Below are 57,671 nucleotides of genomic sequence, written 5' to 3' on the forward strand. Positions count from 1 at the left end.
CAGCCCAAGCAGCGGTTACCGCAAGAGAAGCCGATACGGAATCAGCTGAAGGGCAACAAGTCGTTACCCGTGCCCGTAATACCATTAATCAATTGTCTAAAGATGTAGGTCAAGTAGGTGAAGTGATCGAGTCACTGGCGACTCATACCAAGTCGATTGGCGGTATTTTAGATGTTATTCGCGCCATTTCAGAACAAACCAACTTACTTGCGTTAAATGCCGCGATTGAAGCTGCGCGCGCAGGTGAAGCGGGTCGAGGTTTTGCGGTTGTTGCCGATGAGGTTAGAAACCTTGCGTCACGCACCGCAGCATCAACCAATGAAGTGCAAACCATGATTGATAAGTTACAGTCTGAAGCAAGCCGAGCTGTTAGTGCGATGGAGCAGTCACGAAATCGCTCACGCGAAGGGGTGCAAGCCGTTGATGATGCGAGTAACTCACTTAGCGGTATTAGCCAGCAAATTGCCTCAATTAGCGACATGAATATTCAAGTTGCAGCGGCCACCGAAGAGCAATCAACTGTGGTTGAAGATATTAATCGCAACGTGACCGAAATTAACGATATTACTCAGCGTACTGCACAAACAGCACAAGCTGCAGCACAGGCGAGTCAATCACTTAATCAACTTGCCACCCGCCTAGATACTTTAGTGGCACGCTTTAAAGTGTAAAACGTTAACCGCACTAATAAAAATGCCGCGATGACTCTTCTGAGCTCGCGGCATTTTTTATTGCGTGACAAAGCTTATTTTAAAAATTTAATCGTTAACGGGTATTGATACGCCACACCTTCGGTCGCTTTCATAATAGCGATAATGGTGCAAATGATATCTAACAGGGCCAACGCTGCTAGCAAAAGAAATCCTATGCCGACAAACATTAACACCACTGAAATACAGACATAAATAAACAAACTGATTTTAAAGTTTAAGCAATTTTTGCCACACTGATTGGCAAACTCAAACTCATCCCGCTTCATTAACCAAACAATTAATGGCCCTAAAATACTGCCCATTGGTATCACATAACCGGCAAAACTTGAGGCATGTACCAATACGCCCATATCACGAGCTTGCTTATCATTACTTGACTGATGACTAGATTGGTTGCTGGGTTGTAAATCTTCCATGATATTTCCTTAAAATAATTATTCCGCCTTACCATACAAGCGCATCTGCCAATCTTCAATCGATTGATTACTGATACGACGAGTTAGCGAGTCCACCCAGGATTGCGCTAATCCAGGGCATTGTAAAAGTTGTTGATATTGTTTGGCATCAAACTCTGGCAAAAAGTAAATTTTCATCGCATGGGCAATACTAATATCAGATAAACGATCGACCAGATAAATAGCGTCATCATTGGCAATATCACCCTCTGATAGTACCCTATAAAACCAGCCACACATTTTGCTTTTTTGCATCGCAAGGGCAAATTCAGGGTGCCCAAATTGAAGATTAAGCTTAAAACAAGGTGAGCGCGGTTGAGTGACTTGCAAAGTGACATCACCAATTTGAATAATATCGCCGATATTCACCTGGGATTCATTCAAGCCAACAGTACTGATATTTTCTCCCATTGCTGGCGCATCTTTAAACGATGACATCATGTCCCAACGACGATATTGGCCATAATGTTCTCGGGGAAAATGATGTAAGACTCGATCTAAACCGCCATGATGTTTAGGGTCTGCTTCACCATTACCAAGAACCCGGTCAAACTGAACCGTCAGTTTATTAACAGCATACTTCTGGTTAATACAACTGGCTACACCGTTGTGCATTTGTACTTCGTCACCTAAATAAAGTGCCGATATTTGATTCACTATGCGATTTTTCACTCAGTACATCCTTGAACAAGATCTGCTTTGAAACATCAACATACCTAAATAAAATGTAAAAAAAAAGCCTCACCAATGAAACGGGTAAGGCTGAATATATCAAGTGGGGAGTTCAGGCTCTATGAGATAGAGTCAGAACAAAAAAACGCTTAAGACATTAAAGAGTAAACTAGCTCTTCAACATAAATAACTTTACCCTGCTTTGATGACAAACAAATGACATACATTAACTAAGCAGGTATTAACTAAACAGATAGTTTTTTAGCTTGTCCCCGGGCACAGAACTCGGAGTCGCAACGGCAAAGGCTGCCCATCTAGCACCTTCGGCCATTGCAGCGGTCATACTATGACCATTACATAAACCATGAATAACACCAGCTGCATAATTATCACCCGCACCCGTGGTATCGACGACATCAGTTGGCACAGCTGGAACATGTTGCTGAGCGTTTTGAGTATAAACCGTCGCGCCCTTTTCGCCGTCGGTAACAATAAAAGACTGTACATGCTCGCCACTGATCGACTGAGCAAACGCCCACAAATCCTGGCCACAACGTCCTTGCATATCGGTAATAGAAGCTATCAATACGTGACAAGGCCTTGGTCGCTGATCTTTGGCTAGCTGCGCCACCACCAGCACCTTAGATTGCTTCATGGCAGCTAATGCCCATGCATCAGCACCAATTGCAGACGTATTAATGTAAAACGCATCCCACTTTGCCCAATTAGGCTGCTTAGCTAATTCAAACGTTGGTCGCTGCGGCCTGATAATGGTACGTTCGCCATCGGGTGTCATCACCAATAGCATTTCACAGGTGTTACCGGCAAAACGTTGCACCATTCTACAATCTAGCCCTTGGGTGCTGGCTTGTGCCACAATCCAATCGCCAATATCATCCGTGCCCACTTGGCTCACTAAAGACACATTATGCTGCGCCCAAACTAACCCTAAACCCGTATTAGCCCCGCCGCCACCGAGCCGGAGCCCACCATCTTGATAATGAAAACGGCCACCAGTTTGTAGCGGTTTATCAAGCCGAAGAATTCGGTCACAGTTGATGTTTGCCAGTAATAAAATATTAGCCATGATGAATGCACAATCACATAATTGAGGTCGTTTAAGAGTACCCGTTATAAAAAAAACGGCAACCTAAGTTGCCGTAATAATTGATTGAGCTAAAACAATGTTAAAAATTAATTCAACTTAGCAGAAGAATTAACGCGCAATAACCCAATTAATAGTGGATTGATGTTTTCACAGCTTTGTTGAAAATTCACCGCTAATTTCTCCACATTATTATTGGCATCATATACCAATTCTAATATTTCAAAACTGCCTAGACTATTGTTACAACCCCTACCGTCGCCGGTAAAACTTAACCCCGCGGTAACAGGTGATTGGAATGGATAGCGTGTTGCGTTTTCATATTTTTTTACCGCTAAACTTTCGCCTTTAGGGGCGGCAAGATCTAAGTTCCACCATGTATTAGAGTTAATACCGACAGAAATATAGTCCCGTTGTTCGGCGCCATTACTGAACACTGTGAATGATGACTCTGAGGTATCGAAAGTCTGAGTTTGTCCGCCACCAATATAATCCCCCATTGAACTCACAAAGTGAAGTACTGTGCTGCTCGGCGTAAAGTACTTTATGGTGACATCAGACGAAATAACATAGCCCTGACCGTTATCAATTTCAAGACGCACTGAAATATCATTAGCATGCCCTGCGGGAGCAGAAAATGTCGTCTTACTCGCTGATTTTTCGGCAAATACAAGACCTACATTATTGACATCAATCCATTTGAAATTAAGTTTTTTGCCTTTATTCATCACCGATTTAGATGCATCTAAAGTGGGGAAGTCGTCCGCCTGATACAAGCCTGTCCCTTTGTCCAAGTTGATCAAGATTGCATCATTAACATTAATGCCAGTGACTCGGTATACGTATCGAGCAACATCTTGAGTGCTAATTAATTCAAATGAATCAATTTCATATTCTCTACCTGCAGCTAATGGCGTCTTAGGTGTAATACTAACAATTGCCCCTGCAACAGACACGGTTGCATCCACGCGATGATAAGGCCAGTTAGTCGTATTGAATGTTGTGGTATACGTCCCTGACTTCACTGGTCTAGACATAAGAAACTGAACACTTCCACCACTGGCAGGAAACTCGGTCAGCAAATCGCTATTTAACACGCCAACAAAATCAAAGTTGTCTGAACGGTAGGCGTTTACGTAGTTATTTTCGCCACCCGAAAACCACCACAGGGAACCTTCAACAGCATAGCTCCAAGAAATACTGTAAATGTCAGAACCCGATTTAACATTCATAGATTCAGAGTTGGTCACAAAGTTACTGCTGGTCTCAACAATATCGGTATTTGAAGTAAAAACATGCATCAAGCCCTTATGGGGATACTCAGAAAAGTGCCCAACTAAAGGTTCTTTAAATGCAAAAGAAAAACTCACTGCCGCCACAGGTAATTCAATTTTCCCCGCACCGCTAATGCTATAAGTAGCATCTGAAAACTGCTCAGAACGGGTAATAGCCGTATTAACAAAGTTCATTTTCAGGTCCGCATTACGATCAACTATAAGCGATACATTGCCTATATTTTTAACTGTGGTTTTTTGACTAACAGCGAACTTTTGAATTTCGGTACCCAAAATCCCTTTGAACTGAAGAAGGGTTTCTCCGTCAAACTCAACATCCGATAAATTAACTTCTGCGAGTGTTTTACCGTCGTCAGAATTAAGGCTAACGATTTTAACGGCAACCACGCCTGAAATCGTGCTATCTAGTGAAGGGATGTAGCAATCACGATAATCCATAGAAATAACATCAGCAGCTGAAATTGTGTTGCTGCCATCAATATCATTGATTGTTCTTGTGGAAATACCGCCGTTATTACAACTTTTATCGATACCTAAATCGTTAAAACTGGCTTGTTTGATAATGCTATTGGCAAATGTGCCAACCTGAATAAAGCTTTCTGCCACACTCAGGGCCATAGTCGATGTGTTTACAGGATCATCTTGAACTTTAAAGGTTGGAAGTGGAGTGACTGGTGGTGGCGTAATTGCAGGCGAAGAATCAGACCCACCGCCGCAACCCGCTAATGAAAGTACTAATGCACCTAATGCAAATCCCTTTGAAAACTGGCTCATAACTATCCTTTGAACAAATAAAACCTAATTAGCAGAAGCGAGCATCATAACTGAGTTCTATTTGTTAAAGAATAGTGACATAGCCGTGTTAATGAAATATTTACGCTAATGCGTCAATCTTAAAGAAAACTACATATCTAAGTCGGTTAATGGCTTGCGCAGTTGCGCCCTGACATTATCCATACCCGAATAAAACTCTTTCATCATCAATAATCCCATCATTTTGCCGTTATCAGTCACAATCAGTTTATCGGGGTTTACTGGGTCATTCTTAATCGCGCCCATTGCTTTCATTGAACTCATTTCTTTGAATAATGCGGTATCTAAATTCACCCCAAATTCATCGCGAAAATACTTACGTGATAAACGACCAGAAAACATGCCTAGTAAGAAGCGATATTGCATCACCTCTTTCTTTTGATAATGCTTTTGTTGCTCAACAGCCATGCGCCCCTGGGCAATACGCTCTTGGTATTTTTTCAGTGAGAAAGTATTCACATATAAAGTATCGTTTAAAAAACTAAATGACCCAGACCCCACACCTAAATACTCATCATGATCAATTACATACTCATCAAACCCTTCATCATTGGCTTTGCCAAACGCCCAGGCTGACAACTGGGTATATTGGCCGGTTAATTTGTTGAGGATCTGACGGTATTGATTAATCATTTCACCCTGTGGCGCTGCCAGCGTGCCTTTAACACTTTTACGGGTTTGATGGGTGATCATTAATGGGTAAGTGGTAATTTGTCTTGGGTCTAATCGAGAGGCCATCTCTAAATCTGACTGAATAACCTCATCGGTTTGGCCGCGAAAACCAAAAATCAAATCGACATTGATGATGGGGAATAACTCTTTTGCCGCCATAATACGGTCAAAAGTTTGCTGGCCTGAACCAAACTTATCTAAACGGTCAGTCATTTTTAAAATACCGTCATCAAAGCTTTGTACCCCAATCGACATACGGTCGACTAAGCCTTTCAATTGCCTAAATTCAGGGTTAGCTAAATGCTGTGGGTCTGACTCACACGACACCTCTTTAATATCAGGAAACAAGGTTTTAGCATGTTCAATGGTACGGGCTAATTCATCTTCCAATACCGTAGTGGTACCCCCGCCAATATACATAGAGCTAAATTGATAACCTAAGTCTTTGGCCATCTGCATTTCTTTGCGCAGCGCAACAAAGTATTCCCGCGCTTTATCTTCGCGGAATAAAAAACGATGAAAAGTACAAAAAGAACACAGGGTATGACAAAACGGGATATGGGCGTACAGCATGTACTTGCGCCCTTCCACAGGTTTAGGCATACGGTCGGTTGAAATGGTATCTAGGCGCAAATTTTTATCGACATAAAACTGCATCACCTTTTCCATCGAGCTCACCATCCAGTTCGGAATGGTAATATTCGACTGATAAGGCTGAATCAACCCATTAGATGCTGGTTGAATAATTGGAGACATAAATAATCCTAAATGAGTGCTATTTTTTGCGAGCAAAATCAATGATTACAAAGCGATAAAAGACACATCCTGCAAGCGGAATCTAAAAATACCACTTTAGATATAGATAAAATGTGAGGTAGACGATGCTATGTAAACTAAAAAGTAAACTAGCAGGATTTTCAGAGACGATTTGTTAAGCAGGTCATGTTTTAGATTTGATTAATGTATTGAACACCCAAAGTGTGTTTGTCAGCAATTAATAGCTTACGGCAGGCTTATGTGTAGATATTAGATGATGTGAAGCATCCACAATGCTGGTTATATAAACCAGCATTGTGTAAATGATAAAACCAACATTTATACGAGCAATACTACTGTGCAATGATCAGAAATGTACTCGGAAGTAGAGATGTTTGAATACCATCACTGACGCTGACTTCTAGGGTATACCAACCAGGTAAATCCGGCGTAAAATCGGTCACTGACTGAGTTGGCGCGCTAAATGTGCCTTCTGTACCAGGATCTTTTTCCACCAAGCGCCATTCAAAAGTCAGAGGTTGACCTTCGGGATCCGTCGCCAGCACTTCTAGCTGAGTAGGATAGCCTGCAACAACGTGAGTATTGTATATAACCTCAGTAATGACCGGCGGATGGTTAACAGCAGCGCGGATCATTTGGGTTGCTGGCTCTGAGGTTAGTTTATTATCAGTAGCAGTCAAAGACACAAGATAATCCCCTTTGGCATCAAGGTATAGTTGAGTATTCTGCTGATTGGTACTGGTAAATTCGGCGCTGCTATCGCTAGGTTTAGAGACTAAGCTCCAGCTATAACTTAAGCTATCATTGTCAGGGTCAACTCCCACACCTTGCAAGTTAATGGTTTCACCTTGTTTAGGTGAGCTAGAATTGAGATTAATGCTCACAACTGGGGCTCGATTGACCGCCGTTACCTGCAATACCAGTGTCTTTTTATCTTGTAGTTTGCCATCACTGACCGTCAGCTCGACATGGTATTCACCTAAAGTACTCGCGGTAAACTTCGCTAGCTGCGTTGCTGCCTGATCAAGTTTGACGTTGGCATTGTCCGGCTTTTGAATAATTTGCCAGCTAAAACTTAAACTATCGCCATCAGCATCCGTACTTTGAGCAGCAGAAAGCGCCAGTTCCTCATTCACTTTCAGTACAGTACTCGCAGCTGTAATAGATGCCACGGGAGCCGTGTTACTGGTAACCCCTGTAGCTGTGATAACACGCTGAACTACATCGGTATTGTTATCTTGATCTTTCAAGCGCAACTGTACTTTATACTCACCCAACTTGTCGGCGGTAAAATATGTTTCTACGGCGTCTGTGCTGGTCAGTGTCGCTACGCTAGCAGTAGGCTTCTCTAATAAACTCCAACTAAAGCGAGTGTCAGTTTTTAGCTGACTGCTTTCACCTGAAAGCGTCACTTTATTACCCTGCTTTACCGTACTTGCAGAAGTAATAATGGCTGTAATCGCTTTATCCCCTCCAACTTGTAATACTAAGCTAGCCTTATCAATTGCGCCTTTCCCATCGCTTACAGTCAAGCTGATTTGGTATTCTCCAGCCATCGTCAGATTGAAGCTCAGTTGCTTACTCTTAGCATCATTTAAAGCCAAGACAACACCTTGTGGATCAATAACCTGCCACTGGTAACTTAAATTATCACTATCCGGGTCGCTACTTTGATCTCCTCGAATTAATACCGTGTCGCCAATACTCATTGAGGTACTATCTATTGAGGCTATAGCTATTGGTGCACTATTGTTTTCTATAGGCGTTGTTGAACTACTATCACCAGAGCCGCCACCACAAGCAACCATACTAAATGCCATAAAAGGGAATACTAGGTAAGATTTCATTTTCATTACACATCCTTGTTATTGTTTAATTTTCATCCTCACATCCATCCTATGTCATTCCCTTCCTATAACAAAACGTAAAATGTTACATTTTGTTAAATAAGTTAACCTATTCAAGTTCAAATATTAATTCAACTCTCGCACAGGCCTAGTGGCTTGTTTGCTATCAGTATTGATAAGAAAATTTAGCGGGGGCGGGATAAACTTTGTAAAAAATCAGGTAACCGATCTGCTTTTACCTTGTTTTGTATTGCTCTTTGCAACAATCATCAAGCACGCCATGTAGGAAAAAAAGCCATTCAATAACATGTGCCGATCAACTTAGCGATAAAGTTTACTCAGTCCACTAATTATTGAATAACCATTAGACTCAGCTTTTTACAGCTAGTGGGTGGGTGAAGCAGCTAAGCGTATGGTGACATTGTCATCTAAGGTGAGCGATAGCATTTGCTGGAATTTGTTCTCAATGGCGAGTCGAGTGCCATCTTGTTTTATTTGCGCTAGGCCAAAATTAAAGTCATCGCGAATATCGGCGTGTAAAAATGCAAATCGGTAGGACGTAGGGGCAAATACTTTATGGCAAATCACCTCTTGTTGTACTTCTTCTTTAGTGAGCTTGCCTGTGAAATAGGACTGCCTTAGGTAATAAATAAAGATATTCTTATCCATCACGGCCACATCTATTCTCTGTTTCATCAGCATTTTCACTTGAAGTATTTGCTTCGCCTGTTCGCTATATTGGCTGTTAAGTGCGGCCATGTTAGTGAAGTCTTTACCTAAAAGCATAGAGGCTCGCTGAAAAGCGACAATGCTCTTGTCTTGTAAATCGGTGACTTTCTCTAAGTTGAAATGGTTCTTTTTAAGACTAATGGCACAATTTTGAAAACGAATGACCACATCTGAATAAAACACGCCTTCGAGCATGTTTTGTTTAGTATTAATGATGCCATCGAGTTCACCTTCTTTGAGTGCATGAAAGGTACGCGCTAGGGGCAGGTATTGTATATTGACGCTATGGCCTTTAACGGCAAGGGCACTTTTGAGCAATTCGAGTTCTAAACCACTGTTAGTTTCTTGAATGACATAGGGAGCAATTGAAAAGCTGACACCGACTTCAAGATCTTTGGCTTGTATGCCGCCAGTAAATAAATAAAGTAAAATCAAGCCGATAGCACTTAAACACTTAGCCTTTAGATCGGCTAATGTTAATATATTGGATTGTGGGAAGAGCCGATTGCTCTCATTATTCATTTTATTATTGACCTCTAAATGATGGTGGACACTAGCCCTGCTTCAGCGATTTTTTCTGCCGTTACCTAACTTATCCAATCATGATTACACCTAACTATAGGAGGTCTTATTAGATTAGCATACTTTAATTTTGTTAACGTTAGGCTCAGAGAACTTCGGTATTGGCTAAGCGTCTGAATGCTTGAGTATTAAGTTTGAAATAGGTCGCTCTTTCATATCTGACCCATAGGGATATGGGAAATGTCAGTGTGATGTCGGGAATATCACTGAACATGTGAAAGAGCAACCTTATGCGTAAGCACTTCTGTGACACGCTGCAAGTACGTCCCTGTAAGCTCAACGATTTTAAACAACATCCATATTTAACTGCCAGTTTGGCATCCATGCCTCTCGCTCATAGCGTTTCATAAGATGAAACTTCGCCATGCCATCGACGGTCACAGCCGCGCTTACACCTAATAATTTATCTCTTCGATTAGGCTGCATTGGTAATAACGCCTTAAGATCTTTGGTTGATACGAAAATGTCAGGTACTGGTAAGCCTAAGGCAGGCAATTGGTTGGATTACCGTTATGGCCTACTGTGACTTAACCAACAAAAAAATAAGTAATATATTGAATTTAAAATACAAACTAAGTTAAATTATGAAAACTTAAGGACAGAGTTGGCCAATCTCGAACACAATCATCGAGCACGCCATTTAGGGAAGAAGAAGCCATTCAATTACTTGAACCGCTCGACTCCCTTTTTAATGTTTACTCTGCCCGCACTAATTCGATATTTACACTATAAAGATATCACTCTGGTTTGTTCAACAATCCGGGATAAGGACGCGGCTACGCGCGGCCTATCTTTATTCGTTAGCTTTATTGGTTGATTGATTGTTCGGCTATCAACTGCCATGAGTGCACATCAGGCTTACATTGCAATAATTTTAAATCTTTGCGTCCCCATGAAAGAAGGATTTCTTTAAGTTCATCACCGGAAAAATCGTTCTTTTTAGTTACATTCTTATGTATATGTCGTCCTAAATATATTTCCTTAATAGCATTTTCTGGTACATCTAAACAATACAATGGACGACCTGCTACTGAGATTTTATTCCAAGCGTTAATACGTCCCTCTCCAAAATGGTAGCTAAACGGTAGGGCTGATATACCCTTAACAACTCGAACTTCTTCTTCGTAACTCCATTCAATAGATTTGTACAAAAATGCTCTTTTAACTAAATTAAACGAATCAGAGTCAAATTTGATGCAATTTCCTATGCTCATCAATTCTTCACTACTGACAGTAGGCAGATTTTTATGTGGCTTAGTTGCCGAATAAACAATTTCTCCATACTGACAAGGTATGACGCATGCATCTTTATCAGTAAATCCAGCTAATTTTACATCGAAGCCAATCACTACACCTTGGTGTTCGTCTCCATAGTGTGACCACATTAATGGGTTCAATGGTTGCCTAGACAATGACAGCACACCATAGTTTCTTGAAAAGCGATTTTTACAGGCATTTGTAGCCATTGTTGCGGTTACGAATGAGTCGCTACCCTCATCAAAACCAAAGGCTGTGCACTCAAATGGATCATTCAGATCTTCGAGGCAAGAGAAGCCAAGTGATGAGTTTTCAATAACTGAAATAGCCGATTTAAACGACATATATTTATACAGAATCAACGTTTATCCTCAAAAAAGCTAACGCCCTAATTTAGTGGAGTCAGATTAACTCACCTCAACCAGCTCAAATGAAATCATAAACAATGACTGTTGGTTTGGGTAAACCTGTTGAATAATCTGTTTCAACTCGTCTAAAGGCAGACTTTCTTGCTGCGCATGAAACGCATTTATGTCATCAAACGCCAATGGCTCAACTGACAAAATAGTAATATCACACACCTTTTGATGAGTTTCTAAGGTGAATACTTCCACTTGCGTACCGGGTACATAATGACTTTCAGATTCATCCCGTATGGTAATGATTTTTTTACCAGAGGCCACCAGCGGGGTTAAATACTCAAAAAAAGTGATGCTTGTGGGTGCCATGATTTTCGCCATTGTTTTCGACATTGTTTTCGACATGATTTTCGACATAGTTATTGCCTTAATTGCGCGATTAGAATTGAGTTACAGCCGTGCACACTCACCAGGGCTTTGGGAAAAGTAGCGTTTAAACTCACGGCTAAATTGCGTACTACTTTCATAACCCACCTGGGTTGCCACATCTTTTACTTTCAGTTTTTGTGCTTGTAATAACTCTTTGGCTCGGGTGAGTCTAATTTTCTTTAAATACTGAATGGGCGATGATGCGGTCACCTCTTTAAAGCAACGATGAAATGCCGACGGACTCATGTTCACCAATCCCGCTAAGGTATCTACCTCAACTGACTCGCCATAATGTCGGTGAATATAGCTTAACGCCTTCTCTACTCGCGCTAAGCGGGTGTGGCTAAGCGATAATGCATATAACGGTCCGGCATTCGGGCTTTCAAGTAACCGATATAACAGCTCAAGCACTAATGCTTCACCCATCACCTTGGCTTCTAGTGGTGATTGTAATGCCTGTAATAGTCTAAACACACTACAGTCCATCTCTTCTGTGGTCGGTGCCACAAAATATCCCGATTGACGCGACTCATTCAAATCTTTGGGTATTTGATTATGCTCATCCATCAAGCGAATAATGTGATTCAGTTGCACCAAATCAATATCGACCATTAATACCAAAACCGGTTCTTCTGGGCTGGCAAAGGTTTCACATTCGACCGGTAACGGCACCGTCATCACTAACGCATTCTCGCTGTCATAGTCAAAGGTTTGATTATCTAAATAAAGCCGTTTCTTACCTTGGCCCACAAATAACATGCCTTGCGAGTAACACATAGGCCCGCGCGCGCCATACTGTGAGCCCCTAAATACATGCACCCCTGCTAAATGGGTTTTATTAACCCCTTCTTTAGGTGCTAGTTGTGCCATTAATATTGCGGTGTCGGTCATATCGATTACCCTGCCTTTTACCCCATTGGAAATACTTTACCAATAAAGCAGGAAAATGCATTAAAAAAACCACTAAAACATACTTTAACAGTAAATAAGGTAGGAATAGGCATAAAGCTGATAGTTATGTGTCTGTTTATTTTAGGCCAGAAGCCTATCATTACCCCATCAACTTTATCGCGCCAATAAGCCGTTAATGATTTTGATTAACGCGGGCAATTTATTGAACTCACGAACCAGCACCCTTTTTATTGGTTCGAAAAATTAAGGTAACATCATATGCTGAATTTTAATTATCGTAATCCTACCCATGTTGTTTTCGGTAAAGACCGTATTGCAGAATTAGACCAACTGGTACCCGCTAATGCCAAAGTGCTTATCACCTATGGCGGTGGCAGCGTTGTCCGTTTCGGGACGCTAGACAAAGTAAAAGCAGCACTAGGCAATCGCACTGTTATTGAATTTGGTGGTATTGAAGCCAACCCTAAGTACGACACATTAATGCAAGCGGTTGATGTGGCACGTAAAGAAAACATCGACTTTTTATTGGCTGTTGGCGGCGGTTCAGTGATGGACGGCACTAAGTTTATTGCCCTAGCTATCCAGTTTGAAGGTGACACTGCTAGCCTACTTCATCATGGTTTTGCCCCAGTACCTGTTGCTGAAGATAAAGTGATTCCATTAGGCGTGATTGCGACTTTGCCTGCGACGGGTTCAGAAATGAATGCCTTTGCAGTTGTAAGCTATAAAGGCGGCAAATTCCCGGTGAATCACCCAAGTGTTTACCCTACATTTGCGATGCTAGACCCTGAGTTGACCTTTAGCTTACCTAAAATTCAAGTGGCTAATGGTGTGGTAGATGCCTTTGTGCATGTGCTTGAGCAATATGCGACTTACCCTGTTGATGCCCGAGTGCAAGATCGCACCGCTGAAGGCATTATGCGTACCTTAATTGAAATTGGCCCTATTACAGTGGAAGAGCCTACCAATTATGAAGCGCGCGCTAACTTAATGTGGAGTGCCACGTCAGCCTTGAACGGTATGATTGGTGTGGGCGTGCCATTTGATTGGACTACCCACATGATAGGCCATGAGCTTACGGCGATATTTAACATTGACCATGCGCAAACCTTAGCCGTGGTATTACCGTCAGTTTGGCGTGTATTGAAAACTCAAAAACAGGCTAAGTTATTACAGTATGCAGAACGTGTATGGGACATTACCGAAGGTGATGAAGATAGCCGCGTTGAACAAGCGATTGTAAAAACGGAAGCTTTCTTCCAACAGGTTGGCTTAAAAACTCGCTTACGTGATCATGGTGTTGAAAAGGCACAAATCGACACGGTTATTAATGCACTAGAAGCACACGGTATGACTGCCTTATCTGAATCAGGCAAAGTTGACTTAGCCGTGAGCCGTCAAATTCTAGACATGGCTTGGTAACTGTCTAAGTTAACAATTTATTAGCTCACTGATAATAAACACATAAAAATGCTCCAGAGAGTCACTTAAACCTGACTCTCTGTTTTATTATTGAGAAAGATGTCTAAAGATATTTTTGGCAGATTGATTGTACGTCTACACTAGGGTTAAATAAAAAATCCTCCCCCGTAATCGATACCATTTGTGATTCCTTAACCAAAGGGTTAGTAATTTTAAACACCCGCCGCTTGTGCAATTGGCCCTGCATTAAAGATTGACAGTGCCATTGATAAAACAGTTGATCAAACTGACCATTTTCAATGAGTCTCAGTAAACCTACCTGAATTCTTTCTGCCAACCTTGGTGTTGCTGGGGATACATAAAAGTAAGTTGCTAGCGGAATATTTAGCAGGATGTGTTCGTCAACAATAAGCTCAGGATAAAGATTGTGGAAAATTTCAACTTCTTTATATGCCTCATTAACGCCTCGCCCAAAGGTGACAAAACGATTTTTTGACAGCATATTGAATAAACTATCATATTGAGGGCTTTCAACCACATCAAATCCCGCCTGTTTCATCGCGAATCTTGTTGACCACTGGCTACCCGAGCCAGTTTGCAGCGTCATCAATTGTGCGAGTGAATCAATATTAGCCAGCAGATGCTTATTTTCATTTTTGATAATAAACACTCTTAACCCTTGAATTCCCTTACGGATAGGGATCGGGACTGTAATTAGGTCAGTATTCCACTGCTGATTTGATGCCTCAGCCATAACATTGATAGCTTCGCCCTCTTTTAGTGACCTCAATATCCGATTGCGACTCATCACCACGTTAGCCTCGTCGATAGAAGCATCACCAAAATCAGCTTGGGTCTCTTTAATAATTAATGCTAAAAGTTCATAGGGGTATTGATAGCGATGATCGCGAGCTGAATCCGAATGATTGATGATGAATTTATCTGCAGCAACGGCCAATGGGGCAAACATAAAGCCACACAAGCTGCAAAAAAATAACAACTTCCCAACACGCTGTAAATTAAAGTCCATTTAAATTCTCTCATTTTCAAAACAGGGATATTTATTTTAAATAATACCGAGCTCAGATAATGGTAAATGCTAGCTCCATTACATAACAAGATTAGACTACATATACATAAAAAAACACCTTACTGGTTGCCCAGTAAGGTGTTTTTGTTAAATAACATTAACACAGCAGCATCTAAACAGTGCCCGTTAACCTTATTTTTTGTACTTTAATGACCCATTTGCTTTGATTTCGTCATACCACAAGTTGTGGTGCTGGATTGCCCAGTTTTCATCACAGTAACCTGACACCATAGACTCCATGCCACCTTCACTAAGTACTGTCGCCATCCATATATGCACTATGGTAAAAGCGATGAGAACGGCGGCGCTGACGCCATGTACTAGTAACGCAACGATAGAGGCTTCACGTGGTAAATCAAGATTAGGCAGTACTAACATTAATCCGCTAATGCTGAGCAATAAACCAAAGATAACTAAGGTCCAAAACCACATTTTCTCACCCGCATTAGCAAATCCACTGTCTGGATGTTTGCCTTTAAACGGACCAAAATTAATGTAACCACCGACCACTAAAAACCATTTTAAATCATATAATTTAAAGGTTTGTAATGGCATCCACTTGATAACACACATCAACCAAGACACGATAAAAATCGGTCCTGACCAGTCATGGATAAATTTACTGGTGGCAATAATCCCTGCCCATAAACCTTCACCCACATATGGCGCGATAAAGTGGCGACCAAGCATAATAAAAATGCCTGTTAGCATAAGGGTTAAGCAAGTAACTGCCATAATCCAATGCAGCAAAATATCAGCTTTTGTCCATCTTTCTAGCAATTTTCCTGAAAAACCATGGGATAATTTTGATGGACCATTTACCAAGTAAAACACTAAGAACGCAGAAAATACACCTAACACAGCTAAAACAATTGCGGGTTTGAGGTAAGTATTGCGTAGCTCTTTGCCTTCATTACCAGCTTTGTTAATTAACACATTAGCTTCTAAGCCAGTATCGGTAGTATATCCCGGTTCGCCTGCTTTCACTGCACGCCAGAGATCTGCATCGCTGGTTTTTGCCGCCTGTTGCTTAGATGATTGATCATCAGCAGCATAAGCATTTGGCATAACCAAACTGATACCTATCACCAACACTAGCAACGCAAACAATATCTGCAGTGATTTGTTTAACGATGTGTTTAACATTGTCACTCCTCATTGGGCCGCAATAATGTGCAGCCCATCCAGTGGGTTTAGATCATCTCGCCTGTTTTTGGGTTGTAACCCCAAATCACATTTGGATTACCTCGCGATGCCATACGCTGACGATAAATGTCAGATACCACACCAGCATCACCCGCAAGCAGTGCTTTTGTTGAACATAGCTCAGCACACATTGGTAGCTTGCCTTCAGCAATACGGTTTGCACCGTACTTTTGACGCTCAGCATCTGAATGTGTTTCTTCTGGGCCACCCGCACAGAAAGTACATTTGTCCATTTTACCGCGGCTGCCAAATGCGGTCTTTTTAGGGAACTGCGGCGCACCAAATGGGCAAGCGTAGAAGCAATAGCCACAACCGATACAGGTATCTTTGTCGTGAAGCACAATGCCATCTTCAGTACGGTAGAAACAATCTGCCGGACAAACAGCCATACAAGGCGCATCGGTACAGTGCATACATGCCACTGAAATTGACGCTTCACCAGGTAGACCATCGTTAATTGTCACCACGCGGCGACGTTGAATACCCCACTCTAAAGCAGAGTCGTTCTCGTTTTTACATGCTGTGACGCAACCGTTACACTCGATGCAGCGCTTGGTGTCACACAAAAATTTCATGACTGCCATAATGGCTTATCTCCTCATCAAGTTAGGCTTTGCTTATCTGACATAAACTGGACTTAGTTTCTTGCATCTGAGTCACAACGTCATAGCCATAAGTTAAAATAGTGTTTGCTGATTCACCTATCACGTAAGGCACTGTGCCTTCTGGATAGTTTTTCTCTAGGCTTTCGCCTTCAAACACACCAGCAAAGTGATAAGGCATGAAACATTCGCCTTCAATCACACGAGGGGTCACCATTGCTTTAACGGTGATTTTCGCGCCTTCTGGTCCGTGAACAAACACATCATCACCATCACGAATACCGCGATCGGCTGCATCAGCAGGGCTGATTTCGATGAACATTTCTTGCTGTAATTCAGCAAGCCATGGGTTTGAACGGGTTTCTTCACCGCCACCCTCATATTCAACCAAACGACCAGAGGTCAGAGCTAATGGATAGTCTTTAGCAAAGTCTTTGTCTTGAATTGTTTTATAAAGGGTTGGCAGGCGTGCAACCATACGATCATCATAGGTGGGGTACTTAGCCACTAAATCACGACGAGGGGTATATAAGGGTTCACGATGTAACGGAATATCGTCTGGAAAATTCCACACAATACAACGAGCTTTCGCATTACCATAAGGGATACAACCATGTTTGATTGCTACACGTTGGATACCACCAGAAAGATCTGTTTTCCAGTTTTTTCCTTCAGCAAGCTTTTTCTCTTCTGCGGTTAAGTCATCCCACCAACCAAGCTGTTTAAGCATGTCGGCAGTAAACTCTGGGTAACCGTCTTCAATTTCAGCACCTTTAGAGAATGAACCTTCAGCAAGAATATTATTGCCTTCATGTTCAACACCATAACGGGCACGGAAGTTACCACCACCGTCTTTCACTTCACGTCCTGTGCGGTACAAAATTTGCGTACCTGGATGTTTCTGTTCAGGTGTTCCCCAGCAAGGCCAAGGCAGGCCGTAGGTTTCACCGCGCGCAGGACCACCAGGTGCTTCTAGTGTATCAACATCAAATGTACCCCAGTTTTTCTGGTGCATTTTCAAACGCTCTGGGCTTTGGCCAGTATAACCAATGGTCCACATACCTTTGTTAAATTCGCGAGTCACGTCTTCAATAACAGGCTCATCATTTTTCACTTCAATGTGCTTACAGAACTGCTCAGCAACGCCCCATTTTTTGGCCAATTTATACATGATCACGTGATCAGGTAATGACTCAAATAATGGCTCAATCACTTTGTCTCGCCACTGTAATGAACGGTTTGAAGCAGATACTGAACCGTAGGTTTCAAACTGAGTAGACGCGGGTAATAGATATACCCCATCTTGACGTTGGTGCATGACACCGGCCATTGTTGGGAATGGATCGACAACAACCACGGTATCCATCTTGTTTAATGCTTCACGCACTTCACGGCCGCGAGTTTCTGTATTAACAGACTGTCCCCAGAAAAATGCCAGACGTATATTGTCTTTTTGGGCAATTTTGGTTTTATCTTCTAACACACCATCGTGCCAACGCGAACAAGGAATACCTGCTGATGTTTGTGGCGATTGACCTAAGTACTCACCTTGGTCAAAACGGTCTTTGATCCAAGTTGGCTCAAGATCCCATACACCTGCCCAGTGATCCCATGCGCCAGAGGTTAAGCCGTAATATCCCGGTAAGTTATCAAATAACAAACCAAAATCAGTCGCACCCTGTACATTATCGTGACCGCGGAAAATGTTAGTTCCGCCGCCTTCAACACCCATATTACCTAGGGCTAATTGAAGAATACAATATGCGCGAGTGTTAGCATTACCAATATGATGCTGAGTACCACCCATACACCAAACAATAGTACCAGGCTTGGTTTCAGCCATCATTTTAGCCACCCGGTACATTTGTGCTTTGGGCACACCAACAACATGCTCAACTTCTTCAGGCGGGTACTTTTTCACTTCTTCTTTGATACGTTCCATACCGTATACACGTTGAGAGATGAAGCTTTCATCTTGCCAACCGTTTTCGAAGATGTGCCATAGCAAACCATATATAAATGGAATGTCAGTACCTGGACGAATATGAACAAATTCATCAGATTTAGCCGCAGTGCGGGTAAAGCGTGGATCAACAACAATGATTTTTGCACCGCGCTCTTTACCAATTAATATGTGCTGCATCGCAACTGGATGCGCTTCACATGGGTTTGAGCCGATAAACATCATGCATTTTGAGTTACGGATATCGTTAAACGAGTTTGTTTGCGCACCGTAGCCCCAAGTGTTTGCAACACCGGCTACCGTGGTAGAGTGACAAATACGAGCAGAGTGATCGACGTTGTTAGTGCCCCACATTGCCGCGAATTTGCGGTATAAATAAGCTTGCTCGTTCGAAAATTTCGCGCTACCCATGAAGTAAATAGAATCTGGACCTGATTCAGCACGTATATCGAGTGCTTTCTGGCCAACTTCTTCAATGGCTTGCTCCCAAGATAACCGCTTCCATTTTCCACCTTCCAGCTTCATTGGATATTTAAGTCGTTTCTCACCGTGTCCGTGCTCACGTAATGCAGCACCTTTAGCACAGTGACCACCTTGATTAAATGGATGATCAAATGCTGGTTCTTGACCAGTCCACACCCCATTTTGAACTTCGGCATAGACACCACAACCCACTGAACAGTGAGAACAAATGGTACGTACGACCTCAGTTGGCGCGTTATGTGGTACATCTTTGGCTTCAGCTTTACGCATCATGCCGGCACCTAACATCGACGCTGCTGCAATTCCACCAGTCGCCAAACTGGCCGACTTGAGAAACTGACGTCTGTTAAGACCTAGGCCTGGCTTTTCAGCTTTTGCGACCGAGTCAGATTTACGGGTTAATCGCATTTCACCCTCTCCTATTAGTTATTTACTTAACGAGGCATAGTAGTTACGAATATGCTCTGTTTCTCTGTAGTTGTTGCTTGATGGCTCGTCTGTTGCTTTGGGTGAGGCCGCTAATGCTGGCGCACTCACACTGGCAACCGCGCCTGCTACGCTACCTAACGCTAAGGCTTTTAGCATTTGACGGCGTCCCATGTCGGAAGCTTGCTTCTTCATAGTTTCTCCTTGTTTAAATCACCCTAATTACTTAGAGCATAAATGACTTACATCATGGCGAGTGCCATCAAGTCATTAGTTTACTTGCACGACTTCATCAGTAACCGGCTCAAGCTCTTTACTACCTGGGCAGTTCACCGGTATATCTAAACTCAGTTGGTCAAATTCGTTTACTTCAGCTTCAAAAAACGCTTTGGCTAATTGCGCTACAGGTATGTAGAACTTTGCGCTAGGCGTTCTTGCTAATGCTTCACAGAAGCGATTAATCCATGAACCAATATGACGTTGATAAAATGCCAATTGGCGATAGCCTGGCGCTTCTAAAATCAATACCCCCATCACTTCGCACAATGCGGCTACATGATCTTCCGGCTCTTTGACATTTTCTTCGCGCTCAAAACCCATTTGCATCAAATCGGTACGCAATAATGCCAATGGCTTATCCATTAATGAGCCAGTCATAAACCAACTGCCATAGGGGATAATTTCACCGCTACCTACGCCCAAGAAAATACTAAAATATTCATTTTCTAGTGTTTCTACATCACTACTTTTTGCTACCGTTTTTAAGGCGATCCATGCTTGATTCATTGCATTACCTTCTTCGGCATCTACGTCTAAATCAGCTAAAAACTGTAATAACTCTGCATTAGGATGACGACGCAACAATGCGGCTAATAGCTGATAAATATCGGCTCTTAATTGATCGTTTTCGCTGATTTCTCTTTCTATTTGGGTCATAGCAGATCTCTTATCGCAATTGCTTTTCTGGATCTTGAAGAATGTCTTCAAACATGTCTTTTACGCGGCAGTCGCCACACATTTTTAAACGTTCAATATTGGCACTAAATGCACTGTGCGCACCGACCATTTCAACCATTTTGCGTACCATTGATTGAGTAGCAAAAGCGCTACCACAGGTAATACATTCAAAAGGGGCTTCTTCTTTTAATGTTGTCAGCCCTTGGCGGCTGTCTCTATCAAAGTTAACTTGTGGCGCTAAACTAATCACGCTTTCAGGACAGGCACTTTCACATAGTCCGCACTGGACACAATCTTGCTCGACAAAACGTAATGCCGGTGTGTTACCGCCATCTTTTAATGCCTGTGTTGGGCAGATAGACACACACGACATACATAAAGTGCACTTATCAACATTCACCTTTACTTGACCATAGGGCACATTAGCTAAGGTTAGTTGAGTTTGAATCGCACCCGCTTGGCTGTTGAGATGATCAATGGCTTGGTACAAAATATCCCGTTTGGCATTGTGACTATCAGCATTGACCGCTAGGACCATAGGCACAATAATCGGCCAGGTCATACTAGTGGCCAACGATTGCTCAAGCTCAGTAAGGTCAGTTGCAGAAATAAGGCGTAAGCGCTGTGGTTGGCCCATCTCATCTAATATACGGTTGGCTAAACTAAGTTCGCCCTGCATCATTTGAGTTAATGTCGGCGCTGTAGCATCGGTATGTAAAATCAATACTTCACGTGCCCCATGAGCCAAAGCGGCGAGCCAGTGGTCAATACTGGCTACGGAAATTTCTTCCATTGCGATGGGCAGTACATCTCCCGATAAGGTATCGGTGATCAGGTCGCTACCCGCAATATTGTCATGGAATAAAATCACCGGCGCGACTTGAACTTCAGCCCGATAACGGCTGATTAACTTTTCAAGGTAGGTATGTAGCGATTTAGGTGTGGGTAAGTCATAGCTTATGGCCCCTGTTGGGCATAAATTTGTACAACTGCCCGCACCATGACAAAGGTAGGGATCGATTTCGATTTTTTGTTCAATACTGCTTATAGCATCGGCAGGACAAAAGTTTAAACAGCGGTTACAACCATTAATCCCATTACGATTGTGCGCGCAAATATCGGCATTCACCTTAACGTAACGGGGCTTATCAAACTCACCAACTAAATCTGGAATTTGTTCAATGGCCTCAGCTAATTTTTGGGCGTCTGCACCGACATAAAAGTAACCTGTGGGAAGTAATTCAAGGTTAATACAGGGCGCTGAACTTAAATCTACAATAATGTCAAAATGTGCCTGACGAATCGCCACAGCACTTAACTCTGCAACACCACCGGCATCGGCTTCTACACTGACTTGAAACTGCCCTAAAAAACCTTTAATACTTTTGAGTTTATTGTAAAAGCTCTCAACACCTTCGGCGGCATTAATAACCTTTTCAAGGTAGTTTTCATCTTGACTAGTAATCGATTCATTAGCCAAAATGACTCTACTGGCCATCATGGGAAGTGTGTCTGCAGCAAGACGAGCTAAATCTTCAGGGCCGATGAACAAAACATGGCCTTGGGTGGAGTAACTTACCGTAGGCGGGATCAAATTCTGCAGAATTTGGGTATTCGCCATCACTTGTTGCCGAGCTTGCTTAAGCTCGAACTGGGATTGTCTCATACTCATTGCGTTCCTAATTTTTATTATTAAGTGAGCTATTTTCTCACTAGCAATATCTGGCGATATTGATTGCTAATCGTTAATTATTAGCGACCCCCAATTAGCTAACTTTTACCGCATCACCAGTAAAAGAATGGAATTGCTGTTCATCAGACTGCACTTCCATTAAAACTAATGCTTGGTTAGCATCGACATTTTCCAAATCGGTACTGCTTGTATCTTGAGTTTCTGAACTAACCCTATCTGTTTTTTGGTCACTTGAATCATTCAGCTCATCAGACTGAGCTGTTTCAAGCAGTTCATCCTCGGGTGACTCTTCTTTTTCAATAACGTGTTTAAATATTTTCTTTGCAAGCTCTGCTGACACTTCAGCCGATAATTTGGGTTGATTGGTATAATCAAGTGCGTATTCCAGCAAACCGTCAATGTGACCATATTGTGGCTGCTTCCAAAGTGCTTTTAATGCGGCGGCTTTAGTTGCTGGATCAACATTTTTGGCCATAAAACTAGCAAAACTACCACCCACTTCAATCGAATCAGGATCGGGTAACTCTTGCACTGAAAGTGCATTAGCGTCTTCTACATTAAGATTTGAGTCTGCTTGATTTAAGTCTTCTTCTGCCTCCAACGTTGTTTCGACATTTTGAGCAATATCTGGCTGTTCAGCCTCTTTGGCAACTTGTTCGCGGCGCTGATTCCAACGGCTTAACAAATCACTCATTGCATTTTTCCTGGGCGATTTGCACTTGGGCCGTCGTTGTTGCGACGATTAACATGCTTGCGACGATGGGCACTAATTTCAACTTCACCATGGCGGGTAATAAAGGCTTCAATCCAACATGCGATGGCTTTAGGCATCAACACGTTAAATACTGGCGTATCGGACTCTAAACACGCTGCGCCGACATTTTGGTCAGCAGAAATCATTGCCGGTACCCAAGTTCCATCAGAAAGTTCATCACAAACGATGTAGATCATGGCATTGTCCATATCAAGATTTATTCGATAACTGCCACGCTGATCACGATGCAACTCAAGTAAGATTAATATCGCGCCTTTAGGGGCGGGCTGAGTAGCAGGCACCATTTGGTCCATTTGCCAGCATGTAGTTGTCCAGCGACCGACTTGCTTAGTCACTTTTTTTAACGAGACATACATTGGCCAAACGCTTTCGGTATGTTGCATACGGTGCTTCACCTTTGTGTTGCTTAACACTTAATTAATGCCAGTCGCGCGCGATAAATACCCTATAGTTACCCTGTATACAGCAATAACAATGCCAATATGTTTTATAGGGATAAATTTGAAGTGGGTCTCAAAAGTCCACTAACAGGTAGACAAATTGTCCTAGCTGCATTTAAAAAGTAGGACATAAGTACACGCTTTGATAGCTCGATTGAGCAAAACATGCGCTGGATCACGCAACGCTAAACATCTGCATGCCGAAATGAGAAAAATTGATATTCTTAAACAATAGATTTTTATTATTGCTGCTAACAATATATTTATGGTTGCGGTATTTGATAGATGATTTAAGCCAATAACCTATAAGGTAAACCTTGCTTATGACCCAATCGACTGAGCACTTATCTGCCCGTAAATCAGCTATCAAATTTATCAAAACCCAAACTGAAGTCCCCCTCACCTTGCCCGTTGTGGCATATAACGAACGGGGTGAAGCATTAGATAAATTTGTTGCTTGTGAGCGACCGCTTACGGTCTACTTGAATTGGCAACCCATAGTGACGCTAATGACGCTAGGCGCTAAGCCTGAATCATTAACCTTGGGCTATTTAAAAAACCAAGGTTTTATTAGCAATATCAGTTTATTAGAATCTGTTATTGTCGATTGGGACGTCAGTTCTGCTGCGGTGATCACTACGGAAAACATCGATGACTTAGCGGTTAAATTATCTGAAAAAACGGTGACATCGGGCTGCGGGCAAGGCACGGTTTATGGCAGTTTTTTACAAGGTTTAGATGAAATTCATTTATCTGCACCATTACTAAAGCAGTCGATCATTTACAGCTTATTGAACAACATCAACGCCTATAACGAAACTTACAAAAATGCTGGTGCGGTACATGGCTGCGGTATTTGCCAAGATGATAAAATTCTTGCGTTTGTAGAAGATGTTGGCCGCCATAATGCCGTTGATACATTGGCTGGGGACATGTGGATGGATCAGCAAAACGGTGATGATAAAATTTTCTACACCACAGGCAGGTTAACCTCAGAGATGATCATCAAAGTGGCCAAAATGGGCATTCCCATTTTGTTATCTCGTAGCGGTGTCACACAGATGGGATTAGAGCTGGCGCAGCAACTAGGAATAACCCTTATCGCCCGCGCCAAAGGCCGTCACTTTTTGGTTTACCATGGGGTAGAGAATATTGAGTTTGATATGAAGTAGCCATAGCAATCAACAGTAATAAATTAGCCCAACGTTGAACCTGCACAGGCGTTAGAACATATAAACTTGCTGATCAATTATGCTTTCGAATAGAACTATTATAAACGAAACTTAGCCCATTGCTCTCTTAATGATGGGCTTAAATAACTCCACACTAGAATACGGGTTTGTTTATTACCTTGACGCATATCAATGGTATTGATTGTCTCTGCGCCGCATTCTTCAAGCAGTTTATAACATGGTTTAAGGTTATCAGACTTAGACACGAGAGAACTGAACCATAACACTTGATGTTTAAACTGGCAGCTTTCGGTAATCATGTTGCGCAAAAACTGGATCTCGCCACCTTCACACCATAACTCGGCTTTTTGGCCACCAAAATTTAATGCTAACTTGTCCGCTTGAGCATTAACAACTGAATGCTTTTTAGCGCGATTTGCGGCTAAATTCGACAGCTTACGTTGGCTTCCCGCCATGGCATCATCTAAAGATTGATGGAATGGTGGATTACATAAAGTGATATCAATGCGATCACTTGCGTTAATCACCCCTTTAAATATCGCCTTAGCATCCGTTTGTTGTACCAATTTAAGCTTTGAGGTTAACGCAGGGTTATGGCTGCAAATTGCTGCGACATTACTTAATGATTTTGCATCGATATCTGATGCGGTAAATTGCCAGCCATAACATTGAATACCAAGCAAAGGATAAATGCCATTTGCTCCGGTACCAATATCAAGAGCGTGTATTTTTGCCCCTTTTGGCACTTTGCCCTTTAGCGCCAATAAATCAGCAATATAATGCAAATAATCTACCCGCCCAGGAATAGGGGGACACAGGAAACCAGCAGGAATATCCCATTTATCTATATGATAATGTAGCTTTAGCAGTGCGGTATTTAAGGTTTTTACTGCTTCGGGATTGGCAAAATCGATTGAGATATTACCATAGGGATTGGGGCGGACAAACTGGGACAATTTGGGTAATACAGCAACCAACGAGGTAAAGTCATAGCCCTGATTATGCAGATTACGGGGGTGAAGAGACTTACTATCACCGGATTTGCTAGTCGAAGATTTAGCAGGGCACGTTTTGCCCTGCATAGATGATTTTACTGCCATTAATCGTACAGATATTTCGTAAACAATAAGTTAACCACCAGCGAGCGGCCGGTTTCTTGCTCTAATAGACGATTGACCATCTCATAGCATTCTCGGCGAATTTCATCACGGCCTGATAATGATTTAACTTTATCTTCCGCCTGATTACCTAATATTTCTACAATGGCGGCACGCAATAATGGATCATGGCGCTCAATGCTTACCAGATCAGCCGGATTTTTCACCATTAGCTCAACATTAATACGAACAAAACCGAGTTTCTTACGGTTAGAAATATAATTGGTGACGATTTCAGGCTCAAAGCCATAGTAAGCATATTCTTCACTGATTTCATCAGCACTTTGGACGTTAAATGCAACTAACAGCAGTAGCATGCATGCTGAAACAAATTTTTGCATAGTGTGATGCTCTCCTTGAGTGATTAATAAGCAGATAGCCGCTTTTGTGTATTTCATCTTGTTGAGCATGGTAAACTGCTCGGGTCTAGGTATATTGTAACGAGTTTTTGATGAATGTGACCAGTAATAGCTTTCCTTATGGTGAATCAATTTTATGGTATTCACCTGAAAAAGTCGCCTCACTTCCCCACACACCGCTTAAAAACTGGTTATTAGCCACAGGCAGTTTAACCGAAAAATTAAAAAAACATTGTAACAACTTCTCCGTTACGGTTTTAGGTGAACACTTATTGTCTCCTTTGCCAAATGAGCTTCCAAGCCAGTCAGAACCCGTTTGGGTGCGTGAAGTATTACTCAGTCTAGACGATATTCCTTGGGTTTTCGCCCGCACCTTAATTCCACAAGCATTATTAGATAATACCTTGTACGACTTTATTCACCTGGGCAACAGACCATTAGGCGAACTGTTATTTACCCATAACGAGATCATACCGGGAAAAATTGAAGTTGCAGCGTTTGAAACCTGTGGCCGTTTAGCGCAACTTGCCACCAGCTTATCTCAACCTGTTGACGACACGCTTTGGGGCCGTCGTCGATACTTCCATATTGGCACATCTGAGCTTATTGTAAGTGAAATATTTTTACCTGCGGCAGCGGAAAATATAAAAAAATACCGCCTAGATTAGGCGGTATTTTTTGTCATGCGATTAGGGTTACGACTCAGATTAAATTCTGCGGCGCACTCCACAGAGAGCCAACGCAAATAAACTTAGCCATCCTAAGCTACCACCGCCACCAGAATCGGCCGGAGGAGTAACCACTGGTGGTGTGATCACCACTGGTGACGAGACTGTTATTGCCTTAGTCACCGTTTGAGTATTACCAAGTGTATCTGTCGCCACTAACGTAATCGTGTAGGTTCCTGCTTGAGCATAGGTATGGATTGGGCTAGTTGCAGTGCTGTTATTACCATCACCAAACTGCCACACATAAGTCAAACCACCAAAACCATTACTAGAATTATTGGTTATGCTAAGCACCAAGTTTGTCGCTGAAGCACTGAAAGCTGCGATAGGTAAAATCACGACTCTAACGGTTTTAGCAACCTCAAGCTTATTCCCTTCACCATCTGTAACCGTTAACTTCACAACATAATCACCCGATAAGGCATAAGTATAGCTAGGTGCAACGACACTGCTGGAACCAAGATTATCACCAAAAGTCCAAGTGTATTGGTAATTACCATCACCTCCATTTATGTCGGCATTAAAACTTACAGTAGCACCATTTAAGCTAGTAACAATATCACCGCTCAATGGGCTGGGAGGTAATACAATCGTGCTTGAACGCTTAAATTCTACCGTAGCTGAAGTGCTATTGGCTGATTGCGCCGTCACTTCCATTGTTAAGCCAAGTTCGGTTAACTGGATCCCCGCCTGAGGCTTAAGGGGGGCACTGTAATCGTTACTGTCATCAAACATGCTATTGGCAGATAAATGATTGTCACCTGGATAGCTTGACTGAACAAATTGGCTAAACGCGGCATCACGGATTTGTGTATCTGTCGCACTCTGCCCAATCAAGTTTTGATCGGCATCGATTACACCAATTAATCCTTCACCTGGATGATTTGAAACATTGTTATCAGCCTGATTAAAGTTTTCTAACCACACTAATACTCCCGGAATATAGCCATGGCTGACTAAACCTTTATCAATGCCTTGATGACTTCTTAGTTGAACGATGTAGCGGCTGGCCTTGCCTGGACGTGTATCATCTACTCGACTGAAGCCATTCAATATCATTTTAGAAGCTGTTTCAGCATCATCGTTATATATCACGCTGATATTGTTAGTAAGCTCTAGTTCATCAACAACAAAACCATAGTCACCTTCTGCGGTATCGGTTACATAATGCATCGAAATAGTCACATTTTTTCCGGCAAAATCTGCCAGATCATAGCTCAACTTTATCCATGAGTTTGCACCAGTAGCTGCGCCTATATCACTCGACTTACCACTAATATAATGCTTAACCGAGCCGTAAAGTGGGTTACTGGCTTTAGTGTAATTACCCGCAATAGCAACACCGTTCACTTTAAGCTGCATATAATCATAATCGTCTTCTATACTCCAATGCGCTTGGAAAGCTAACGATAAAGGTGTTGCACTAGGCAGGGTGAGATTAAACGACATTTGTTGATTAATATCATCACCTTGGCCAGAGTAATATTGGTACTCTCCCGCATAAGGCGCGGTAAACTCAACGGGGCTAATAGGTAAAGGTATTGAAATTTGGTTTACATTATTGGCATCTACCGCATGGGCTAAATTAACACTTAAGCCTGATTCATCGATACTTGATAAAGCCACTTCCTGCTCTTTAACCCATTTACCCTTATATTTTTGTTGTAAATATGAGCGAGCATAAGGGCTAAAACCTGTAGGTTCACTCCCTGCAATATTGCCGGTCCAGCTACCACCAGACATTAAAGACCAAGACCCCACAGGTGAACCATCGCCTATATTACTGGTATCATATTCATCTGGTAGCCCTAAATCATGGCCAAACTCGTGCGTACACACGCCGGCAGCGGCATCAATAGGTTGTACCGTATAACCGTAAATCTTCATGTTCCGGCCAGGGATTTTGTATCCCTCGGTATCGGTATTAACAAAGAAACGATGCGACCAAATAGCGTCGGTACCTAGCACACCACCACCCGCTTCCTCACCCACGCTAGAGTGAAATAGCATGATGTGATCGATTATTCCATCAGCTTCCTCGGTATTACCGTCACCGTCCAAATCATATGGGTCTTCAATATCATAAGTCGCTAACTCTGCATCCGACATACCGGTAATCGCTTTAACGACCGCTTCTTTTACCAGTTCAGGCACGGCGCTATCATTATCATCGTTATCAGCATCATTACCGCCATAGTATGCGGCATTGTTGTCTGCGGTAACCCAATTAATCACATTGCCACTGAAGGTAAATGACTGACCTGATGCCGCTTTAAAATATTGGTATGCTGATTGTAACGTTGCCGGATTAGCATCTGGGCCAGTAAAGCCTGAAGTTGAAAAAAGGAGGTTTTGATAATGTGATACTGGATAGCTGCTATAGAACATATCTGTATCAGCACTCGCTAGACGATTATCATTATGGCGAAGGTCTGGGAAGTCCACCAGCACGCCTAATACCTTAACGGTTTTAGTGATATCCTCATCCGCCAACATAACTGCTGACTGCATCTCCATTCTAGCTTGCTTAACTTTGCTTGCTTTTATTGAAGCTTCAGTCTTAAGCTCAAATTTAGACGGCGTAAATGAAGACTTTAATCCACGGGCAATAAATGCATCAACAGCTGAGTTTTTAGCTTCTTCAGTGGCATCTTCTGCTACTTCGCCGCGCTTGATTAACCAGTAAAGTACTTGTTCTTTATTAATCACGCCGCCATCTGCTGGAGAGCCTTTTATTGGCGCAGCAATAGAGCCTGAAGCACCTATCGTCAGCAATAAGCCTAACGCTGCGGCTAACGGTAATTTTGTAGTATTGTTCATCGATATCTTTCCTTAGTTATCGCTAGGCTTGTGTGTCAGCGGTTTGGGGCATTTAGCAAACGGCTTTTGGCGTTTGCTGATGTAATCTGCAACAACTTGGTCAATTTCTTGTTGGTTCATGGACGTGGTTATCAAACCTTGTTTACGTAAATTATCGGCAATTTTTGATTTATCTCGAATAGGTGGCATGGCACCACATCCCACAGTTGTTGGTTGGCTTACTTCTGCTGAGGTAATATTCTCTGCTTGTTGATTTGCTTCATTAGCTTGGCAACCAAACATCAATGCGATGCTTAGCAATAATGCAATTTTAGTGAATTCCATTCGGTTTACCCCTAGAGTATTCACGTAAGATTAACAGTTGTTACCGCTAGCGTACAAACAAAAAGCCCCTCATTTTTACGAATTAATGTTCAAATAAGTTTGAGCGTGTAAAACATCACCGATTTTGCTGTAACCTTTGGTATACCGCATTGTTAACGATTTAAATATTGGCAGAAAGAACAAAAACGGCAGCCAATTTCGGCTGCCGTAGAAAATCTAAAACGAAAAAGATTAAATAAGAAAGTGACTAAAAACGATAGGTTATTGCGCCAGTGTGTTCATGTAGCTTGAAATACCATCTAAGAACATTTGCACTGAAATCATCACCAGCACCATCCCCATTAAACGCTCTACAGCCGTTAAGCCTTTTTCGCCCAACACACGGGTGAACACTTTATAAAACATCAGAATAAATGCGCTTAATCCCCAAGCTGAAACAAGGGCGATAGTCCAATCAGTCATTCTACTACTATCTGTATGAGCCAATAATATCAATGCTGCCAAAATAGACGGTCCGGCCATAAGCGGAATAGCCATAGGCACAATAAAGGGCTCTTCCCCTGCAGCTAAGCCGACAACACCGCCAGGCTGAGGAAAAATCATTTTTATCGCAATCAGAAATAAAATTATCCCACCCGCAATGCTGACCGACTCTGAACGCAGATTTAAGAAGTTAAGAATGGCTTCACCGGCATACAAAAACAGCAACATGATCACTAACGCAATAAGCAATTCACGAATTAATACCCGGCGACGTTTCTTGGGATCAATATGGCGTAAAATCGATGCAAAAATAGGCAGATTACCTAAAGGATCCATAATTAAAAACAACATCACCGCAGCAGAAAAAATATCCATAAGTCACAATCTATTTAGTTAGCCAATACAATAGCTCATATTGTATACCTAATCCGTCACTTATGGATGCGAGAAAATGCGCTATTATTTTTTAGCCAATGAATTAGTTTTTCTCACCTGAAGTAGCACAAATTTATTGATTCACTAACCCTACAGCCTAACTCCTTTATCTCAGGCCATTGTAATTTACACATCTATGCCTGCACGCTAGCTACATAAGAGTACAAAAATGCTATACTGCTGCGTTTTTTGTCAATTTATGCTTGGAACCCATGCTCTATTTAGCCGCTAGTTGTATCGCTTTATTATTTGGCCCTTTATTTTACCGCTACTTTTCTTCTGGCAGCGGATTACAAAAAGGTCTAGATGGTTTTATATTCGTCTCTTTAGGCGGGCTGGTGCTCATCCATATTTTGCCAGAGCTGTTGGAGCACGGTGGATTTATTACCTTGCTTTTCGTGGTATTAGGCTTGTGGGGGCCCACCGCAAGTGAACGTATTTTCCATCGCTATTCAGAGATCACCCACAACATAACGCTAACTCTGGGTATTGCGGGTTTGCTGCTGCATACCATCACCGACGGTGGCGCTATGGTGTTGTCGCAACAGCAAGGTAATTCTCCGCTGCTTGCTTTAGGGGTGATATTACATCGACTACCGGTAGGATTAGCGATTTGGTGGTTACTCAAACCACAGGTTGGCACTCGCTGGGCAAGTGTCGTTTTGATTGCCATGATGGCATTAACCGCGGTAGGTTATTTTGCTGGCGAACAACTACTTCATCAACTAAGTATTGAAAATACCGTTTATTTACAAGCTTTTGTGACAGGTTCAATTTTGCATGTGGTGCTGCATCAGCCCCATGGTGAACACTCCACAGATAAACAAGGCAAATACCAATACCAGGCGGGCATCGGCAGTTTGCTTGGTTTAGGCTTATTAGCGCTTTTGCTGTTACTGGATACTGGCAGCCAGGCACATTCAGACCATAACCACGCTCACGGTGTAGAGCAGTTTGTTAGCTGGCTATTAACGATCTCACCTGTATTACTATTAAGTTATTTATTTGCAGCGCTAAGATTCAAATTAGGACTACAACCTCAACATAAAAATCTCGCGTTACGATGGTTACAACGACTAGCTGGTCCTGAGTCCTTAATTATTACTCTGGCGTTATTAGGCCCCTGGTTTGCGCTATATCAAATTATCGGTTTAGCCGTTATTGGTGGTTTACTGACGTTAAGTAAAATCCCATTAACCGATCCACATTTACAATTACCCAACTCTGCATTGCGATTTGGCTTCGCTCATTTAGTCGACCGCAGTGCACCCTGGATCATATTAAGCTTAATATTAGCCAATTTAATTGGTCACCCATCGGTCCCCCTAGAAAACCCTGCATTGCAGGTGTTTATTCTGCTACTCGTCTTTATTCCGATGCGTTTTTGTAATCTAGGAGCGGCTATTTTAGCATTAGCGTTATTTTATAGCGGATGGAATCAGGTCGCGGTAGCATTTAGCTTACTTGCGGCACCGGTTATCAATATCGCACAGCTGAAATTAATGACCTGGAAACAAGGGTTAATGCTGGGCGGAGTGTTACTGAGCGCCTTTATTGTCGCAGACCAAGTCGCGTTAACCTCTAGTTATGTGCTGCAACTGCCAGAATCAATTAATATATTAAGCTTAGTGGTAGTCAGTTTACTATTTGGCGCAAGCCTACTGCGTTTAGGTCCAAGAAAATTTTTAAGCCGCATGATCGCAAATCTTAAACCCGATCATCAGCATAGCCATAAACAACGCGGTGGACATTCTCATCACCATCACTAATGATTAGAGTCGGCTAACGGCTAGCAACAGCAAAAATGACAGGAGAAATTTATGTGTATTTTATTTTTCGCTATCGAAAGCCATCCTCAATATCCTTTAATCATTTGTGCTAATAGAGATGAGTTTCATCATCGCGCCACTCAACCTGCACAGTTTTGGCCTCCAGATCAAAACATACTGGCGGGTAAAGATTTACAAGCCGGTGGAACCTGGCTTGGTGTAAATCAAGCTGGCCAATTTGCTGGCCTGACGAATTTACGCACTCAAGACCTTCGGGATGGAGTGCGCTCAAGGGGTGAACTGGTTATCAACGCACTAACATCTCCTCACTCACAGTCTCCCCACTGGCCTATAACCTCACAATGGTTGCAAGCACATAGCCAAAATTACAATCCATTCAACCTAGTTTTTGAACATGAAAATACCCTTCATTGCTTCAATAGTCGTAGCGCTGCTACCACACAGTTAACTCAAGGCTTTCATGCTGTTTGTAATGGTGATATGGATGATGTGTGGCCCAAAATGGCGTTAGGTCAACAAGCTTTGCAGTCGTATATTGCGCAAGCCGATAACATTAGCATTAATGAATTACAGCGCTTTATGAAAGATACCACACAACCTGCTGACAACTTGCTGCCAAACACAGGCCTAGACTTAGAGTGGGAGCGCCATTTATCTTCTATCTTTATTCAACACCCACAATATGGTACCCGTTCAACCACTATTATCCTCAAAGATAAACACGGCCATATCGATTTTTATGAAACACGATTTGACGGCAAAGGGCGAAATTTAGGTCAACAACACTTTAAAATAGCATCAAGCAATACTCGTTAAATGAAATGAATTACCAGTATTTACCGCTGTAAAAAATACGTTATTGCAGCGCCTATCACACTCAAACATCAAATTTACAACCTAGATCAAAGTTATTGCCCGGGTAAACCTGCATAATTCGTCTATTGCTAATTTACTATCGGAGTACACGTCTTGGAGCAGCCCACACAAACTGGTTGGGATCAGTCAATGATCGAGAAATATAACTACAGCGGTCCACGTTATACGTCTTACCCGACAGCATTAGAATTTGATGACAGCTTTACTGAACAAAATTTACTGTCGGCGATTGAGGGCAGTAAAAGCGATAAGCTATCTTTATATGTTCATATTCCATTCTGTGCCAAGCTTTGTTATTACTGCGGTTGTAATAAAGTCATTACTCGTCATTCGCACAAAGCCGATCAATATATTGAATATTTAGCAGCTGAAATTATTAAACGCGCACCGTTATTTAAACATTACACTGTCACCCAAATGCATTGGGGCGGTGGTACACCAACCTTCTTAAAACCAGAACAAATATTGCATTTAACCGCATTAATTAAACAACACTTTACCTTTGCTGAGGTTGGTGAATATTCAATTGAAGTTGATCCGCGTGAAATTGAACTCAGCATGCTGGATACCTTAAAAGAAGCTGGTTTTAACCGGGTTTCAATTGGTGTACAGGATTTCAATAAAGACGTTCAAGTTGCGGTGAATCGTGAACAGGACGAGCAATTTATTTTCGACTTTATTGCCAGAGCAAAAGAGTTAGGTTTTGTTTCTACAAACGTGGATTTAATTTACGGTTTACCATTACAAACGCCTGAAACATTTGCACAAACCATTGCACGCATAATTGAGCTGTCACCAGACCGTTTATCGGTATTTAATTATGCGCATTTACCGTCGCGTTTTGCTGCGCAGCGCAAAATTAAAGATGTTGATATGCCGTCTCCACAGCAAAAATTGAACATGCTGCAACAAACTATTGAATCATTAACTGGCGCAGGTTATCAATTTATCGGAATGGATCATTTTGCAAAGCCAGATGATGAACTAGCTAAACTGCAAAATGCCGGTAAATTACACCGCAACTTCCAGGGTTATACCACCCAGGAAGAGTGTGACTTACTTGGTTTAGGTGTATCTTCAATCAGCCAAATTGGTGATTGTTATGCCCAAAACCAAAAAGATATCCGCCCTTACTACGAAGCGATTGATCAACAAGGTCATGCTTTATGGAAAGGCTGTAGCTTAAATCGTGATGATGAAATTCGTCGTGCGGTGATCAAGCAAATCATCTGTCACTTTGACCTAGATATGGCAAAAATTGAGCAAAAATTTGATATCGTGTTTGAAGATTATTTCGCTGAAGATTTAAAGTTGCTACAGACATTTTTAGACGACAAGCTAGTCGATATTACAGATCGCCGTTTAACCGTCAGCCCTACGGGTCATTTGTTAATCCGTAACATATGTATGTGCTTCGACGTTTATTATCGCCAAAAAGCACGTCAACAACAGTTCTCTCGGGTGATTTAATTCTTTACGCTTAAAAATGTGCAATAGTCACAACAAAAAAGCCAGCATATGCTTAACACCATTCAGTTAAGAGTTTCTTCTCTTAACTGGATAGCGGGTTTTGTTAATTCGAACGGTCCTACTTTTGGGCCGTTTTCGTTTTTTGGGCAAGATAAATTGCTTAACGTTTTCCCTCATTGCTTTGAGCTTTTTAGGGATTGTTCCTGGCGAAGCAATTGCACACCACATCAACTCATCCTGTATATAGCGCATCGCCATTACAAAGCTAATCCGTAATGGTGACACTTCTGCCTCTTTAGCGATTTGGCTTATTTCAACTCGGATCAAGTTGTACGCTATCAGTAATCCCCAAATCTCCTGATAAATGCCTTCAACTGTCTGACTTCTTAATAAAATACTCTCATCAAGTTGATATTGCTTGATTTCTCCATAGCCATTTTCTATCTCCCAGCGTTCGAAATAGACATCTAATATATCTTGAGAGGAGTATTTGCTTCTATTGGTTAATGAACTCAGCACACCTGTAATATGATTGCCTTGGGATTTTTCTTGATAGGTCACTAGTCTCGCATGCCACTTTTCAGGTAGCTCTGGGTTCTTTTTTCTCGCTTGTGGTGATACTGGCATCTCAACTAGATAATCGTTGTCAGCGTATTGCTCGATGACTTCAAAGCGTGTATTACTTTTGAGTGGTGTAAGCCAATGACTATTCTGGTTGGCTCCCCACCAACTTGTCATAAGATCTGCACTAAAGTAACAACTATCAAAAATAGTGAGAGAATTAGCTGGAACTGATCCAATTAGCTCTCGAGCATAACTAATTTCCCCTTTACTACACGGACCAAATTTTACATTTCTTATCATACGACTTCGTAATGACATGAGTGCGCATAAGCGGGCTACTGGGTATACGGACTGCTTCCTATGCTGATTACTGATATAGCCAAAATGCTCTGAATTCTCGGTATTTTCTGCACATCGAAATGTCGTTCCATCAACAGAAAATAACTGAAGACCATGCCATGTATCTTGGCTGTCTTCCCTATGACACCAGTGTTTAGAAGTGATATCAAAAAGGGCTTTAAGGGGAGCGGCTGTCAGTCGCTGTCTGGCTTGCGGGATAGCACTTGGTGCAACGGTTTCTCCCAACTTATCAACTAACGTTAAGTCGAGCTTGGAGACGACTTCAGCGATGGAACGATTTCGGTAGAGGCCAATTCCAACGATGAGCCAAACGACTAATTCTGCTGGAAGTTTTCTGCGCCTAATACTTGCTTTGTTGGTTAGCTCCAAAGCTTGTTCAATCCATTCCAACGGCAATTCTTTTTGAAAGATAGATAGTTCTTCGAGGGCGACAAGTAGTTCAGTATCAATAAGCCAGTTAGACAACATAAAAAATGACTCCGTTCAAAAGAAGGAGCCATTTTCGTAGGATCATTTTTGCTGTCAACCGATCAGTTTCTTAACTGATCGGTGTTAAGCATATGCTGGCTTTTTTAATCAGCATCAAAAGCATTAGGCTTTTGATGCATATAATGCTTTGCGTTCACTATCTGACATAAACGCCATTTCAACGCCATTGCGTTGAACTTGCGATAATTGCTCATCCGTCAAACCCATTTCAGATTTAGCAACACGATATTCATGATTTATATCGATGTTACTTACCCCAGGATCATCCGTATTCAAACCAATTAACACATCAGAATTGAAGAACTGCATAAAGGGGTGAGAATCATAATCAGCAATAGTCGAAGTATGCAGGTTACTGGTTGGGCATGACTCAATACCAATACGATGCTTAGCCAGATACTCCATCAATTTAGGATCACGAATAGCATTAACACCATGGCCAATACGAGTCGCACCTAACACTTCAATAGCTTGCCACATGCTTTCAGGACCAGCCGCTTCACCAGCATGGGCAGTGATCTGTAAACCAGCATCACGAACACGCTTGAAGTGTTCTGTGAATAAATCCCCCGGAAATCCTAGCTCATCGCCGGCTAAATCAATCGCGACGATTTTATCTTTATGGGCCAGTAAACCTTCTAGCTCCAAACGGCATTTTTCTTGGCCGAATGAGCGCGACATAATGCCAATCAAGTTGATTTTAACGTCGTGCTCTTTAGTGCCGGCAGCAACGCCATCAATCACAGCTTCAACTACGGCCTCGATAGGTAGATTATGGTTCATCGCCATGTAATACGGGCTAAAACGTAGTTCGGCATAATCTAAGCCGGATACTTTAGCATCTACTACGTTTTCGTAGGCGACACGCTTTACCGCATCTAAATCAGCTAGCACAGCAACCATCCAGTCGAGCTTCTTTAAAAAAGCGACTAGGCTGTTCTCTTTACCTTGAATTTGCACAAATGGCGCTAAGGTTTCTAATGAATCAGCAGGCAGAACTATGCCATGTTTGTGGCCGAGCTCCCATATGGTTTGAACACGAACATTTCCATCCAAATGGCGATGCAAATCAACCAGCGGAATCGATTTATCTATCATTCGTAACCCCTATTAATTTTCTAGGCTAAATGTGTTTTCTATTTTTAGAACACCCAGTGACCGAAGTTTAACATGCATGAATAAAAAGTGACGCAAGAAATCACCAAAGATGCACAATCGGTAACAAATAATTGTGTTGAATCAACTAGCATGATTGAAGTTGAATTGTTATGTTGTGATGCAATAATGATATTTGTAATTTATTGTCTATTAAAGGGATTCATATGCGTAAGCTCATTCTACCTGTATTGATATTACTTTCTATCACTGGATGTAAAACAACCACAGGTTCAAAAGCCTATTATTATCTAGGCGACACCACTCAAAAACAAACAACAGACAATAAACAAAATATCAAAGCACCCACTCACAACGCTACTTTAGACTCAATAATTACTAATGCATGGCAATTAAATTTAGCATACTCACCAGAACTTGCTGCTAGCTTAGGTAACAAACGTACTGCTGGACAACTGCCTGATTTATCACCCGAGTCACTATCAGAACAAAATAAACAAACACAGCAAATTCTGAATACGTTAAAGTCGCTTGATAAAAGCAAGTTATCAAAAGATGAAATCATCAACGCTAAAATTTTGCAAGACCAACTACAAAACCAAGTTGATATGTATGCATTCAAAGATCATTATCTGCCTATCACGGCAGAAAGCGGCTTCCATGCTTACATTGCCAGTATGGCAACATCACCTTTCAACACTGCAGATGATTATCAGCATTACTTAGATAAACTGGCCGCACTGCCAGCCTATTTCGCACAACAAACATTTTGGTTAAAACAAGGTTTAGCGGCAGGTATTACCCCAGCAAAAGTGACGCTTACCGGCTTTGAAGATAGCATTAGCGCCTTTATCGTTCCCGTTGAGCAAAGTGGTTACTTCAAACCGTTTACTACCTTCCCGAGCCATTTTACTGAAACACAGAAGAACCAGTTCACTCAACAAGGTAAAATAGCAATTTCAGAAAAAGTGTTGCCAGTTTATCAAGATTTCTACGACTTCATGACCCAAGAGTACATTCCCAATGCAAGGCAACAAATCGCAGCCTCAGCCTTACCTGATGGGCCTGCATTTTATCAAAACCGAGTGGAATACTACACTACGCTGCCAATGACGGCAGAGGAAGTACATCAACTTGGGTTAACAGAAGTCGCCAGAATAAAAACTGAAATGGAACAAGTGATTACGAACGTTGGCTATAAAGGCACATTTGCAGAGTTTTTACATTTTCTACGTACTGACCCACAGTTTTATCCTAAAACCGCAGAAGAATTATTAAAAGAAGCGGCATATATTGCTAAAAAAGCCGATGCAATGTTACCTAAGTATTTTGGTAAACTCCCTAGAACGCCCTATGGGATTGCGCCTGTACCAGCTGAAATTGCACCTAAGTACACAACAGGAAGATACGCGGGTTCAGATAGGGATGACCAACCGGGATATTACTGGGTAAACACATATGCGTTAGATAAACGTCCTCTATATGAAATGGAAGCGTTAACCTTACATGAAGCAGTTCCGGGACATCACCTACAAATTTCATTAAATAAAGAGCTGACCGATTTGCCTAACTTTAGGCGCTATAGCTATATTTCTGCTTTTGGTGAAGGCTGGGGTTTGTATTCAGAATACTTAGGCCTTGAAGCTGGTTTTTATCAAGACCCTTACAGTAACTTTGGCCGATTAACCTATGAAATGTGGCGTGCAGCAAGACTGGTGGTTGATACTGGTATGCATGCTAAAGGGTGGAGCCGCCAACAAGCTGTGGATTTTATGGCCGGTAATACTGCTTTATCTATGCATAACGTTAACACCGAAATTGATCGCTACATCTCTTGGCCAGGGCAAGCGCTCTCGTATAAAATTGGTGAGCTAACCATTAAACGTTTACGCGCAAAAGCAGAAAACACTTTAGGTGAAAAATTCAATATCAGAGAGTTTCATGATGCCATCTTAGAAAATGGTTCAGTGCCGATGCCTATTCTAGAGCAAATGATAGATGCCTATATTGCTCAAAAATTAAGCTAGCCTTTACTGTTTACCCCGCTGTTATAGCGGGGTAAATACGCTATGATGAAATACTATCGACTCACCAGGAAAACAACTCTGCGACCTTATGATTTATAAAAAATTCTCGTCTGAAAAAAAACTCAATACACCAGAACAACAACGTTTTTGGCAAAGTGTTGAGCAAAGCCATTTTAGTCGTAAAGACGGCGTTAATATTGCCTACTGTCAGGTGCTGCAACCAGACACCAAACAGGCCATTGTTATTAGTAATGGTAGAGTAGAATCATATATAAAATACCAAGAATTGATTTTTGATTTATTTCAGCAAGGCTACAGCATCTTTGCCCTCGATCACCGTGGTCAAGGACTTTCTGATAGACTAACGCAGCAGCCGCATCAAGGTTACGTAGGAAAGTTTGAGGACTATATCGATGACTTCTCCCATTTTATCGAACATATTGTCCAACCAACAAATCATCACTCTCTATCAATCATGGCACACTCAATGGGCGGCGCAATCGCCACACATTATTTGCATAAACATCCAACTATTTTTGATAGTGCGGTATTGTCAGCACCTATGTTTGGTATAGCCTTACCGTTTAATACCAAGATGGTGTTATGGTTAGCCAAACGTCTTGATAAGACATCGGCAATAACGGTTGAAGGTAAAGTCACTAGTAACTATGTTCTTGGTGGCACAGACTATAATCCAGCTCCCTTTATCAGTAACTATTTAACACACAGTAAGCACAGGTATGAACACTATAGAGAATGTTATAAAAAACATCCTCAATTACAACTTGGCTCACCGACCAACCATTGGTTGATTGAAGCCATTAATGCAGCAGAGAGTTGTGCAGAATTAGCCAAAAGTTCACCAACACCAATCCTCATTTTACAGGCAAGTGAAGATACGATTGTCACGAATCAATCACAGGACAACGCACTGAGTGCACAATGTCATAAGGTCGTCATCCAAGGTGCTTATCATGAGGTCTTTATCGAAAGCGATAAACTAAGGAATAAAGCATTAAGCCATGCTATCAACTTTATTAAACAACACTCAAAGACAGCTGGGACTTAACTAATTGAATAATATCGACCTCACTTAAAGGACGGCTGAAAATGTATCCCTGGAAGCCATTACATTTAGCGTGAATTAAATTACTAAGCTGTGATTTAGTTTCAACTTGCTTAGCAATAACCTGATAATCCAAGCGAGAGGCTAATTCAACTAACGCACATAACAATATTTGTGAACTAGGATCTTGCTTATCCTCTACAACATAACAAGCCGCTAATTTAACCTGTGAAAAACTCACGCCTTGCAGTTGATTCAGCGAACATAAGCCCGAACCAAAATTATCTAAAGCAACATTAAGACCCATATTTTGAAGCGTAATAATTTTTTCTTTAACCAATTCGGCATTAACAGAGAAAACATCCTCATTTAACTCAAACTGCAATTTACTCGGATTCACCTTGCTGCTTTGAATGCGGTTTAATACCACACTTACAAAATGTTCTTGATGAAAGTGACGCGAGGATATATTTAAAGACATGATAGGTGTCGGCACACCTAATGATTGCAACTGATGCAACACTTGACATGTCTTCTCAAGGATCCAAAGCTCTAATTCAAATATGAAATCCGATAATTCTGCAGCCTCTATAAATTTACGCGGACTAATAAAACCATGCTGTTGGTGATACCAACGTGGTAAAACTTCAACACTCATTACATGACCATCATCATCAACAACAGGCTGATACACTAAATTTAGCTGCTCTTGCGCTAGTGCAACTTTCAACTCGTGACTTAATTTAAAAGGTTGTATTTGACTATGATCAAGTTGTGGATGATAAATAGAACAGCCATTTGATCTTGGCTCTTTGGCATGTTCAAGAGCATTATCAGCCCTACCGAGTAGAGTTTGAGGCTCAAGTGACTCAACACCATCACATACTACAACTCCGACACGGGCTGAAATAGAAAGCTCTTGTTCGGCAACAGAAAAGCTTCTCCCAATTAACTGCCTGACCTCGCTAGCCAAAGCCAAGGCTCGTTTATTAGCGTGGCCGACTTCATTACCAAAGTTTTTAGCCAGTAAAATAAACTCATCAGCCCCTAAACGGGCAACAAAATCTGCTGATGAAAAAGCGCTTGATAACCTAGCGGCAATTTTCATCAATAATCGATCACCTAACTCAGCACCTAAGGCATCATTCAAAACAGCAAAATTATCTATATTTATCAATAAAATAACAGAAAACTGGTTAACCTTCCGACTATGAACTTGCAAATCGTATAAGGAATCAGCCAATGCTTCACGATTAACTAAATCAATTAAGCCTGTATGAGCTTGTTTATCCTTATCAGACTCCGTTTTTTGAACTTTCACATCGCCTGATACATCCGTGATGGTACCAATAATTCGAACCGGTTTACCCTGTTGATCCCATTCGACTATTTTCCCTTTATCCAACACCCAAATATGTTTACCATCTTTATGCCTTAATCTATGAACGCTCTCATATTCAGTAGTTTTGCCATCAATATATTTTTGTAACGCATTTAATACATCTACTTTTTCCTCACGGTGTAGTCGAGACTCCCAAACAGAATAATCACTATCCAACTCATAAGACTGATAGCCCAGCATATCTTTCCAGCGGTCTGAAACATAAACACTGCCAGTAGTAATATTCCAATCCCATATACCATTACGCACACCTTCAACAGAAAATAGCCACCTCTGCTCAGCATCGTTTAATCGTTTTTGGTTACGCTTGAGCTTACCACTTACTTGCACCAAGTAATCTCTGAGTGATGCAACCTCAAGCGAAGAACAAATAATTCCGCGCTGAAAATCAGAGGTATCAATATTTTTCGCTCTAAGACTTAAGCGGCTTAAGGGATGAATCCAAAACCAGTAGAGTAAGGCACAAAAAGCAATAAGAAATAATGAACCAACTCCCCATATTTGAACCGTCCTATTAAAAAGGGAATCCGATATTTGGGAGATCATCCCAGAAATATCATACTCGAGATATATCAATTCAACAGATTGCGCGTAGCTAAATCGATTGTTATCGGTTATAGGATAATAGCCCTGGATCGATAACCGGTCGAAATTGACTTGAAAATAGGGTTTATTTAATTGAATCACGCTTTTATGGATTGCGTTAGAGTAACCTTCGAGCACATTACTCGCATCACTCTCACGCCAAATAATATGATTTGCAAAATGAATAGTGCGGCTAGGATCCAAGATAACATAGACCATCATACTCATATCAGTAGAAATCAGAGCTACCTCTTGATCGATACGGCTAAAATCTTGCGCTTGTACTGATGACTCGATGACATGCCGCATACGAAATAGATCTTTTTTTAACTGCTCAGTCTGCTCTTCAGCAAGCTGCTGCTTGAGATCAGAATACTCATAGTAATATCCTCCAAATACCATGGCTAGGTGCATAGACAAGATACAAAATGGAATAATAAATGTGAGCGACAAATTCCGTATGTTAAACAAATGATATCCAAATCAGTAAAGCATTCCACATGCTAGCGGCAAAGCTTATAACAAGTAAAGAAATAGTTAGGGTTTTTATTGTAAATATAGGTCATAAAGTTATTGTTTATTAACAGCTTTCGACACCAATAATAATTTATTATAACGCGAATAATAATAAAAATTAATAACCGGAATTTAACTATAATAGCTATCGAATTTGAACTTAATTAGAAACATTATAGATTTTTAGTTTAAAGCCTATGTCTATTTCAGTTGAATAACATTCTATATTGCTCGAAAAAATACACAAAATACAAACGATAAGCATAAATTTTTCTAAATAAGCGTATATCCTTATATTCACCACATCACTGACATTCTCTAATATGATTGATTGATGTTAACCAGAAATCATAGATGTAAAAAAAGCCCGTTACATTAGTAACGGGCTTATCATTACACTTACCAGTAAATTAGGCGCCTGGAAATGACATGCTCAACTCTCAAACGTAAAAAAGCCCGTTACGTTAGTAACGAGCTTATCACTACTCTTGCGAGTAAATTTGGCGCCTGGAAATGACCTACTCTCACATGGGCATATCGGCCACACTAATACCATTTACATTAAATATGTGATCTAATTAGTTGTCATTTCCTTATTTCAGTATCGATGAATAATCTCAATCTTGCAGCATTAGTTAAATCTGAGAAAAGCGCACGTAAACGTATGCGTTATCTCGCCTTACTTCATTTTACCGAAGGTCATTCTCGTACTGCTATAGCCAACATGTTGAAGGTCAGTAGAACCAGTGTAAATGCATGGGTTACTCATTATTTAACTCATGGCATTAGCGGCCTAGATGATAAACATAATCCAGGTCGACCCGCTCAATTATCGGCGAAACAACTGGTAAATCTGAAAGAATTTGTACAACGTCAAAAGCTTGTCTGAGAGTGGCGGAAGATTGATGGCAAGAGATGTCAGTCTTTTTATTCAGTCTGAATTTGGCGTGACCTTTAAACAGGCAAATATCTACAGATTACTGCATCAATTAGGATTGTCATGGATAACGACCCGCTCTCGTCACCCAAAACAATCTCAAGATATTCAGGACGCTTTTAAAAAACTTCCAGCTGTCAACGATCCTTAACACCCCTGGTCATGTGGCGTTAGATCGCATTGATGTTTGGTTTCAAGATGAAGCCAGATTTGGTCAGCAAAATACAACAACCCGCATTTGGGCAACGAAAGGAACCCGACCACGAGCGGTAAGGCAACAACAGTTTGAATCAGCGTATTTATATGGCGCGGTGTGTCCGGCAACGGGTGCGACAGAGGCTATTATTGCCCCGCATGCCAATAGTGAATATATGTGGGAGCATTTAAAATTAATTTCAGAGGCTACCGAATCGAGTCGCCATGCTTTGGTCATCATGGATGGCGCAGGTTGGCATCAACAGGAGCTGACAGAGGACTTTGATAACCTTAGTATCCTTAAGCTTCCGCCCTATTCGCCAGAACTCAACCCTATAGAACAAGTGTGGCAATGGCTTCGTCAGAATGAACTCGCCAATCGTTGCTTTAGTGGATATGACGATATTGTTGAGCAGTGTTCCATTGCATGGAATCGATTTATTGCAGAGCCGGAAAGGGTGATTCTACTATGTTCTAGACGGTGGACAAAACTGACCAATTAATTAATGTAAATGGTATAATACTATGCTCAAATGACATGCTCAAATCTCAAACGTAAAAAAGCCCGTTACGTTAGTAACGGGCTTATCACTACTCTTGCGAGTAAATTAGGCGCCTGGAAATGACCTATTCTCACATGGGCATATCGGCCACACTATGTATGACTTATGCTCAAGAATAATTTTTCGACACAAAACAAAAAGGCCACTCAATTAGAGTGGCCTTGCTGTTTTATTTGGCGCCTGGAAATGACCTACTCTCACATGGGGAGACCCCACACTACCATCGGCGATACTGTGTTTCACTTCTGAGTTCGGAATGGGATCAGGTGGTGCCACAGCTCTATGGTTTCCAGACAAATTTGGTTATCTAACGCTATTTAACTAGCATTAAATAATAATTCGGAAAGCTGATTGCTTTATCTGAGTTTGAGTCTCGTTACACTATTTAAGCGTCCCATTCTAATACTAAGTCGTATCAGTAAAACCCATCTGGGTTGTATGGTTAAGCCTCACGGGTCATTAGTACAAGTTAGCTCAACGCCTCACAACGCTTACACACCTTGCCTATCAACGTAGTAGTCTCCTACGGCCCTTTAGAGAGCTTAAAGCTCTAGGGATGACTCATCTTGGGGCTCGCTTCCCGCTTAGATGCTTTCAGCGGTTATCGATTCCGAACGTAGCTACCGGGCAATGCCATTGGCATGACAACCCGAACACCAGCGGTTCGTCCACTCCGGTCCTCTCGTACTAGGAGCAGCTCCCCTCAATCATCCAACGCCCACGGCAGATAGGGACCGAACTGTCTCACGACGTTCTGAACCCAGCTCGCGTACCACTTTAAATGGCGAACAGCCATACCCTTGGGACCGACTTCAGCCCCAGGATGTGATGAGCCGACATCGAGGTGCCAAACACCGCCGTCGATATGAACTCTTGGGCGGTATCAGCCTGTTATCCCCGGAGTACCTTTTATCCGTTGAGCGATGGCCCTTCCATTCAGAACCACCGGATCACTATGACCTACTTTCGTACCTGCTCGACGTGTATGTCTCGCAGTTAAGCTGGCTTATGCCATTGCACTAACCGTACGATGTCCGACCGTACTTAGCCAACCTTCGTGCTCCTCCGTTACTCTTTGGGAGGAGACCGCCCCAGTCAAACTACCCACCAGGCACTGTCCTCAACCCCGATAAGGGGCCAGAGTTAGAACATCAAAACTACAAGGGTGGTATTTCAAGATTGACTCCACTCCATCTAGCGACGAAGCTTCAAAGTCTCCCACCTATCCTACACATGTAGGTTCAATGTTCAGTGCCAAGCTATAGTAAAGGTTCACGGGGTCTTTCCGTCTAGCCGCGGGTATACGGCATCTTCACCGCAATTTCAACTTCACTGAGTCTCGGCTGGAGACAGCGTGGCCATCATTACGCCATTCGTGCAGGTCGGAACTTACCCGACAAGGAATTTCGCTACCTTAGGACCGTTATAGTTACGGCCGCCGTTTACCGGGGCTTCGATCATGAGCTTCTCTTGCGATAACCCAATCAATTAACCTTCCGGCACCGGGCAGGCGTCACACCGTATACGTCATCTTGCGATTTTGCACAGTGCTGTGTTTTTGATAAACAGTTGCAGCCACCTGGTATCTGCGACTGCCGTCAGCTTAGGGAGCAAGTCCCATCACCAACAGCAGCGTACCTTCTCCCGAAGTTACGGTACCATTTTGCCTAGTTCCTTCAGCCGAGTTCTCTCAAGCGCCTTGGTATTCTCTACCCGACCACCTGTGTCGGTTTGGGGTACGATCCCTACTAACCTGAAGCTTAGAAGATTTTCCTGGAAGCATGGCATCAACTACTTCATCACCTTAGTGACTCGTCATCAGCTCTCAACGTGTACATTTAAGTACGTGTTCCCGGATTTGCCTAAGAACACCGCCTACTACCTTAAACGCGGACTACCAACGCCGCGCTAGCCTAGCCTTCTCCGTCTCTCCATCGCAGTTAGCAGAGGTACAGAAATATTAATCTGTTTTCCATCGATTACGCCTTTCGGCCTCACCTTAGGGGTCGACTCACCCTGCCCCGATTAACGTTGGACAGGAACCCTTGGTCTTTCGGCGAGGGAGTTTTTCACTCCCTTTATCGTTACTCATGTCAGCATTCGCACTTCTGATACGTCCAGTGTGGGTTACCCCTTCACCTTCAACCGCTTACAGAACGCTCCTCTACCGCTTGCAGTAAACTGCAAACCCGTAGCTTCGGTGGTATGTTTAGCCCCGTTAAATCTTCCGCGCAGGCCGACTCGACTAGTGAGCTATTACGCTTTCTTTAAATGATGGCTGCTTCTAAGCCAACATCCTAGCTGTCTAAGCCTTCCCACATCGTTTCCCACTTAACATACACTTTGGGACCTTAGCTGACGGTCTGGGTTGTTTCCCTTTTGACAACGGACGTTAGCACCCGCTGTCTGTCTCCCGAGTAGTACTCATTGGTATTCGGAGTTTGCAAAGGGTTGGTAAGTCGGGATGACCCCCTAGCCTTAACAGTGCTCTACCCCCAATGGTATTCGCTCGAGGCGCTACCTAAATAGCTTTCGAGGAGAACCAGATATCTCCGAGTTTGATTGGCCTTTCACCCCCAGCCACAAGTCATCCGCTCATTTTTCAACATAAGTCGGTTCGGTCCTCCAGTTGATGTTACTCAACCTTCAACCTGCCCATGGCTAGATCACTCGGTTTCGGGTCTACGCCTTGCAACTAAACGCGCAGTTAACACTCGGTTTCCCTACGGCTCCGCTATTCGCTTAACCTCGCTACAAAACGTAAGTCGCTGACCCATTATACAAAAGGTACGCAGTCACGGTCTCAAGAACCGCTCCCACTGCTTGTACGTATACGGTTTCAGGTTCTATTTCACTCCCCTCACAGGGGTTCTTTTCGCCTTTCCCTCACGGTACTGGTTCACTATCGGTCAGTCAGGAGTATTTAGCCTTGGAGGATGGTCCCCCCATATTCAAACAGGATGTCACGTGTCCCGCCTTACTCGTTTTCATCTATGGTTAGTTTTCATGTACGGGGCTATCACCCTGTGCCGCTGAGCTTTCCAACTCATTCCACTAACACCCCATAGACTTAAGGGCTAATCCCCGTTCGCTCGCCGCTACTAGGGGAATCTCGGTTGATTTCTTTTCCTCTGGGTACTTAGATGTTTCAGTTCCCCAGGTTCGCCTCATACAGCTATGTATTCACTGTATGATGACCACTTATGTGGCCGGGTTTCCCCATTCGGATATCGTTAGCTCAAATGCTTATTACTAGCTCGCCAACGCTTTTCGCAAGTTATTACGTCCTTCATCGCCTCTGACTGCCAAGGCATCCACCGTATACGCTTAGTCACTTAACCATACAACCCAAATGAGTTTCACAACCCTTGTAAACAAGAGAATGAACTAATTAGACTGTATCGCAACTAGCTGGTTTTTACTTGTCTCACTCCCGACCAGGAAGTGTGACTCGCCTTAGTTTTTAGAATATTCAAGACACTTAAACAGTGTTTTGAGAACTCAAGATACTGATGCTTTCGCATCAATATTATTTTCGCACTAACGTAATCACACAAACGACAACGAATCATCATTCATGCGCCTTTAGTTAGTACTATCAGCTTTCCAAATTGTTAAAGAACAACACTTAACCGGCAAGCGGTGTGTTTCACTCTACTTCCGAAGAAGTTAACAAGTAATCTGTGTGAACACTCACATGCATCTCTGCACTTTAGGTATTGAGTTAGTCGTATAGGTAAGGAGGTGATCCAGCCCCAGGTTCCCCTAGGGCTACCTTGTTACGACTTCACCCCAGTCATGAACCACAAAGTGGTGAGCGTTCTCCCGAAGGTTAAACTACCCACTTCTTTTGCAGCCCACTCCCATGGTGTGACGGGCGGTGTGTACAAGGCCCGGGAACGTATTCACCGTGACATTCTGATTCACGATTACTAGCGATTCCGACTTCATGGAGTCGAGTTGCAGACTCCAATCCGGACTACGACGTACTTTGTGAGATTAGCTCCACCTCGCGGCTTTGCAACCCTCTGTATACGCCATTGTAGCACGTGTGTAGCCCTACTCGTAAGGGCCATGATGACTTGACGTCGTCCCCACCTTCCTCCGGTTTATCACCGGCAGTCTCCCTAAAGTTCCCGACATAACTCGCTGGCAAATAAGGATAGGGGTTGCGCTCGTTGCGGGACTTAACCCAACATTTCACAACACGAGCTGACGACAGCCATGCAGCACCTGTCTCAGAGTTCCCGAAGGCACTAAGCTATCTCTAGCGAATTCTCTGGATGTCAAGAGTAGGTAAGGTTCTTCGCGTTGCATCGAATTAAACCACATGCTCCACCGCTTGTGCGGGCCCCCGTCAATTCATTTGAGTTTTAACCTTGCGGCCGTACTCCCCAGGCGGTCTACTTAATGCGTTAGCTTGGGAGCCCAGTGACTAAGTCACCAAACTCCGAGTAGACATCGTTTACGGCGTGGACTACCAGGGTATCTAATCCTGTTTGCTCCCCACGCTTTCGTGCATGAGCGTCAGTCTTTGTCCAGGAGGCCGCCTTCGCCACCGGTATTCCTTCAGATATCTACGCATTTCACCGCTACACCTGAAATTCTACCTCCCTCTACAAGACTCTAGTTCCCCAGTTCCAAATGCAATTCCTAGGTTGAGCCCAGGGCTTTCACATCTGGCTTAAAAAACCGCCTGCGCACGCTTTACGCCCAGTAATTCCGATTAACGCTCGGACCCTCCGTATTACCGCGGCTGCTGGCACGGAGTTAGCCGGTCCTTCTTCTGTAGGTAACGTCACAGCAATAGTTTATTAAACTACTACCTTTCCTCCCTACTGAAAGTGCTTTACAACCCGAAGGCCTTCTTCACACACGCGGCATGGCTGCATCAGGCTTTCGCCCATTGTGCAATATTCCCCACTGCTGCCTCCCGTAGGAGTCTGGGCCGTGTCTCAGTCCCAGTGTGGCTGATCATCCTCTCAGAACAGCTAGGGATCGTCGCCTTGGTGAGCCATTACCTCACCAACTAGCTAATCCCACCTAGGTTCATCCAATCGCGAAAGGCCCGAAGGTCCCCTCCTTTCCCCCGTAGGGCGTATGCGGTATTAGCAGTCGTTTCCAACTGTTATCCCCCTCGACTGGGCAGATCCCTAGGCATTACTCACCCGTCCGCCGCTCGCCGGCAAAGATAGTAAACTATCTTCCCGCTGCCGCTCGACTTGCATGTGTTAGGCCTGCCGCCAGCGTTCAATCTGAGCCATGATCAAACTCTTCAATTAAAGTTTTTTGAAACCCGAAGGTTTCGGCTCAATGAATTCTGATTGCTTTATCAACCGAAGTTAACAAAGTCTTTTTGTACATATTGCTATGAACATTCATCGTTGCATTGAGTTTAAATTTTTTGATTGCTCTTCCTAAGAAGAAGCAATTTCGAATAACTCAATACCTGTGAATGTCCACACAGATTTCTTGTTTAAGTTGTTAAAGAGCGTTGATGTTGATTTTTCAAACATCGCCGTTGGACGCTAGGTCGTTGGCTTGGGCTGCGTATTCTACAGGCCCTGTTGTCAGCGTCAAGTGTTTTTTCAAACTTTCTTTTCGCTGTTGATTTGATGATGAAACCAAAGTTTTTATCCTTTCAAATCAACCTAACTCGTCACTTTGCTTTCGCGCTGTGCCGTGTCAGTGGATGCGCATTATAGGGATATTCTGAAACCACGCAACCCCTTTTTTAAAGTTATTTGTTACTTTTGGCTTGTTTGCGGATAATTTAGCCTGACCAGCTAGTTTTTAAGCATTATACTGTCTCAAACCGTGAATATATAAGGATTGTTATGTCTACTAATGTAAGAACTTACCAAGGGACCCACCCTAATTTAGCTGATAATGTCTATGTTGATGAGTCAGCCGTGCTTGTGGGTGACATAAAATTAGACCATGACGCAAGTATTTGGCCATTAGTGGCCGCGCGTGGTGATGTAAATAAGATCCGTATTGGTAAACGCAGCAATGTACAAGATGGCAGTATATTGCATGTAACCCGTAAATCAGTTGCTAATCCTGATGGACATCCCTTAATTATAGGTGACGATGTCACCATTGGGCATAAAGCAATGTTACATGGCTGTAAGATTGGTCATCGTGTATTAATAGGCATGGGCGCGATTTTACTTGATGGTGCAGTAGTAGAAGATGATGTCATTGTCGGTGCGGGCTCATTAGTACCACCGAATAAGATTTTGCAAAGCGGTTATTTGTATGTTGGCAGCCCTTGTAAGCAGATTAGAGCCTTGACGGATGCTGAACGTGCTTTTTTACCGCAGTCTGCTGATAATTATGTTCGGTTAAAAAATGAATACTTAGTGGACTTACAACAGTCGAGCTAATGACGAAGCCTAATATGGGCCAATATAAGCTTGGTCCATTTAGTTTAAACTCTTAATGCTTATAACACTTTTATTTATCGTATCAATTAATAAATGATTATATCTTAGTTGTGTATAAGTCGTGACTCTAGTCTATATTTAGCAAAGATTGTCACTTTAGTATTGAAAAATCGTTATGCAGACCGTTTAAAGTCCCCCACCTTATCGGTTACTGGACTTCATTTTTTACTTAGGATGAGTGTAGTGCAAACTAAAAATCGAATTAACAATAAACACATCGCCTATATTGATTTTAAGCAACATCTTCTGCTGCTCGCTCTTCCTCTGTGTCTTATTTGCACTATTATCATTTTTACCCCAGCTATTGAACAAACTTACTTATACTTAACGTTGATTATTGGCGGGTATCTGGCCAGCTATGCAATTAGCTTTTACATATATAAGCAAAATATGTTACGACTTTGGCAGCATTTGGAACAGGTTATCCATATCAATGATACAACCTACGAGTTAGTTAATTTATCGAATAAGTATGACTCTGAAAAATCATTTCTAGACGCACTTTTACAAAAAGCGGTATCCGCTGTAGATGATGCAGAAATGGGCAGTATTATATTGGTAGACAATATGACTGATCGGTTACAGTTTGCCTCCGTTATAGGGCTAAATATGGATGCCCTGCAAAATGTTAACTTTACGCTAAAAGAAACCTTTCTATATCGTTTAACTAAGGGGCGTTTTCATAAAACGGTTGTCATTAGTAACATCAATGCTAAAAGCGCCAAAAATGATGACCCATTTGTTCTACCTGATGCATCAACAAAACCTATTTGTTCAACATTATCCAGTCCAATTAGGATTAAAGGACAACTTTATGGAATGATGAATTTAGACAGTACTAAGGCGGGAACTTTTGGGGACTACGATATTAGTTTAGTCAATATTTTAACATCCGAGGCCGCTAACGCGATTTCGTTGTATCAGAAGTCGAAAGAAATAGAAAGTTTGGCTAATAATGATGGATTAACCGAACTTTATAATCGTAAAAAATTTGATGCTGCCGTTCTGCAATGGCAACATGATCCCAATTTAGGGAGTTACATCATTATTTTGGATATGGACAACTTAAAACCATTAAATGATCAACATGGGCATCAAGCAGGTGATGATGCACTAAAAGCGTTGGCTAATTCGCTAAAATCAATGTGGTATCCAAAATTTTTGGTCGCTCGTTATGGTGGTGATGAGTTCATCGCTTTATGCTACGGTCCAATTGAAATATTGATGAAGCAAATTACCCAAATGCAAGATGAACTTACACAGTTAACACCTGCTATTCATTTTAGTTATGGAGTTGCGCGCTATGATCAGGATTGGGAAAGTGCGTTTAAGCAGGCGGATCACAGTATGTATGTTCAAAAAAAACTCAAAAAGCAGGCTTGATATAAAATGCTAATATAACTTAACTCTTGTAGTTAAGTTGTGTTGTGAGAAATGCATTTATACATGAGTTATAACGATAAGAATATGTCACCACTATCACTGAAAGCTTCTTGCTCAATCAGCACTTCGGCTTTATCTTCTAAATCAAATCGACATTGTTCAAACAAGTGAACCGCGTTATGTTCATTAACCACTTGATGGTCGCAAAGCGCACTGATTACAGCAAAGCTTGCAAAACAGTTAATATGCATTCCCTGCTGCTGAGCAATAAATCTAACTTGATTTGTTTCCATATAGAGTTGATCGGTAAAAATCACGCTTTGATTCATTAACTCGACACCTTTTGAGCAAGTGACTGTCGCAGTTTTTCCATAACAGGATCGGTATCAGGAGTAACTCCACGCCATAGGTTAAAGCTTTTAGCTGCCTGACCAACCAACATCCCTAAACCATCAGCTGTCTGATGTGCGTTTTGGTCTTTGGCCCACTGATTGAATACCGTAGTATGCTGACTATAAGTCATGTCATAACAGTCTGTTGTTTCATCGATAATAACACTCGGCAGAGATATTAGTTGCCCTGATAAACCTGCTGAGGTTGAGTTAATCACTAAATCAAATGGAGACTGGATTTCCTCAATCGGTTTCGCAAAAAAGTTACCATAATCGCAAAACAATGTTTGCAACTGTTGTGCTTTTTCATGAGTTCGATTACAGATAACTAATTGAGCAACATGATGCTGTAAAATTGGCAATATACACCCTCTTGCTGCGCCACCAGCTCCAATTAATAATACATGCTTATCTTTGAGTGGCCCGAACTGCGTTTCAAGATCATTTACCAGCCCCACCCCATCGGTATTATCGCCGTATATTTTACCATCTTCAGTAAACGTCAACGTATTCACCGCACCCGCTAATTGAGCTAACTCACTGAGTTCATCACAAAGCGCATAAGCCTGCTCTTTAAACGGGGCGGTGATATTGGCACCTTTCGCACCTTTTTTTATAAAGGTGCGCAGGGTTTCCTCAAATTGATCGACCGGTGCAAGTATTGTTTGGTAACTCATATTTTGCTGGGTTTGCTTAGCAAACTCACTATGAATATACGGTGATTGACTTTGTGCAATCGGATTACCTAATACGGCATATAAATCGGTCATCAATTATCTTCTCTCTAATACAGCATGTTCATACTCAATTGGATTTACTTTGTATAACCACGCGGTAAGTCAGATGGTGTGGTGTAACGTTCGCGTAACTTGTCCTGACGACTTTGCGTACTTTGCTCTTTTCCATCAATGTACATTTTGACTACATGACTACTGTATTCGAATGGGTCTCCATTCCAGATAACAATATCAGCAACCTTGCCTTCAGCAATTCTACCGCTGTCGATGTTAAACACATCTGCGACGTTTGCCGTCATTGATGCTAAAGCCGCATTATAATCCATACCATTAGCAACGGCATTGCCTGCACTATAACGTAGGCTATACACATTATGGCTATCGCCGATATTGGATAATATAACTTTGACACCCGCGGCATTTAATTTGCCCGCATTGCTTAAATCATTATGCAAAGAGTCAAAGCTTTCAGGTAAGTTACGCATTGCATCAATAATCACCGGCACATTGGCTTTAGCAATTTCATCAGCAATTAATACCGCATCCGCTGCGCCAACAAAGATAACATTTAGCTTAAAACGCTGTTTAATTTTGAGCACGGCTAACATGTCGCTAGCACGATCGGCGGCAACGATAAGCGGCTTTTCCCCTGCAAGTAACTGATTGATAATTTCGTCAGCGGCTTCTGGCTCAGCGTCTTCATTATCTTTACTTTTTTTGCCTTTAGCGGTCTTTTCAAGTGACTTTTGCGCTTTTTCAAGCTGAGTAACTAATTGCTGTAAATACGTCGCTCGAGATCCCTCATGGTTAGCGCCTAGCTCAACAAATACTGCGGTATTAGTTTGTTTAACACTATCCCACCCACCTGTTAGATCGATAACAAATGTTTGACCAGCAAAGATATCCTCCCCACCACCTGAAGTAACAACATTGCGGGTAATGCCACCTTTGCGAGTAAACGCTATGCTGCTGGCTTTTGGATTGTAGGCATAGCTAGGATCAAAAGTAATATCCGCTTTTTTATCTTGAGCATCGCCAGATTCAGTTACCGCACTGATTTCAACTAGACCCAGTATGTTCATCGAACCTATAAACCCAGGGGTAACAACGCCCCCTTTGGCATCGATAACCTTATCGACCTCATATGCTGCAAGGCTATTTGCCGTATTTACCGCAGTAATAATGCCATCTTTAACGACAACTACAGCGTTTTCTAGTACGCCTTGTTCTGTGGCTGTATGTACAGTGGCATTAGTAATTGCAAATGATTCAGCTAACGCCAAACCCGATGTACCTAACATGGCACTTGCCATCGATAAGGCAAGTAACGTTTTTGTCATTTTCTTCATGTTATTGGCCTTATTCCTGTCCAAGTAAAAAGTCACTTTGAGCTTGATAGCGCGCATCTTTATCATCGAAGACTTTTGCACCATCAATAAATACTTGCTCAGCTTTAGCGTAGACACTAAACGGATTTACGTTCCAAATAACTACATCAGCGTTCTTACCTACTTCTAATGAACCAGTCTTATCGGCAATGCCTAAAGACTTAGCAGCATTAGTCGTAATCCAGCTAATGACTTGTTCTTCTGTATAATTAAAACCATTGGCATTTGCATTGTGCATGATTTTGGCACTTTCTTGATTCAAGCGTTGAATCGTGACAGGAGAATCTGAATGCACAACCGCACAGGAGTTTTTAACAGCATCAACAATGGCAACATTTTCAAGTACCATATCGTATGCTTCTAACTTGAATCCCCACCAGTCTGGCCACATAGCAGCACAGTTTCCATTTTCAGCTAACGTATCGGCAATTTTGTAAGCTTCAATTGCATGGTGGAATGTGCCAGAGTGATAGTTAAACTCTTTGCCTAAATCAATCATCATCACCATTTCTTCGGCTTTATAACAATGATTGTGGATTAGAATTTCACCTTCTAACACTCCTTGTAAAGTATCTAGGGTTAAATCGCGCTTAGGTGCAACGGCATTTTTGCCTGCAGCATAATCGGCTTCATACTTATCCCAAGCACGCTTATATTCAGTCGCTTCAATAAACGCCTGGCGATAACCCGCCATATTGCCCATACGTGTCATCGGTGGTTCATTGCGGCTACCGTAAAGCGACTTAGGGTTTTCACCACAGGCCATTTTCAAACCATAGGGCGCATTTGGAAACTTCATGCCTTGCATACTTTCAGATGGGACATTTTTTAATGTCACACCTCTACCACCGATTAAATTAGCTGAACCGGGCAAGATCTGCATCGTGGTTACGCCACCTTCTCTAGCCCGATTAAAGCCGGGGTCCTGCGGCCATACGCTGTGTTCAGCCCATACTTCCGCCGTCACAGGATTGGTCATTTCGTTACCGTCGTTATGCGACTCAGCATTAGGGCTAGGATAAACCCCCAAATGAGAATGCACATCAATAATACCAGGAGTGACCCACTTGCCTTTCGCATCGACGACAGTGGCGTCATCTGCAACTAGATTTTGCCCAACAGCACTAATCTTGCCATCAATAATAATCAGGTCAGCATTCTCGATTTTCTCACCAGTACCAGTTAACACTGTTGCATTTTTGATTATCGTTTTTTTACTGGGTAAGGCTTGATAAGTACTCGGATAAGGATTTTTATTAATTGTTACTTTTGGATCTTGAGCTTCTGATTGGTTGCATCCCATAAGGGCAGCAGTGACAGCAATCATCACTAAAGATGGCATCATCTTAGTCATTATTGTTCTCCTTTGAAATTGAGGTCAATTTAGCAAGATAGTCGAACAAACAACATAAAAAGATTTAACTAAATCGTTTCAAAACATTAACCCAAAGTTGTCATTGGTTGTTGCTGGTAAGAAAAAGATTAAATGATATATAATAATTAACAAACAAATAGACGGTATCACAATGAATTGGCTGAAAAAAATCTTCGAAAAACAGCAAGTAGATCATCACAGAGATGCTGAGCAATCTAATGCTTATGATTTAATTGGTGGTGATAAAGTGATAAGAGCGATTGCCCATGAATTTTATCAACAAATGCAACAACAACCAGAAACTCAAACACTACTGGCACTTCATCGCGCACCAATAGCAGAATCTGAAGCCAAGCTATATGAATTTTTAACTGGTTGGCTCGGCGGACCACCACTTTATCAACAAAAATATGGTCATCCGGCACTCCGCGCCAGACATATGCCATTTTCAATAGATGAATCTATGCGTGACCAATGGCTAATTTGTATGCGGGCAGCTATTGATAAATGTATAAAAAAGCCTGAACATCGTCATGCGATTATTCAGGCTATTTCAACTTTAGCTGATCACATGCGTAATCAGTAAATAGCTAACACTTACTTGTTCAGCCCTAGCCAGTCTTGCGGTTTAAGGTAGTACTCATATAATTCAGCCTCTGGAGTGTCCGCTTCTGGCGTAAAGCCATATTCCCAACGAACTAAAGGCGGCATAGACATTAAAATAGACTCTGTGCGCCCCCCCGTTTGTAAGCCAAACAAAGTGCCTCGGTCATAAACTAGATTGAACTCAACATAGCGTCCACGACGATAAAGCTGAA

The 57,671-nt window shown here is 42.2% G+C and carries 45 protein-coding genes, 3 rRNA genes and 1 pseudogene (2 of these 49 running past the window's edge); 13 read left to right on the forward strand and 36 right to left on the reverse strand.

All coding sequences use genetic code 11. The features are described 5' to 3' along the window. On the forward strand, positions 1 to 671 hold the final stretch of the coding sequence (locus tag ACRWP9_RS01825; protein ID WP_434927605.1) for a methyl-accepting chemotaxis protein. It extends 1,246 nt beyond the left edge of the window; the window shows 671 of its 1,917 coding nt (coding positions 1,247-1,917); its start codon lies beyond the left edge, outside the window; its stop codon occupies positions 669 to 671. Positions 672 to 745: 74 nt separating this feature from the next. On the opposite strand, the gene ACRWP9_RS01830 is transcribed toward ACRWP9_RS01825, so the two are convergent. The 11 genes from ACRWP9_RS01830 to ACRWP9_RS01880 all read right to left on the reverse strand — a co-directional run bounded on the left by ACRWP9_RS01830 (position 746) and on the right by ACRWP9_RS01880 (position 12,596). Beyond that, positions 746 to 1,129, reverse strand: a complete 384-nt coding sequence (locus ACRWP9_RS01830) for a DUF4870 domain-containing protein (protein WP_226412397.1) — start codon at positions 1,127 to 1,129, stop codon at positions 746 to 748. Between the two features lie 18 nt (positions 1,130 to 1,147). Continuing rightward, entirely contained in the window at positions 1,148 to 1,840 is a 693-nt protein-coding gene (locus ACRWP9_RS01835; protein WP_434927606.1) for an MOSC domain-containing protein, read from the reverse strand. A gap of 241 nt (positions 1,841 to 2,081) precedes the next feature. Further along, on the reverse strand, positions 2,082 to 2,927 hold the full coding sequence (locus ACRWP9_RS01840) for a PfkB family carbohydrate kinase (RefSeq protein WP_434927607.1): 846 nt from the start codon (positions 2,925 to 2,927) through the stop codon (positions 2,082 to 2,084). Between the two features lie 107 nt (positions 2,928 to 3,034). Beyond that, entirely contained in the window at positions 3,035 to 5,014 is a 1,980-nt protein-coding gene (locus ACRWP9_RS01845) for a hypothetical protein (RefSeq protein ID WP_434927608.1), read from the reverse strand. A gap of 129 nt (positions 5,015 to 5,143) precedes the next feature. Then, positions 5,144 to 6,481 carry a coproporphyrinogen III oxidase family protein gene (locus tag ACRWP9_RS01850; protein ID WP_434927609.1) on the reverse strand — a complete coding sequence of 446 codons (1,338 nt, stop codon included), beginning with the start codon at positions 6,479 to 6,481 and terminating at the stop codon, positions 5,144 to 5,146. 353 nt (positions 6,482 to 6,834) lie between these two features. Further along, positions 6,835 to 8,355: a PKD domain-containing protein gene (locus ACRWP9_RS01855; RefSeq protein ID WP_434927610.1), complete on the reverse strand. Its 1,521-nt coding sequence runs from the start codon at positions 8,353 to 8,355 to the stop codon at positions 6,835 to 6,837. A gap of 378 nt (positions 8,356 to 8,733) precedes the next feature. Then, positions 8,734 to 9,600 (reverse strand): substrate-binding periplasmic protein, encoded by an 867-nt coding sequence (locus tag ACRWP9_RS01860; protein ID WP_434927611.1) that lies wholly within the window; start codon positions 9,598 to 9,600, stop codon positions 8,734 to 8,736. A gap of 345 nt (positions 9,601 to 9,945) precedes the next feature. Next, positions 9,946 to 10,086, reverse strand: a complete 141-nt coding sequence (locus ACRWP9_RS01865) for a hypothetical protein (protein ID WP_434927612.1) — start codon at positions 10,084 to 10,086, stop codon at positions 9,946 to 9,948. 380 nt (positions 10,087 to 10,466) lie between these two features. Further along, complete coding sequence (locus ACRWP9_RS01870) at positions 10,467 to 11,279, reverse strand: DUF2971 domain-containing protein (protein ID WP_434927613.1); 813 nt, start codon at positions 11,277 to 11,279, stop codon at positions 10,467 to 10,469. Between the two features lie 45 nt (positions 11,280 to 11,324). Then, on the reverse strand, positions 11,325 to 11,645 hold the full coding sequence (yqfB, locus tag ACRWP9_RS01875) for a N(4)-acetylcytidine aminohydrolase (protein ID WP_434927614.1): 321 nt from the start codon (positions 11,643 to 11,645) through the stop codon (positions 11,325 to 11,327). 81 nt (positions 11,646 to 11,726) lie between these two features. Continuing rightward, the gene (locus ACRWP9_RS01880; protein ID WP_434927615.1) at positions 11,727 to 12,596 is read right to left on the reverse strand and encodes an AraC family transcriptional regulator; all 870 of its coding nucleotides are present in this window, start codon (positions 12,594 to 12,596) and stop codon (positions 11,727 to 11,729) included. Between the two features lie 279 nt (positions 12,597 to 12,875). Here ACRWP9_RS01880 and ACRWP9_RS01885 point away from each other — a divergent pair, with 279 nt between their 5' ends. Next, positions 12,876 to 14,039: an iron-containing alcohol dehydrogenase gene (locus tag ACRWP9_RS01885; RefSeq protein ID WP_434927616.1), complete on the forward strand. Its 1,164-nt coding sequence runs from the start codon at positions 12,876 to 12,878 to the stop codon at positions 14,037 to 14,039. 103 nt (positions 14,040 to 14,142) lie between these two features. Here ACRWP9_RS01885 and ACRWP9_RS01890 read toward each other — a convergent pair whose 3' ends face one another. The 9 genes from ACRWP9_RS01890 to ACRWP9_RS01930 form a co-directional block, all read right to left on the reverse strand. Beyond that, positions 14,143 to 15,069 (reverse strand): hypothetical protein, encoded by a 927-nt coding sequence (locus ACRWP9_RS01890; protein WP_434927617.1) that lies wholly within the window; start codon positions 15,067 to 15,069, stop codon positions 14,143 to 14,145. 192 nt (positions 15,070 to 15,261) lie between these two features. Beyond that, positions 15,262 to 16,275, reverse strand: a complete 1,014-nt coding sequence (locus ACRWP9_RS01895) for a formate dehydrogenase subunit gamma (protein WP_434927618.1) — start codon at positions 16,273 to 16,275, stop codon at positions 15,262 to 15,264. A 47-nt stretch (positions 16,276 to 16,322) separates the two neighbouring features. Then, positions 16,323 to 16,919 carry a formate dehydrogenase FDH3 subunit beta gene (fdh3B, locus tag ACRWP9_RS01900; protein WP_226412374.1) on the reverse strand — a complete coding sequence of 199 codons (597 nt, stop codon included), beginning with the start codon at positions 16,917 to 16,919 and terminating at the stop codon, positions 16,323 to 16,325. A gap of 22 nt (positions 16,920 to 16,941) precedes the next feature. Beyond that, positions 16,942 to 19,791: a formate dehydrogenase subunit alpha gene (locus ACRWP9_RS01905; RefSeq protein ID WP_434927619.1), complete on the reverse strand. Its 2,850-nt coding sequence runs from the start codon at positions 19,789 to 19,791 to the stop codon at positions 16,942 to 16,944. A gap of 18 nt (positions 19,792 to 19,809) precedes the next feature. Further along, entirely contained in the window at positions 19,810 to 20,004 is a 195-nt protein-coding gene (locus ACRWP9_RS01910; RefSeq protein WP_434927620.1) for a formate dehydrogenase, read from the reverse strand. Between the two features lie 75 nt (positions 20,005 to 20,079). Continuing rightward, the gene (locus ACRWP9_RS01915) at positions 20,080 to 20,745 is read right to left on the reverse strand and encodes a TorD/DmsD family molecular chaperone (RefSeq protein ID WP_434927621.1); all 666 of its coding nucleotides are present in this window, start codon (positions 20,743 to 20,745) and stop codon (positions 20,080 to 20,082) included. A gap of 10 nt (positions 20,746 to 20,755) precedes the next feature. After that, on the reverse strand, positions 20,756 to 22,438 hold the full coding sequence (locus ACRWP9_RS01920) for a 4Fe-4S binding protein (RefSeq protein WP_434927622.1): 1,683 nt from the start codon (positions 22,436 to 22,438) through the stop codon (positions 20,756 to 20,758). Positions 22,439 to 22,532: 94 nt separating this feature from the next. After that, the gene (locus ACRWP9_RS01925) at positions 22,533 to 23,153 is read right to left on the reverse strand and encodes a DUF3306 domain-containing protein (protein WP_434927623.1); all 621 of its coding nucleotides are present in this window, start codon (positions 23,151 to 23,153) and stop codon (positions 22,533 to 22,535) included. Further along, positions 23,150 to 23,617: a DUF3305 domain-containing protein gene (locus tag ACRWP9_RS01930; protein WP_434927624.1), complete on the reverse strand. Its 468-nt coding sequence runs from the start codon at positions 23,615 to 23,617 to the stop codon at positions 23,150 to 23,152. Before ACRWP9_RS01930 ends, ACRWP9_RS01925 begins: the two co-directional genes overlap by 4 nt. A 380-nt stretch (positions 23,618 to 23,997) precedes the next feature. Between ACRWP9_RS01930 and ACRWP9_RS01935 the strand changes: the two genes are divergently transcribed. Beyond that, positions 23,998 to 24,846, forward strand: a complete 849-nt coding sequence (locus ACRWP9_RS01935) for a formate dehydrogenase accessory sulfurtransferase FdhD (RefSeq protein WP_434927625.1) — start codon at positions 23,998 to 24,000, stop codon at positions 24,844 to 24,846. 98 nt (positions 24,847 to 24,944) lie between these two features. Here the strand turns inward: ACRWP9_RS01935 and rlmF are convergent, their stop codons facing one another. Beyond that, positions 24,945 to 25,967, reverse strand: coding sequence for a 23S rRNA (adenine(1618)-N(6))-methyltransferase RlmF (gene rlmF, locus ACRWP9_RS01940; protein ID WP_434927626.1), 1,023 nt, complete (start codon positions 25,965 to 25,967; stop codon positions 24,945 to 24,947). After that, positions 25,967 to 26,365: a flagellar basal body-associated protein FliL gene (locus ACRWP9_RS01945; protein WP_434927627.1), complete on the reverse strand. Its 399-nt coding sequence runs from the start codon at positions 26,363 to 26,365 to the stop codon at positions 25,967 to 25,969. Before ACRWP9_RS01945 ends, rlmF begins: the two co-directional genes overlap by 1 nt. 110 nt (positions 26,366 to 26,475) lie before the next feature. Here ACRWP9_RS01945 and ACRWP9_RS01950 point away from each other — a divergent pair, with 110 nt between their 5' ends. Continuing rightward, on the forward strand, positions 26,476 to 27,051 hold the full coding sequence (locus ACRWP9_RS01950) for a chorismate--pyruvate lyase family protein (protein WP_434927628.1): 576 nt from the start codon (positions 26,476 to 26,478) through the stop codon (positions 27,049 to 27,051). Between the two features lie 39 nt (positions 27,052 to 27,090). Here ACRWP9_RS01950 and ACRWP9_RS01955 read toward each other — a convergent pair whose 3' ends face one another. The 3 genes from ACRWP9_RS01955 to ACRWP9_RS01965 form a co-directional block, all read right to left on the reverse strand. After that, positions 27,091 to 29,931: an immune inhibitor A domain-containing protein gene (locus ACRWP9_RS01955; protein ID WP_434927629.1), complete on the reverse strand. Its 2,841-nt coding sequence runs from the start codon at positions 29,929 to 29,931 to the stop codon at positions 27,091 to 27,093. A gap of 12 nt (positions 29,932 to 29,943) precedes the next feature. After that, the gene (locus ACRWP9_RS01960; RefSeq protein ID WP_434927630.1) at positions 29,944 to 30,255 is read right to left on the reverse strand and encodes a hypothetical protein; all 312 of its coding nucleotides are present in this window, start codon (positions 30,253 to 30,255) and stop codon (positions 29,944 to 29,946) included. A 261-nt stretch (positions 30,256 to 30,516) separates the two neighbouring features. Continuing rightward, positions 30,517 to 31,113 (reverse strand): YhgN family NAAT transporter, encoded by a 597-nt coding sequence (locus tag ACRWP9_RS01965; protein ID WP_226412348.1) that lies wholly within the window; start codon positions 31,111 to 31,113, stop codon positions 30,517 to 30,519. Positions 31,114 to 31,385: 272 nt separating this feature from the next. Here ACRWP9_RS01965 and ACRWP9_RS01970 point away from each other — a divergent pair, with 272 nt between their 5' ends. The 3 genes from ACRWP9_RS01970 to hemN all read left to right on the forward strand — a co-directional run bounded on the left by ACRWP9_RS01970 (position 31,386) and on the right by hemN (position 35,309). After that, a complete protein-coding gene (locus tag ACRWP9_RS01970) occupies positions 31,386 to 32,942 on the forward strand; it encodes a metal transporter (RefSeq protein WP_434927631.1) in 1,557 nt (518 codons plus the stop codon). Positions 32,943 to 32,993: 51 nt separating this feature from the next. Beyond that, complete coding sequence (locus tag ACRWP9_RS01975; RefSeq protein WP_434927632.1) at positions 32,994 to 33,779, forward strand: NRDE family protein; 786 nt, start codon at positions 32,994 to 32,996, stop codon at positions 33,777 to 33,779. 189 nt (positions 33,780 to 33,968) lie between these two features. Continuing rightward, positions 33,969 to 35,309: an oxygen-independent coproporphyrinogen III oxidase gene (hemN, locus tag ACRWP9_RS01980; RefSeq protein ID WP_434927633.1), complete on the forward strand. Its 1,341-nt coding sequence runs from the start codon at positions 33,969 to 33,971 to the stop codon at positions 35,307 to 35,309. 66 nt (positions 35,310 to 35,375) lie between these two features. Here hemN and ACRWP9_RS01985 read toward each other — a convergent pair whose 3' ends face one another. Both ACRWP9_RS01985 and add read right to left on the reverse strand, forming a co-directional pair. Next, positions 35,376 to 36,701, reverse strand: coding sequence for an IS4 family transposase (locus ACRWP9_RS01985; protein ID WP_434927634.1), 1,326 nt, complete (start codon positions 36,699 to 36,701; stop codon positions 35,376 to 35,378). 123 nt (positions 36,702 to 36,824) lie between these two features. Next, on the reverse strand, positions 36,825 to 37,820 hold the full coding sequence (gene add / locus ACRWP9_RS01990) for an adenosine deaminase (protein WP_434927635.1): 996 nt from the start codon (positions 37,818 to 37,820) through the stop codon (positions 36,825 to 36,827). Positions 37,821 to 38,044: 224 nt separating this feature from the next. Between add and ACRWP9_RS01995 the strand changes: the two genes are divergently transcribed. Next, positions 38,045 to 39,865, forward strand: coding sequence for a DUF885 domain-containing protein (locus tag ACRWP9_RS01995; RefSeq protein ID WP_434927636.1), 1,821 nt, complete (start codon positions 38,045 to 38,047; stop codon positions 39,863 to 39,865). An 88-nt stretch (positions 39,866 to 39,953) separates the two neighbouring features. Continuing rightward, the gene (locus ACRWP9_RS02000; RefSeq protein WP_434927637.1) at positions 39,954 to 40,934 is read left to right on the forward strand and encodes an alpha/beta fold hydrolase; all 981 of its coding nucleotides are present in this window, start codon (positions 39,954 to 39,956) and stop codon (positions 40,932 to 40,934) included. Here ACRWP9_RS02000 and ACRWP9_RS02005 read toward each other — a convergent pair. After that, entirely contained in the window at positions 40,903 to 43,371 is a 2,469-nt protein-coding gene (locus ACRWP9_RS02005) for a putative bifunctional diguanylate cyclase/phosphodiesterase (protein WP_434927638.1), read from the reverse strand. The genes ACRWP9_RS02000 and ACRWP9_RS02005 overlap by 32 nt on opposite strands. Before the next feature lie 670 nt (positions 43,372 to 44,041). On the opposite strand from ACRWP9_RS02005, the pseudogene ACRWP9_RS02010 reads away from it, so the two are divergent. Then, positions 44,042 to 45,069, forward strand: a pseudogene (locus ACRWP9_RS02010) (IS630 family transposase). A 238-nt stretch (positions 45,070 to 45,307) separates the two neighbouring features. Here the strand turns inward: ACRWP9_RS02010 and rrf are convergent. The 3 genes from rrf to ACRWP9_RS02025 form a co-directional block, all read right to left on the reverse strand. Continuing rightward, a 5S ribosomal RNA gene (gene rrf, locus ACRWP9_RS02015) occupies positions 45,308 to 45,423 on the reverse strand. 144 nt (positions 45,424 to 45,567) lie between these two features. After that, positions 45,568 to 48,470, reverse strand: a 23S ribosomal RNA gene (locus ACRWP9_RS02020). 396 nt (positions 48,471 to 48,866) lie between these two features. After that, positions 48,867 to 50,411 (reverse strand): 16S ribosomal RNA (locus tag ACRWP9_RS02025). Together the 16S, 23S and 5S rRNA genes form the textbook arrangement of a ribosomal RNA operon. Before the next feature lie 555 nt (positions 50,412 to 50,966). Between ACRWP9_RS02025 and ACRWP9_RS02030 the strand changes: the two genes are divergently transcribed. Both ACRWP9_RS02030 and ACRWP9_RS02035 read left to right on the forward strand, forming a co-directional pair. Next, entirely contained in the window at positions 50,967 to 51,518 is a 552-nt protein-coding gene (locus ACRWP9_RS02030; protein ID WP_434927639.1) for a gamma carbonic anhydrase family protein, read from the forward strand. A 234-nt stretch (positions 51,519 to 51,752) separates the two neighbouring features. Continuing rightward, a complete protein-coding gene (locus ACRWP9_RS02035; protein WP_434928898.1) occupies positions 51,753 to 52,961 on the forward strand; it encodes a sensor domain-containing diguanylate cyclase in 1,209 nt (402 codons plus the stop codon). Between the two features lie 68 nt (positions 52,962 to 53,029). On the opposite strand, the gene ACRWP9_RS02040 is transcribed toward ACRWP9_RS02035, so the two are convergent. The 4 genes from ACRWP9_RS02040 to ACRWP9_RS02055 are packed head-to-tail and all read right to left on the reverse strand — an operon-like array spanning position 53,030 to position 56,832. After that, positions 53,030 to 53,290 (reverse strand): DUF1488 domain-containing protein, encoded by a 261-nt coding sequence (locus tag ACRWP9_RS02040; RefSeq protein ID WP_434927640.1) that lies wholly within the window; start codon positions 53,288 to 53,290, stop codon positions 53,030 to 53,032. Further along, complete coding sequence (aroE, locus tag ACRWP9_RS02045; RefSeq protein WP_434927641.1) at positions 53,290 to 54,123, reverse strand: shikimate dehydrogenase; 834 nt, start codon at positions 54,121 to 54,123, stop codon at positions 53,290 to 53,292. Before aroE ends, ACRWP9_RS02040 begins: the two co-directional genes overlap by 1 nt. Before the next feature lie 44 nt (positions 54,124 to 54,167). After that, positions 54,168 to 55,439, reverse strand: coding sequence for an amidohydrolase family protein (locus ACRWP9_RS02050; RefSeq protein WP_434927642.1), 1,272 nt, complete (start codon positions 55,437 to 55,439; stop codon positions 54,168 to 54,170). Positions 55,440 to 55,449: 10 nt separating this feature from the next. Next, the gene (locus ACRWP9_RS02055) at positions 55,450 to 56,832 is read right to left on the reverse strand and encodes an amidohydrolase (RefSeq protein ID WP_434927643.1); all 1,383 of its coding nucleotides are present in this window, start codon (positions 56,830 to 56,832) and stop codon (positions 55,450 to 55,452) included. Positions 56,833 to 57,004: 172 nt separating this feature from the next. On the opposite strand from ACRWP9_RS02055, the gene ACRWP9_RS02060 reads away from it, so the two are divergent. Beyond that, the gene (locus ACRWP9_RS02060; RefSeq protein WP_434927644.1) at positions 57,005 to 57,439 is read left to right on the forward strand and encodes a group II truncated hemoglobin; all 435 of its coding nucleotides are present in this window, start codon (positions 57,005 to 57,007) and stop codon (positions 57,437 to 57,439) included. An 11-nt stretch (positions 57,440 to 57,450) separates the two neighbouring features. On the opposite strand, the gene hemF is transcribed toward ACRWP9_RS02060, so the two are convergent. Then, positions 57,451 to 57,671 carry the 3' portion of an oxygen-dependent coproporphyrinogen oxidase gene (gene hemF / locus ACRWP9_RS02065; protein WP_434928900.1) on the reverse strand. The gene runs 721 nt beyond the window's last position, so only the last 221 of its 942 coding nucleotides appear in the window; its start codon lies off the right edge, out of view; the stop codon is at positions 57,451 to 57,453.

This window comes from Shewanella sp. HL-SH2, assembly GCF_051164935.1.
Lineage (GTDB): Bacteria > Pseudomonadota > Gammaproteobacteria > Enterobacterales > Shewanellaceae > Shewanella > Shewanella glacialimarina.

Bases quoted from the DNA above. Each gene is read 5' to 3' on its own strand.
- ACRWP9_RS02000 (WP_434927637.1), top strand. From the start codon at position 39,954: ATGATTTATAAAAAATTCTCGTCTGAAAAAAAACTCAATACACCAGAA.
- ACRWP9_RS01920 (WP_434927622.1), bottom strand. From the start codon at position 22,438: ATGAGTATGAGACAATCCCAGTTCGAGCTTAAGCAAGCTCGGCAACAA.
- ACRWP9_RS01950 (WP_434927628.1), top strand. From the start codon at position 26,476: ATGAATGTGACCAGTAATAGCTTTCCTTATGGTGAATCAATTTTATGG.
- ACRWP9_RS01840 (WP_434927607.1), bottom strand. From the start codon at position 2,927: ATGGCTAATATTTTATTACTGGCAAACATCAACTGTGACCGAATTCTT.
- ACRWP9_RS02040 (WP_434927640.1), bottom strand. From the start codon at position 53,290: ATGAATCAAAGCGTGATTTTTACCGATCAACTCTATATGGAAACAAAT.
- ACRWP9_RS01890 (WP_434927617.1), bottom strand. From the start codon at position 15,069: ATGGACTTTAATTTACAGCGTGTTGGGAAGTTGTTATTTTTTTGCAGC.
- ACRWP9_RS01910 (WP_434927620.1), bottom strand. From the start codon at position 20,004: ATGAAGAAGCAAGCTTCCGACATGGGACGCCGTCAAATGCTAAAAGCC.
- ACRWP9_RS02060 (WP_434927644.1), top strand. From the start codon at position 57,005: ATGAATTGGCTGAAAAAAATCTTCGAAAAACAGCAAGTAGATCATCAC.
- hemN (WP_434927633.1), top strand. From the start codon at position 33,969: ATGATCGAGAAATATAACTACAGCGGTCCACGTTATACGTCTTACCCG.
- ACRWP9_RS01850 (WP_434927609.1), bottom strand. From the start codon at position 6,481: ATGTCTCCAATTATTCAACCAGCATCTAATGGGTTGATTCAGCCTTAT.
- ACRWP9_RS01925 (WP_434927623.1), bottom strand. From the start codon at position 23,153: ATGAGTGATTTGTTAAGCCGTTGGAATCAGCGCCGCGAACAAGTTGCC.
- add (WP_434927635.1), bottom strand. From the start codon at position 37,820: ATGATAGATAAATCGATTCCGCTGGTTGATTTGCATCGCCATTTGGAT.
- ACRWP9_RS01970 (WP_434927631.1), top strand. From the start codon at position 31,386: ATGCTCTATTTAGCCGCTAGTTGTATCGCTTTATTATTTGGCCCTTTA.
- ACRWP9_RS01975 (WP_434927632.1), top strand. From the start codon at position 32,994: ATGTGTATTTTATTTTTCGCTATCGAAAGCCATCCTCAATATCCTTTA.
- ACRWP9_RS01885 (WP_434927616.1), top strand. From the start codon at position 12,876: ATGCTGAATTTTAATTATCGTAATCCTACCCATGTTGTTTTCGGTAAA.
- ACRWP9_RS02050 (WP_434927642.1), bottom strand. From the start codon at position 55,439: ATGAAGAAAATGACAAAAACGTTACTTGCCTTATCGATGGCAAGTGCC.
- ACRWP9_RS01895 (WP_434927618.1), bottom strand. From the start codon at position 16,275: ATGTTAAACACATCGTTAAACAAATCACTGCAGATATTGTTTGCGTTG.
- ACRWP9_RS01855 (WP_434927610.1), bottom strand. From the start codon at position 8,355: ATGAAAATGAAATCTTACCTAGTATTCCCTTTTATGGCATTTAGTATG.
- ACRWP9_RS01880 (WP_434927615.1), bottom strand. From the start codon at position 12,596: ATGACCGACACCGCAATATTAATGGCACAACTAGCACCTAAAGAAGGG.
- aroE (WP_434927641.1), bottom strand. From the start codon at position 54,123: ATGACCGATTTATATGCCGTATTAGGTAATCCGATTGCACAAAGTCAA.
- ACRWP9_RS01905 (WP_434927619.1), bottom strand. From the start codon at position 19,791: ATGCGATTAACCCGTAAATCTGACTCGGTCGCAAAAGCTGAAAAGCCA.
- fdh3B (WP_226412374.1), bottom strand. From the start codon at position 16,919: ATGGCAGTCATGAAATTTTTGTGTGACACCAAGCGCTGCATCGAGTGT.
- ACRWP9_RS02030 (WP_434927639.1), top strand. From the start codon at position 50,967: ATGTCTACTAATGTAAGAACTTACCAAGGGACCCACCCTAATTTAGCT.
- ACRWP9_RS01935 (WP_434927625.1), top strand. From the start codon at position 23,998: ATGACCCAATCGACTGAGCACTTATCTGCCCGTAAATCAGCTATCAAA.
- ACRWP9_RS01945 (WP_434927627.1), bottom strand. From the start codon at position 26,365: ATGCAAAAATTTGTTTCAGCATGCATGCTACTGCTGTTAGTTGCATTT.
- ACRWP9_RS01830 (WP_226412397.1), bottom strand. From the start codon at position 1,129: ATGGAAGATTTACAACCCAGCAACCAATCTAGTCATCAGTCAAGTAAT.
- ACRWP9_RS01960 (WP_434927630.1), bottom strand. From the start codon at position 30,255: ATGGAATTCACTAAAATTGCATTATTGCTAAGCATCGCATTGATGTTT.
- ACRWP9_RS01915 (WP_434927621.1), bottom strand. From the start codon at position 20,745: ATGACCCAAATAGAAAGAGAAATCAGCGAAAACGATCAATTAAGAGCC.
- yqfB (WP_434927614.1), bottom strand. From the start codon at position 11,645: ATGGCACCCACAAGCATCACTTTTTTTGAGTATTTAACCCCGCTGGTG.
- ACRWP9_RS01955 (WP_434927629.1), bottom strand. From the start codon at position 29,931: ATGAACAATACTACAAAATTACCGTTAGCCGCAGCGTTAGGCTTATTG.
- ACRWP9_RS01860 (WP_434927611.1), bottom strand. From the start codon at position 9,600: ATGAATAATGAGAGCAATCGGCTCTTCCCACAATCCAATATATTAACA.
- ACRWP9_RS01865 (WP_434927612.1), bottom strand. From the start codon at position 10,086: ATGCAGCCTAATCGAAGAGATAAATTATTAGGTGTAAGCGCGGCTGTG.
- ACRWP9_RS02055 (WP_434927643.1), bottom strand. From the start codon at position 56,832: ATGACTAAGATGATGCCATCTTTAGTGATGATTGCTGTCACTGCTGCC.
- ACRWP9_RS01995 (WP_434927636.1), top strand. From the start codon at position 38,045: ATGCGTAAGCTCATTCTACCTGTATTGATATTACTTTCTATCACTGGA.
- ACRWP9_RS01985 (WP_434927634.1), bottom strand. From the start codon at position 36,701: ATGTTGTCTAACTGGCTTATTGATACTGAACTACTTGTCGCCCTCGAA.
- ACRWP9_RS01845 (WP_434927608.1), bottom strand. From the start codon at position 5,014: ATGAGCCAGTTTTCAAAGGGATTTGCATTAGGTGCATTAGTACTTTCA.
- ACRWP9_RS01965 (WP_226412348.1), bottom strand. From the start codon at position 31,113: ATGGATATTTTTTCTGCTGCGGTGATGTTGTTTTTAATTATGGATCCT.
- ACRWP9_RS01930 (WP_434927624.1), bottom strand. From the start codon at position 23,617: ATGCAACATACCGAAAGCGTTTGGCCAATGTATGTCTCGTTAAAAAAA.
- ACRWP9_RS02035 (WP_434928898.1), top strand. From the start codon at position 51,753: ATGAGTGTAGTGCAAACTAAAAATCGAATTAACAATAAACACATCGCC.
- rlmF (WP_434927626.1), bottom strand. From the start codon at position 25,967: ATGGCAGTAAAATCATCTATGCAGGGCAAAACGTGCCCTGCTAAATCT.